We start from the raw sequence: 53363 nt of genomic DNA, 5'->3' as shown, positions 1-53363 counted from the left end.
CGTGCTCGGCGAGCCGCTGACCGTTTACGGCACCGGCGGTCAGACCCGCGGGCTGCTGGACGTCCGCGACACCGTCGAGTGCATCCGGCTCGCGGTGGAGAACCCGGCCGAGGTCGGTGAGTTCCGCGTCTTCAACCAGATGACGGAGAGCTACTCGGTCGCCCAGATCGCCGAGAAGGTGGCCGAGTGCTTCCCCGGCCCGGTCCAGGTCGAGCACCTGGAGAACCCGCGGGTGGAGCAGCCGGAGCACTATTACAACGTCAAGCACACCGGTCTGGTCGGCCTCGGCCTGCAGCCCCACCTGCTGTCCGAGACGCTGATCGAGTCGATGTTCGACATCGTTGCCGCCAACAAGGACCGGGTGAACCTGGGCGCCCTGCTGCCCACGGTCCGCTGGCGTGGCGGGCTCAAGGACGGCTGATCCTCAACCAGGTCTCTGACGGGGCGCTTGAAGCTACGCCGCCTGCCAGGCGGTGACGTACTCCGAGAAGCGGCGCGCTGCCGGGCTGGCGGCGTGACCCTGAGGCAGCACGAGATCGATGCGGCGGACCAGTTCGACCCCGGTCAACGGGACGAGCCGGACCGCCGCGGCGACGCGTGCCAAGTCGAATCCGGTCGGCGCCAGGGTCACGCCGACGCCGGCCGCGACCAGGTCGAGCACCATCGTCCACTCGTTCACCTCGCAGGCGACTCGGCGGGTGATCCCGGCGGCGCGGAAGGCGTCGTCGACCACCACCCGGATCGCCCACTGCGCCGGCGGTTCGACGAACCGCTCGCCGGCCAGGTCCCCCAGCGTGACCGACTTCGCGGACGCGAGTGGGTGATCCCGCGCGACGATCAGCACCACCGGCTCGGCCAGCAATGGAACCACCTCCAGGCCCGGTGCGCGATCCTCGATGAGCGAGACGAGCGCGCAGTCGAGCCGTCCGTCCGCGACCAGGTCGAGCATCTGCAACGCGGGCAACTGCTGGACCGAGATGTCCACCCGCGGATGGGCCAGCGCGAACTCCGCCAGCCAAGACGAGAACGGCAGGGTGTGGCCGCTCGTCTGGAGCGCGCCGATCCGCAGCCGACCAGCGAGAACTCCGTGCGCGTCCTGGACCGCCTGTTGAGCGGCCTGCGCCGCGTCGAGCGTGTGCCGAGCAGCCGGTAGCAACGCCGTTCCCTCCGCCGTGAGCCGGACCGGCCGGGTGCCGCGCACGAACAGCAGCGCGCCGACCTCTTTCTCCAGCGCCCGGATCGACGTCGACAGACCTGACTGGACGATCAGCTCGCGCGCGGCGGCTTGGGTGAAGCTCCGCTCCTCGGCGAGCGCCACGAAATGCCTCAGATGCCGCAGTTCCATAGCTTGAGTATCTCCCCGGGAGATGGAATGCATCTGATCCAGGTCCAGGAAAGCTGATATCGGCCGGCTCGGGACGGCGTTGGCATGAGAGACAACGTCTTTCCGAGAGGCTCTGATGATTACTGCAACAACGACGCGGGTCGCCACCGCGAGCCGTCACATGGCCGGCTTCTGGTTCGTCGCGATCGCCTTCCTGACGCTGATGGCGTTCGGCACGGTGCCGACGCCGCTCTGGTCGATCTACCAGACCCGAGACCACTTCGGTGCGACCACGGTGACGGTCGCCTTCGCGGTGATGGTGGTCGGCGCGGCCGCCAGTTTCCGCCTGCTCGGCCATCTCTCCGACCGCTTCGGCCGGCGCCGGATCATCGTGCCCGCGCTGCTGGTCGGGATCCTGTCCGCCGTGGTGCTGGCCGTCTGGCCGGATCTACCCGGGCTGATCGTCGGTCGCGTGCTGACCGGCATCGCCGTCGGCCTGATGGCGTCCACCGCGACCGCCTACCTCACCGACCTGTACTCCGAGGCGCGTCCGGCGGAGACCGGGTCAGCCAAGCCCGGGTTGGTCGCGACCGCTGTGAACCTCGGCGGTCTCGCGCTGGGGCCCCTGGTAGCGGGGGCGCTCGCGCAGTGGGGCCCCGCGCCACTCCACACGTCGTACATCGTGTTCGGGGCATTGATGGCGGTACTGCTCGGGCTCGTGCTGTCCAGCCCGGAGACCGTCGACACCGAGGCGGCGGACGAGTCCCGGCCGGTGCGGTTCGCGCTGCGGCCAGGGCAGGGCGCGGTGTTCGGCGCCGCCGCGGCCGTCGGGTTCTTCGCTTTTGCCGTGATGGGCTTGTTCTCGTCGCTCGGCGCGATCATCGTCCGCGGTGAACTCGGCATCACGTCGTACTTCGTGTCCGGGCTCGCTCCGTTCACCGCGTTCGCTGCGTCCGCGGTCGCGCAACTCGCGCTGGGCCGGGTGACCTTGGCCAAGGTGCTGCCGATCGGCACGGTGCTCTTCCCGATCGGCCTGGCGTTGACGGCCGTGTCGCTCTACCAGCCCACGTTGTGGCTGGCGCTGACCGCGGCGGGGCTGGCCGGCGCCGGTGCGGGTCTGCTCTTCAAAAGCGCCGTCACCCAGGCGGTGATCGCGGCCGATCCCGCCTCACGTGCGGGTGTGCTGGCGACGTTCTTCGTGATCGCGTACATCGGGACGGGCGCGCCGTCGATCGCCTTCAGCCTGGTGATCCAGCACATTGCCCTGAAGCCTGCGATGTTCGGGTTCGCGACGGTCCTGTCCGTGGGCACCTTCGCCGCGGTAGCGATCGCCCTCCGCGGTGGCTCGACCCAGCGCGGTGGAGCAGCCCAGCGCGGCGGATTGGTCGGTGGTTCAGCGGGTGGCGGCCACCAGTAGCGTGGGGAGGATCGCGAGGAAGCGGTCACGGCGGCCGCGGTCGGCCTGGTCGGCGAGCCACTCGGACGCATCGTCCCGGGTGATCAGCGCCTTCTCGACCGCGGCTGCCGCGGCACCTTCCAACTGCTTGGCCATCAGCCGGTGGTCGGTGATCACCTCGTTGCGGACGAGCACCTCGGCATCGCGGAAACCCGTGTCGAGCAGCAGATCGCGGTAGCTCCGCGCCGCCCGGGGTGCCACCGAGCACGACTCGAGTCCGAGCAGCACGACGTCGGTCAGGTCCTGGTCGCTCCCGTCGATCAGCAGGAACCCGTAGTCCTGGCCGACGAGCACCGCCCGCCCACCGGGCCGCAGTACCCGATGTGCCTCGTGGAGGGTCGGCAAGGGGTCCGCGAGCAGGTGGAACAGCCTGGCGGCGCGGTAGCCGTCGACCGACTCGTCCTCCAGCGGCAGTTGATCGGAATGTGCCACGTGAAACATTGCGTCCGGAGCACGGGAGCGGGCGACGGCGATCGCGTCGGGATCGGCGTCGACTCCGATCGTCTTGATCTGCGCGCGGGTCAGTTCACACACCGCGTGTCCGGCGCCGCACGCCACGTCGACGCAGGTGTCGCCGGGCGCCAGCGCCAGCAGCCGATAGGACTCGGCCCGCAGTGCCGGCGCGCCGGTCGTCTGCTCGATCCGGTCCAGGAAGGTCAGTTCACCCATGGCACCACGCTGCAACCTCAGGTGGACCTGAAGTCAACCCCGGCCGCCCTTTGTCACACATTTCGGGCCGCCTGCGTCAGGCTGGGTGGCGGGAACGACCCGCCGGTTGGAGATCGGAGGCTGTTGTGAAGTTCGTGAAGACGATCGTGTACGTCGAGGACGCGAAGACATCGGTGGAGTTCTTCGAGAAGGCCTTCGGGCTGAAGGGCACGTACCACGACCAGGGATACGGGGAGGTCGAGACCGGCGGCGACACCAAGATCTCGTTCGCCAACCACCCGGTCGGGCAGTACCACCTGCCGGAGAAGTACCAGGTCGGAGCGCCGGACAAGGTGGCCTTCGAGCTGTCACTGGTGACCGAGGACGTCGAGGCGGCCTTCCGGAAGGCCGTCGAGGCCGGTGCCGAACCGCTGCAGGAGCCGGAGAAGAAGCCGTGGGGACAGGTGTCGTCGTTCCTTCGGCTGCCCGACGGCATCATCGTCGACCTCGCCTCGCCGGTCGCGTTCTGACCAGACCTGACTGATCTGCGGCGGTCACCGCGGAGGTGGCCGCCGCACAGTTCGTCAGTCCATCGACACCTTGTCGAAAACGGTGGTGGTGAACCGGACGTCCACACCCACCTCGTCGCCGACGGCCGGCGGAGCCACCGAGGACGGCAGGAAGAGCATGCTCGCCTGCATGTGTGGCGGCTCGGCGAACCAGCGCTGCTTGCCCTCGATGGTGAACGGCGACAACGCCATCCCCGCAGCATCCAGGCTGCCCTTGGCCATCGCGATCGCCCGCTGCCGTACGGTGGCCGCCGCGGTCGGGGCTTCCAGGCCCACGCCGTGCGCGGTACCACCCGAGACGACCAGGATGTGGCCGTCGCCGGCCACCCGGCGCTGGCGATACCCCACCCGCTCGCCCCGGCGTACCGAATGCACGTCGAGGACGGTGGCCCGGACGGTGAAGGCGCCGCGGTCACCGAGCCAGAGGCCGGTGCCCATCCGGAGCCGGACGTCATCGCCGATGTCGGCCAGCTTCTGCGCCGGCACGTGGGACACCCACAGCGGGCCCTGCCGGACCGCACGCGCGGCCTTGCCCAGCTCCTGCGCCTCGCGGAGGTTTGCCGACGTACCGCCCGCGCCCATCGGGAAGTGCAGCGACCAGCCCTCGAACTTGATCCGGTCCAGCGCGTTCAGCAGCATCGTGTGCCGCAGCTCACGGGCGCCGATGCCATGCCGGCGCATGGAGGTCTGCACCTCGATCAGCACCCGGCTGCCCGCCGGGATCGATACCAGGTCGGCCAGCCGGCTGACCGTGTGGATGACGTTCTTGCCCTGCGGGATCTCCAGGAACGGCCGCCACGGCGACAGCACCACGACGTCGGCTTTGTAGTCCGGCGGCACCTCGAAGTAGGTGCCGACCGCGACGGTGGTGGCGCCCAGAGCGCGGGACTCGGCCAGCAACCGGGTGTTGCCGACGCCGTACCCGTTGCCCTTGGCGACCGGGACGATATCGGGGTTCCACGTGGAACGGAGGTGATCGCGCCAGCGGTCCGAGTCGATGTGCAGGATCAGGGGCATGTCAGGTTCATCGCCGTCTCATGTAGAGGTCGAATGCGGTGTAGAGCGCCTTGTTCAACGGCAGATCCCACTCACCGACATACTCGACGGCCTCGCCGCCGGTGCCGACCTTGAACTGGATCAACCCGACGTGAGGGTCGTCGGGGTCCAAGGTGTCGGTGATGCCCCGTAGGTCGTACACGGACGCGCCCGCGGCGAGCGCATCCGCCATCATCCGCCACTGGATCGCGTTCGATCCGCGGACGTCTCGCTTGGCGGTCGAGCTGGCCCCGTAGGAGTACCAGGAGTGACCGCCCACCCGGACCCAGATCGTGGAGGCGACCAGGTCCCCTTCGTGGTAGGCGTTGTAGAGCCGGAAGTCGCAGACGCCGGCCGGCTGGTTCGCCATCGCCGCCTGCATCTTGGTGAAGTACGGCAGCGGCCGCGGGGTGAAGTGGTCCCGCTCCGCGGTCTCGACGTACAGCGCGTGGAAGGCCTTCAGGTCCTCCGGGGTGCCGAGGCTGACCTCGACGCCGAGCTTGTCGGCCTTCTTGATGTTGCGCCGCCACAGCTGGTTCATACCCTTGAGCAGGTCGTCCTCGCTCTTGCCGGCCAGCGGTACCTGGAACACGTACTGCGGCTGGCCCGCGGCGAATCCCTCGCCGGTCTTCGGGGCCTTCCAGCCCAGCGCGCGGAGCTGGGCCATCACGGTGGCGCCCGACGGCTCGATCACGTCGGGCCGGACGTCGCCGAGCTTGGGCTGCTGCCCACTGGCGATCGCGTCCTTGATCGTCTTCGCGGTCCACCGCCGGGTCGGCACCGGCGGACCCATCCGCAGGCCGAACGCGCCCTGCTCCTGGGTGTGCGCCGCCAGCGGCCGCAGGAACCGGCCGAGGTCGATCTCGTCCCAGTCGATCACCGGACCCTCGGGCAGGTAGGCCAGGTAGCGCTTGACCTTCGGCATCTGCCGGTAGAGCACCAGCGCGACCCCGACCAGCTGATCGGGAGCGGCCGGATCGAACCAGCCGAGCGACTCGGCCTTCCACTCGCTCTTCACCGCCGCCCACCCAGGGGTCTGCAGGAAGCTCGCCGACGGCTGTGCCGCCAGATAGGCGGCATGCTGCTCGGCGGAGATGGTCCGGATGCTCAAGTCACTCACGGTCGGTCAGGTTACCGGCCCGGAGCCTCAGACCGTAGCCGAGCCGATGGCACTACCGCCCGGTACGACGCCGCGGCGGGGTGGCGGCGGCGTCGTACCGGGGAGGGTCAGCGGTTCACGTGGTCGAGCGAGACGTCCCAGAGCCGGGTGGCGGCTTCCGGGTCGAGGGCGTACTCCGCGACTCCGTCTTGGCGGTCGGGCACGTGCGGCTCGGCCTCGTTGACGTCCTCGAAGTACCGGCCGCCGACGCCCTCGAGCAGCGGCGACGCCGCGAGCAGGACCGATGTGGCCGCACCCTGCTCGACCGTCTTCCAGGCGTAGTTGTCGAAGGTCCTCTTGAGCTCCGGGTCGTTGTCCGGGACCAGGTGCCGCTGCAGCGCGGTGCGGATCCCGCCCGGCATCAGCGCGTTGGCGGTGATCCCGTCCGGCGCCCAGCGCTTGGTCGCCTCGACCGCGAAGAGCACGTTCGCCGTCTTCGACTGCCCGTATGCCGACCACGGCTCGTACGGGCGGTTCTCGAAGTGGATGTCGTCGAAGACGATCCCCGATCGCAGGTGTGCACTCGAACTGACGGACACGATCCGGGCGTTCCCGGCGGCCGCGAGCGCTGGGTGGAGGCCGAGGGCCAGGCCGAAATGGCCGAGGTGGTTGGTCGCGAACTGGTGCTCCCAGCCTTCCGGCGTCCGGGTCAGCGGCTCGGCCATCACGCCCGCGTTGTTGACCAGGATGTGCAGCGGGCCCTGCCAGCGGCCGGCGAAGGCGCGGACGGATCCCTGGTCCGCCAGCTCGATCGGTTCGACCAGGACACCCTGGTTGCCGGTACTCGCGGTGATCTCGGCGGCTGTGCGCCTGCCGGCCTCGACGTTGCGGACCGCGAGCGTGACCTCGGCGCCGGCGGCTGCCAATACCCGGGCGGTCTCGACGCCGATCCCGGAAGCGCCGCCGGTGACGACGGCCCGGCGGCCGGTCAGGTCGACCCCGGCGAGCACCTGGGCCGCGGTGGTCTCGCGGGTGAAGGGGGTGGTGATTCTGCTCATCGACTGTCCTGTTCTAGTCCGAGCTAGGCTTAAACGGAGGATCCTCCGGTAAGACACAGTTAACCGGAGGAACCTCCGTTTCTCAAGCCGACGCTGTGGTCGGCTAGGTTCGTGGTCCTTAGGCAGAGCGTGGAAGGGGAGTGGGATGGGGGTGACCGGTGAACGTCCGCTGCGCGCGGACGCCCAGCGGAACCGCGACCTGCTGCTCGCCGCGGCGGTCGAGTCCTTCTCGGAGTGCGGCCTGGAGGCGACGCTCGAAGGCATCGCCAAGAACGCCGGGGTCGGGATCGGCACGCTCTACCGGCACTTCCCGACCCGCGAGGCGCTGGTCGAGGCGGCCTACCGCAACGAACTGGCCGTAGTCTGCGACGCCGCCCCCGAGCTGCTCGCCTCGATGCCGCCGGCCGAGGCGACCCGGGCCTGGATGGACCGCTTCATCGACTACATGACCCGCAAGATAGGAATGGCCGACGCGTTGCGCGCGGTGATCGCGTCCGGCGCCGACCCGTACGCGCACAGCTTCGAGCTCCTGGTCGGCGCGATCCAGCCGCTGCTCGAGGCCAGCTCGGCCGCGGGAGAGATCCGGTCCGACATCGCGGCGGGCGACGTACTGATCAGTCTCAGCGGCGTCGCGCTGGCCGCCGGGTCCAACCGCGAGCAGGCCGGGCGGTTGCTCGACCTCCTGATGGACGGCCTGCGGTACCGCGGCTGAGCTACGGGAGCTGAGCTACCGGAGTCTGGCCCGGATCAGGTAGCGGTGGTTGTGGGCGACGAACGGCCCCTCCGTGCGCATCCTCCGGTCCAGCGCCCGAAGCGCAGGCTCGTACTTGTCCACGTCGAAGTCCGGGATCTGCCACGGGATCGCGCGCAGGTGGAAGACGATCGCGCCGACGTCCAGGAAGACGAACTCCGGCCACTCCTCGGCAGCCTCGAGGATCTCGAACCCCTGCTCGCGAAGGGCGTTCACCGCGCCCTCACAGGTGTTGGCGTCCGGCAGCATCACCGGTGGAGCACCGAGCGCCTCGTTCAGGTCGGCGTCGTTGCGGCTGCCGACCTGCTGGGTCACCAGTACGCCGTCGCTTCGCAGTACGCGAGCCAGCTCCGTGGCATCGAGGCGGCCGTGGCGGTCCAGCACCAGGTCGACCGCGCCGTCCTCGACCGGGAACGGGTCCCCGGTCGGGTGCTGCCGGACGTCGACGCCGAGCGAGAACAACCGGCAGCGGGCGAGCGGGACGTTCGGCTCGTAGCCCTCGGTGGCAATGGTTGCCGCAGGCAATGGCGCGAGTGAGGCGAGCAGTTCGCCGCCGCCGGTGTCGACGTCGAGCACCCGGGTGGCCTGCTGCAGCGCGGCGCGGGCGATCCGGTCGTATGACCAGGAGAGATCGGCGCTCACCGCACGGTAACCGAGCCAGCCGAAGTCCCACCCGCTGAAGGAGGCTGACACGGCCTCCTCGACGAGTTCCTCATATGCCCCCATCTGCTCACAGTAGGGACGATGAGCAGCCGCGTACACAAAGTTCCTAGGCTGTGTCGGTGCAGACACGGGCGGTGGCGTTGGTGACAGGGTCGACTTCGGGGATCGGCGAGGCGACGGTGCGGCGCCTCGCCGCCGACGGGATGACGGTGGTGGTGCACTCGCGGAGCAGCCGGGATACCGGCGTCGCGCTGGCCGCCGAGCTCGGTGGGACCTACCTGCAGGCGGACCTCTCGAACGACGACGAGGCCGCCGGGCTTGTGCCGCAGGTGATCGCCGAGCACGGGCGGCTCGACGTACTGGTGAACAATGCGGGGATCAGTTGGCCGGTGCCGCACGCCGACCTGGAGGCCTTGACCGCGGCCGACTGGCGCCGCCTGCTCGACGTCAACCTGATCGCCCCTTGGTTGCTCTGTACTGCGGCGCTGCCCGCGCTGCGCGAGTCCGGTGGCTCCATCGTCAACGTGACCAGCCATGCCGGGGTCCGGCCGAAGGGAAGCTCCATCGCGTACGCCGCGAGCAAGGCCGCGCTGAACCACGTGACCAAGTTGCTCGCGGCCGCGCTCGGACCCGAAGTACGGGTGAACGCGGTCGCGCCCGGGCTGGTCGACACGGCGATGACGGCCTCGTGGACCGACGCCCAGGAGTTGTGGCGAACCGCGAGCCCGATGCGGCGTGCGGCGCAGCCTTCGGACGTGGCGGACCTGATCGCCTCGATCCTCGCGCACAGGTACCTGACCGGTGAGGTGATCCTGCTCGACGGAGGGCTCAACCTGCGCTGAGAGTTTGTGTCGGTGGCCGGTTCTACGATCGGCCGATGCCCTTGGGTCAGGACTTCCGCCGGTTGTGGACAGCTTTCACCGTCAGCGCGGCAGGGAGTGCGATCGGGTTCGGAGCGCTGCCGCTGGTCGCGGTGCTCGTGCTCGAGGTGAGCACGTTCCAGGTGTCGATGCTGGCCGCGCTGTCGGCGCTGGCCGGCGCGGCGATCGCCTTGCCTGCGGGCGATTTCATCGAGCAGCGCTACAAGCGGCCGGTGATGATCGCGGCCGACCTGGTCAGGTTCGGATCTCTGCTGAGCGTGCCGCTCGCGGCGGCGCTCGGCCTGCTGACCTATGTACAGTTGTGCGTGGTCGGCGTCCTGCAGGCTGCGGCTCTGATCGTGTTCACCGCTGCGAGCGGAGCGCACCTCAAGGCGCTGGTCTCGGCGGAGAACCGAGCCGAGGCGAACAGCAAGTTCGAGCAGACGACGTGGACGACGCTGAGCATCGGACCACCGATCGGCGGCGCGCTGGTAGGCCTGGTCGGAGCGACCGTGACGCTGGGGATCGACGCGGTCTCGTTCCTGTTCTCGGCGCTCGGCATCCGGCGGATCCGGCAGCCGGAACCGCGTCCGGCCGAGCGCACCGAGAAGCCCGACATCACCGCCGGGTGGCGCTACATCTGGCGGCACCGCGGGCTCAGGGCGCTGTTCTGGAACTCGCAACTGTTCGGCGGCCCGGTGATGATGACGTCGCCGCTGCTCACCGTCTTCATGCTTCGCGACCTCGGCCTGGCCCCATGGCAGTACGGGCTCTTCCTGGGGCTGCCGTGCCTGGGTGCCGTCCTCGGCGCTCGGCTCGCGCCGCGGCTGACCCGCCGGTACGGGCTGCATCGCATGCTGCTCGTCTTCGGCGTACTGCGGACGCCGTGGCTGCTGTTGTTCCCGCTTGCTCCACCCGGCTGGGGCGGGTTTGCTCTGCTGGCGATCGCCGACACGGGGCTGCTGGTCGCGGCCGGCGCCTTCAATCCGTCGTTCGCCACCTACCGGATGGACGTGACCGAGGACCGGTTCATGGCGCGGGTCTTGACCTCATGGTCGATCACCTCGCGGTCCGTGCAGCCGGCCTTCATGGCGGCCGGCGGTGTGCTGGCCGGTCTCACCAGTCTGCGGACCACGTTCCTGATCGCCGGCGTGGGCTGCCTGGCCAGCGCCTTCGTACTGCCGTGGCGGTCGGCTAAACCAGTCCCATTGCCTGAGCCAGTCTGACCACGTTGCCCATCACGCCGTCCGGGTGCTCACCGAGGTAGGCGATCGCCTCGTCGGGCGGCAGCACCAGCACTTCGGTCACCTGCTCGCCGTCCGGCGGGTTGGTGGGGGCGGCCTCGATCACGACGTCCGCGACCACGTTGATCCAGTAGGAGACCGGGTGCGGCAGATGCGGCCGAAAGGGCTCGGGGCGGCGGTGGTCCGCGCGGTGGGCGCCGATCCAGGTCAGCGGGCCGGTGATCCGGGCGCCGGCCTCCTCGAGGAGCTCGCGCCGGGCGGTCTCGTGGACTGGCTCGTCCGGCTCCCTCGTCCCGCCGGGCAGGAACCGCCAGCCGAGGTCGTTGGCGCACACGACGACGCCACCCTCGGTCCGGCTGACCACGTGGACGTTGCTGACCAGCTCGTCCGGTGGCTGCTCGGTGGTGAACCTGACGTCGAGGTCGCCCCACTCCCAGAAGGCCGGCGCGAAGAGCTCCGGAAACCGCTTCACCCAGGTCTGCATCCGGACATTCTCCCCTGGGGTCGAGGCGCCGCTCCGCTCAGGCGGGAGTGTTGGGCGCCGTGGGGCGGAGGTTGTGGAGCCAGTAGGTGATGCCCCAGGGAAGGAGCAGAGCGAGACCGCCGGTGTTGCGGGCGGGGATGAGGATGTCGGCGCCCACGGCGATCACCAGGCACAGCGTGGAGAGCTGGAAGAGGGTGAGCTTGCCGACGGCTTGCTGATCCAGACTCAGCCGGCCCGACGCGCAGCCGGCGTACAGGACCGCCAGGCTCAGGATCGCGAGTGCGGACAGGGCGACGCCCACCCAGGCGAGTGCGGTGTACCGGTCGGCGGTGCGGATCACGTCGGAGACGAGGAACGCGCCGACCAGCACCGTCAGTCCCGCGCTGGTCCAGAGGAGTCGCGTGGTGGTGCGCTGGGCACGCTCGGGGGAAGGTTCGGCCGCTGCCATGCGCCGGACGCTACCGCAGTACCCCGTGCCGAGGCGCCGGGCTCCTTCCGCTCCGGGGTGCCGGGCTCACTTCAGGTGCGCCCGCAGGTAGTCGATGTCCGCCTTCTGGCCGTGATCGCCGTTCGGCGTCTCCACCACCACGGGCGCGCCCGCGGCCTTCACCACGGCGACGATCTCGGCGGGGTCGATCTCGCCCTCCTCGAAGTTGCTGTGCCGGTCGGCGCCGGAGCCGAAGGCATCCCGCGACCCGTTGGCGTGCACCAGGTCGATCCGGCCGGTGATCGCGGTGACCTTCTCCACGATCGTCGACAGCTCTTCGCCGCCGGCGTGGGAGTGGCAGGTGTCGAGGCAGAACCCGACGCGGTCGAGATTCTCGTTGCCCGAGTCCTGCACCGCCTCCCACAACCGTGCGATCCGGTCCAGCTGCCGCGCCATCGCGTTGTCGCCACCCGCGGTGTTCTCGATCAGCAGCGGCACCGGGAGTTCCGCCCGCTCGATGCACTTGCGCCAGTTGTCGAACCCGGTCTCCGGGTCGTCACCCTTGCCCACGTGCCCGCCGTGCACGATGACGCCCTTGACGCCGACCTCGGCCGCCTTGTCGAGCGTCTGCTGCAGCAGTTTGCGGCTGGGGATCCGGATCCGGTTGTTCAGCGTCGCCACGTTCAGCACGTACGGCGCGTGCACGTACAGGTCGATGCCCTCGGCTTCCGCCCGGACCCGCAACGCCTCGGCGCCGTCGGAGTACGAGACCTTCGGCCCCTTCCAGCCCTGTGGGTCGCCGAGGAAGAACTGGACCAGGTCGGCGCCCCGGTCGGCCGCCTCGGCCAGCGGGTCGTCCTGATCGACGTGCGCACCTAGTTTCAAGCTCATGCCGCCACCTTATGGCCGCCCACCGACAGTCCCGCAACCCGTGTCAGGACCAGCCTTGCGAGCGTGTCACCGGGCGGGCGTCGGGCACTGGTGGCTGCACCGGGCGTCCCTCGAACTCGGTCGACAAGACGACGTGCGTGTTCATCTCACCGTGCTCGCCGAGCCGCTCGAACAAGCCCTCCAGATGCCGCATCGAGGCGACCCGGACCCGCAGCATCGAGCACGAGTTGCCACTGAGCTTGTGGATCTCCAGCACCTCCGGGAAGTCCTCCGAGCGCGTTGTCTTCAGCAGGCACCGCCCGGTCGTGCACCGCATCTGGACGAACGCCGACAGCGGCTGCCCCGCCCGGGCCGGATCCACCTGCGCCTTGTATCCGGCGATCACGCCCGCCTCCTCGAGTCGGCGTACCCGATCGGCCACGGCGGGCGGCGACAGGTTCACCCGCTTGCCGAGCTGGTTGAACGACAGCCGCCCGTCGGCCTGCAGTTCGCCGAGGATCTGCCAGTCGGTGGCGTCCAGGTTTCGCTCCTGAAAGGTCATCTCCCCAGAACACCTTTGGTATCGCTGCTCCGCAAGCCCTGACGCCTTACTTCAGCCATTCATCGGAAGCAGCGGCCTTCCTAGCGTTGAAGACATGCTGATTCCCGTCGTTCTCGCCGCCGCCCTGATGAACGCCGCGATGGTCGCCGCCAGCGCGGTCAGCACCATCCTGATCGCCGACGAGCTTTCCCCGGCACTGGCCGGCCTGCCCAACACCGCAGGCGTCCTCGGTACTGCGGCCGGCGCCGTGGCCGTCGGCCGGTGGAGTGCCCGGCTCGGTCGCGCACAGGCGCTCCGCACCGGCTATGGCATCGCAGTAGCCGGTGGAGCCTTCACAGTGCTGGCAGCCGTCGGAGCACCGGTCATCCTGCTCTTCCTAGGCATGCTCCTGCTGGGTGCGGGCAACGCAGCCAGCCTCCTATCGCGGTACGCCGCCGGTGAGTCCGTCGATCCGTCCAGGCGAGCCGCCGCGATGGGCACAGTCGTCTGGGCCAGTACTGCGGGCGCCGTGGGCGGGCCGTTCCTGCTGGAGCCGGCGCAGGCGTTCGCGGTTTCGCTGGGACTCCCGCCCCTCGCCGGCCCGTTCCTCCTAGCCGTAGCCGCCGCCTTCTCAGCTCTACTGGCCGCAACCCGCATCCAGCCCATCCGCGCCGTTGCAGCCTCGAACGCTGTGGAAGTCGACGAGGCGCAGCGCGCGCCGGCGGCCCGCAGTACCACGGTCCTCGTGGCGGCGGGCGTGATGCTCGTCGGGCATCTGGTGATGGTGGCTCTGATGACCTCGGTGCCGGTCCACGCTCACCACCACGGACAGGGGTTGAGCATGCTCGGGCTGATGCTGTCGGCGCACACCTTCGGCATGTTCGCGTTGGCGCCGGTCACCGGCTGGTGGATCGACCGATCCGGCCCGCGTCCGGTCATGCTCGCAGGACTCGCCACAGTCGCAGTGTCGGCACTTGTCATCGCAGGACCGAGCGGCATGACCTTCACCCCGGCCCTGTTCGTCCTCGGCTACGGCTGGAACCTCTGCTACCTAGGCGGCAGCGCGCTCCTCACCACCGCGGGCGCGAACTCCCCGGCCGCCCGAGCCAAGCTGGAGAGCAAGGTAGAGGCCTGGGTGTGGGCGGTCGCCGCACTGGCCACTGCCGCTTCCACCTGGCTCTTCGCGGCCGGTGGCTTCGCGCTCCTGGCCGCGTGCTCGATCACTCTCGCCTTGCCGCTCCTCGTTCTGGTGGCCCTCCGCCGCGACACTCCTGTCGAGCAGAAGTCGCTCGAACCCTCCTGCTGATCGCTTCGACTGACTAGCCTTGCGCGATGCCGACTCCGGAGAACTTCCATGCCCTGCGCCCAGGACCCGTTCTGGTCGACGGGCAGACCTGGTCGCTGAGCGTCCACGATCTCGGCCTGCTGCAGGTGCCGAGTGGTCGCCTGGAGGCGAGTGACCCGTTCGTGAATCTCGGCGTAGGGCAGGTCGTCGACGTTCCGCCGGGGGAGTACCCGGTCCGGGTCACCGTCGCGGACGTGTCCGACGAGCAGGACGGCAGCCACCTGCGCGAGGCATACCTCAGCGTCGTACTGGCGGAGGGTGAGGCGGCCACCGTGGACGCGGCGCGGCGGTCGGGTGACGACCTGCCGGACGGCGAGTACTGGGTGGTGCCGGTGGATGCGGGCACGGTCGCCTTCGCCGATGCCGAGGCGGTCCGGAGCGCTATGCCGGACGGCGACTGGTACGAGGACGTGTTCGACAATGACCAGGACGACAGTTGGTTCGCCCTGATGGACTCGGCGGAGCACCTTCGCGGCGGGTGCGCGAACATCGTCATGCCACTGGCGAAGGCCGGCGAGAACGTGGTCCTGTCCCACTCCGGCTGGGGTGACGGCGCCTACCCTGTACTGCGAACCCTGGACGCGACCGGCCGCCCGCTGGCCATCCACATCGATCTCCTGGTCGTAGGGGCCGACGATGAGGACGAGGCCGATCCGGCGGAGGACGCCCCGGTCTCGCACGCCGACACACCGGCTCCGGCCACCGCTCCGGCGGGTGCAGGTGCGGGCTCGGGCCAGGCTCCGGCTGGCGGCGAGGACCGGCGGCCCGGGTTACTGGGGAGACTGTTGGGGCGGAAGTGACGGGAGAGCCGTCCAGCAGACCTGTGGATAGTGGTCAAGAGCACGTCCGGCCGCTGGTATTCTGTTTGTGTTGCCCGGTCCTTCGACCGGGCTCCTTGCTTGACGCCGACGGCGATTGTCGGCGTGGGGCACACCGCATCGCCCTCCTGCCACGGAAAGACCGTGGCCGCCTGAGTCCGAAGGAGGTGGAGTTCGCGCATGCGTCGTTATGAAGTCATGGTGATCCTCGACCCGGAGACCGAAGAGCGCACCGTCGAGCCCTCGCTCGACCAGTACCTGAACATCGTCCGCAAGGAAGGTGGAACGGTCGAGAAGCTCGACATCTGGGGTCGTCGCAAGCTGGCCTATGACGTGAAGAAGAAGGCCGAGGGCATTTACGCCATCATCGACCTGACCGCCGAGCCGGCCGTGGTGAAGGAGCTCGACCGTCAGCTCACGCTGAACGAGTCGATCCTCCGCACCAAGGTCATCCGGCCGGACCAGCACTGATCCCTGGGGTCGTCAGCAGCTTCAGTGTCGGTGCCGTCCGTTACTGATTAGCTGTAGACACAGCCACACCCGATAGCAGGAGGAACGGCAATGGCAGGCGAAACCGTCGTCACACTGGTCGGCAATCTTGTCGACGACCCTGAACTCCGGTTCACCCCGTCCGGTGCGGCCGTCGCGAACTTCCGCGTCGCGTCGACCCCGCGGACTTACGACCGGCAGTCAGGCGAATGGAAGGACGGCGAGTCGCTGTTCCTCAGTTGTTCCGTCTGGCGGCAGGCCGCGGAGAACGTGGCCGAGTCGCTGCAGCGCGGCATGCGCGTGATCGTGCAGGGCCGGCTCAAGTCCCGCTCGTACGACGACCGTGAGGGCAACAAGCGCACGGTCTTCGAGATCGATGTGGACGAGGTCGGTCCCAGCCTGCGCAGCGCCACCGCCAAGGTGACCCGGGCGATGCGCTCGGGCCCCGGCGGCGAAGGTGGCGGCGGCTTCGGTGGTGGCGGTGGCAACCAGGGTGGCGGTGGTTTCGGTGGTGGCGGCCAGGGTGGCGCCCCGGCGAACGACCCCTGGGCGACCCCGCAGGGTGGCGGCGGTGGCGGCCAGGCCGCTCCGCAGAACGACCCCTGGGCAGGTCAGAGTGGCGGCGGCTCGATGGAAGAGCCTCCGTTCTGAGCTGAGCAGGACAACAATCCGAGTGACCATTCCGGCACCAGCCGGGCTTTCGTAGTAGGAAGAGAGCACCACAATGGCCAAGATCATTCGGAAGCCGAAGAAGAAGGTCTGCGGCTTCTGCAAGGACAAGGCAACGTACGTCGATTACAAGGACACCGCGCTGCTGCGCAAGTTCATCTCCGACCGCGGCAAGATCCGCGCGCGCCGGGTGACGGGCAACTGCGTGCAGCACCAGCGCGACGTGGCCACCGCTATCAAGAACGCTCGCGAGGTGGCTCTGCTGCCTTACACGAGCACCGCTCGCTGAGGGAGGTCTGAGACATGAAGCTCATCCTGGCGCAGGAGGTCGAGGGCCTCGGAGCCCCCGGCGACATCGTCGAGGTCAAGGACGGCTACGGCCGCAACTACCTCGTACCGCGTGGTCTGGCCATCGGCTGGACCCGTGGAGCAGAGAAGCAGATCCAGTCGATCAAGCGGGCGCGTGACGCCCGGGCGATCCAGGGCAAGGAGCACGCGAGCGAGGTCAAGAACCAGCTCGAGCAGCTCGGCGTCAAGCTGGACGTGAAGGCCGGCGAGACCGGCCGCCTGTTCGGCTCGGTCACCCCGGCGGACATCGCCGGCGCGATCAAGTCGTCCGGTGGTCCGCTGGTGGAGAAGCGGGCGATCTCGATCGGCTCGCCGATCAAGACCACCGGCAAGCACCAGGTGTCGGTCCAGCTCCACCCGGAGGTGGCGGCCACCGTCCGCCTCGAGGTCGTAGCCGTCTGACGGCACCCTCACCCGAACACCGAACGGCCCGCTCTCTCGAGAGCGGGCCGTTTCGTTCGTTGCCGCCGGCCCCTTACGGGGATGCCGCCGCCCGCAAGCCGGTTGCCGTCGGCTACTGCTGCTTCGGGCCCGGCCAGGAAAGCACCGTGGGGTCGGAGGCCTCGCCCTCCGGGGGCTTGGCGACAGTCGGCGGGTTCGTCGGCCGCGGGTCCGACACCGTGCTGTTGGAGTCGGCCGGCTCGGCGACCGAGGGCCAACCGGAAGGCGCCGGGTCGTCGTCCAGCCCGGTGGCCACCGCCGCGATCGGCGTCAGCACCAATGCGCCGGCTGCCGCCATCGCCGCCGTCCACCGGGCCAACCGGGCCCGGCGTACGCGGAGTGCGTTCGAGGTCTTCATCGCGGACTACTTCTTGTCCAGGGCGTACAGGACCGAGGCGTGGACGACGATCGCGTGGTTGCCGACGATGCCCCACGGCCTGGCGGTCGGCGCGGCCAGTGTGTTCGCGCGGCCGCCCGGCACGATCGTGGCCGGCTTGCCATCGAGGGTGCCGTAGATCGTCGTCTGGGTGACCGACTGCGGCGAGAAGTCCGTTAGCAGGCTGGTCTTGCGGCTGGTGAAGTTGATCATGCACTCACCCCAGGCGGCGACCTTGCCGCCCTGGTCGGGCAGCCACTTCCAGTCGTCCGGCTGCTGCGCCGCCACCTTCGGGCAGGTCGCGACCACCGACCCGTCCGCGGTCGAGCTCACTGTCGGGATCACGTCGGTCGACTTCGCGACGTTCCAGACCACCAGCGCACGCCCGGGGCTGGCCATCGCGATGTGGTTGATGCCGCTGGCACCGGCCGGCGGCTTGAGCGGCAGTTCGACCAGGTCCTTGCCGGTCTGGCTCCAGTACAGCGGGCCCGCATACCTTGCCAGCAAGGTCTTGTCGCCCTCGGCCAGCAGGATGGTCGACAGTCGCGGCTGGTTCTGCACCGGGTGCAGATCCTTGCCACTGACAACACTCGCACCCGCGTCGCCGTCGTTCAGCAGCACCAGCGGGGACGTCCCGAAGAACTGCACCCGCGCGGCATCCGGCAGTTCTACCTCGGTCGACTCGATGCCGTCACCGGGCCAGTAGAGCAACGATTTCGGCGTGGTCACCGCCAGCACCGGCTTGGAGTCGATGGTGGTGTAGACCGGGTTGTCCGCGTTCTTCGGCACCTTGTCCTGCCAGAGCACCTTGCCCGAGCTGTCGAAGACGGCGATCTTGTTGTCCTGCGTCAGTACTGCGACCTCGCTGCCGTCCGGGGACACCACCGGAGTCGAGTCCTCGGCGATGTCGACGGTCCAGGCCGCGTTCGTCGACCAGCCGGGCGGCGCCGGCCGGGCCACGAACTGGTCGGGCACGACCTTCGGCGCGGGCAGTTCGGGCAGCTTGTTGGCAGCCGGGGGATTCGGATCCTTGGGGCTGTTGTCGCGCGGCATCAGCAGGTAGAAGGCCGTGCCACCGACGAGCACGATGGCAAGGCCGGCGGCGGCGATGATCGGCCAGATCGGCTTGTCCGACTTGGGTGCAGCCTCGATCGCCTCGACCCGGCCGTCGGGGTGGATGACCAGCGGCCAGGAAGATCCGTCGGACTCGACCGCGGTCGCCTTCACCGGGCGGCCGAGCTGACCCGCGCGGTCGGCCACGAGGGCGATCGCGGCCTGGCGTGGATCGTGGTGGTTCACCGGATGACTGCGGCCGGCGATCTTCACCTCGGCGTTGTGGTCGTCGTACAGCCGGATCGTGACCTTGGGCCACGAAGGGATGCCCTTCTCAGCCATGGTCACCCCTCATCCCCGCCACAGCTCTCCCTCAGTCATCGGGTTGTCAGCCTCTCGTTCCAGTGCGCCGCAATCACTCGAACAGCATCCAGCGCCGGGCACTAGCATGTCGTCCGCCCGAAGACATGCTGCCGCCCGAAGGCATACCACTCTGCGAGCCGGTCGGCTCGTCTGACCCCGACAAGGGGGTAGAAACATCCTCGCCTGTGGATGGGTCACATCAGCACACCCGGGAAGCGAGAGAATACTGTGGGCGACAGCCCGTGACACGCCGCGAGAGGAGGGGCCATGACGCAACCGCAGAACCCGTGGACTCGGCAGCAGCAGTCGGGACAAGGGTCGTCTCAACCGCCTCCCGGCCCCGTGCCGCCGCAGGTCGACATGACCCCGCGGGGCCCTTCCGCGCCTCAGCACGGAGTGCCCGCACCGGCCGAGGACCAGCGGCTGCCGAAGTTCGCCATCCCCGCGGCCGACACGCTCTGGTGGGTCGGGGTGCACGGTGGCGCCGGCGAGACGACGATGTCGCTGCTGCTGCCGGGGACTCGCGCGGCCGGTCACCGCTGGCCGATCCCACCGCCGCCCGTGCCGACGCCCGTAGTACTCGTGGCGAGGACGCACGGGTCGGGGCTGCGGGCTGCGCAGCGGGCCGCGATCGAGTGGGCTTCGGGCGTGGTCCAGGGGGTCGCGGTGCTGGGGCTGGTGCTGATCGCGGACGCGCCGGGCCGGTTGCCCCGGGTGCTGGACGACTTCGCCGACATCGTCGGCGGTGGGGTGCCCAGGGTCTGGGACATCCCGTGGATCGAGGAGTGGCGAAGGGGGGAGGATCCCACGCCAGAGAACACCCCTGACGAGGTTTTCGAAGTTCTTGAATCCATCTACGCTCTTCGCGCGTCAAACCCCGCGGACTACCCCGCCCCATACTGAAAGGCCTCATCGCTCATGTTGGCAAAGTTCATTCCCCTGCTGGTCCCACTCGAGCCGCTGCCGGACGGCGTGCAGAGCAAGGTCGACACAGTGGTCAGCTGGGTCACCACGATCTCCATCTCGATCTGCATCCTCGGTGTCATCATCGCGGGCGCGATGATGGCGATCGGTCAGCGTCGCGGTGAAGGTGGCGAGCACGCAGCCCGCCTCGGCTGGGTGCTGGCCGGCTGCATCGTGATCGGTACCGCGTCCGGGTTCGTCAAAGCGCTGGTCGGCAATTGATCCGGCCCCGCACCTCCGCCCCGCTCGGTCCTGACGAAAGCTGATCCCTGGTGGCCTGGTTCAGTGGTCGCGACTCCTCCGATGACGACGCCGGCGACGCGGAATCCACCTCTCCCTGGGAGAGCACCGGATTCGTCGCGTCGGCGATCGTCATCGGCGCCGTGGTCGTCTGTCTGGTGGTCTGGTTGCTCCTAGGCGGCCGTGGCGGGGGCGCACCCTCGACGCAGCCGACGGCCACGCCGAGCGTGGTCGAGCCGACCGACGAGACCACGGACGAGCCCACTGAACCTCCTGCCACTCCGGGGGAGCCCACCGCGACCGCGACTCCACCGCCGCTCAACAACGGCCGTGGTGGCTGCAAGAGCAAGTCGCCGAACCAGAGCATCCCCCGGGTCGCCCCGGCGTCGGTGAGCTGGCAGTTCGAGACCGACATGCTGATCCCCCTGCAGGAGCAGGGCGGACCGGCCGCGACGTACGCCAACGGTGTGCGCTACTGCTTCGCCCATTCGCCGACCGGCGCCGTGCTGGCCGCGATGGTGACCCTGGGCCAGATCCGCAACCCCCACCTGACCGAGGCAGTACTGCGGACCCGGATCGCGCCGGGCGCCGGTCTTACCCGGGCGCTCCGCGAGGTCAGGTCGACACCCACTCCCCGCAGCGAGGGCGACACCTCGCAGTTCACCGGGTTCAAGGTGATCGACTACGAGCCGACCAAGGCGATCATCTCGATCGCGGTGCAGATCGACCCGCAGAGCGTGGCCGCCCTGCCGATGACGCTGCTCTGGCTGAAGGGCGACTGGAAGGTCGTGCTGCAGCCCGACGGCAGCTTCAACGGTGAAGTGGCGCCGGACGTGCTGCAGTCGCTGCAGGGGTATGTCCGGTTCGGGGGCGCGTGATGATCTCGCTCGGTTGCTCCTGGAAGCCCTGGGACTGGGACGACTGCGTCCACAAGTACCTCGGCGAGGCGCTGAACGGCGTCATCGGCAGCCTGTTCAAGTTCGTCTTCGACGCGATCAAGTCGGTCGTGGTGGCCGCGGTCAAGGCGATCATGGAGACCGTCGGCACGCTCTGGATCGACATCGACACCCCGAACGTCGCGAACAACAACGCCGTCACCTTCATCCAGCACTACACGCTCTGGATCCTGGTCATCGCCGCCACCATCTCGGTGATCATCGCCGGCATCCGGATGGCGGTCTCCCAGCGCGGTGAGCCGGTCCGTGACATCCTCCGGAGCCTGCTCACCATGGTGGTCGTGTCGGGGATGGGGGTCGCCTTCGCCGCGACCCTGATCGAGATCGCGGACTGGTTCTCCCAGGAGATCATCGATGCCGCGCTGAACGGTTCCTCGTTCTCCGAACGGGTCGGCAACCAGTTGGTCGATCCGCTGGAGACCGACGGCCTCGGCCTGATGCTGGTGATCGTGATCGGCATCCTGCTGGTGATCACGTCGATCATCCAACTGGTCTTGATGGTGATCCGCTACGGCATGCTGATCCTGCTGGTCGGCATCCTGCCGCTGACCGCGTCCGCGACGAACACCGAGGTCGGGATGACCTGGTTCAAGCGGGCCGTGTCCTGGCTGGCCGGATTCATTCTCTACAAACCGGTTGCCGCGCTCATCTATGCCACCGCGATCAAGTTGATCGGCGTCCCCCGGGGCGCGGACGGCGTGACGATCTCCGTCCTCACCGGCGTGACGATGATGGTGCTGGCCGTCGTCGCCCTGCCCGCCATCCTCCGATTCGTCTCACCGAAGGCGGGCTGACATGAACCCGTTGCTCTGCGACGACGGCTGGCTCGAGTGCATCAAGGACTTCCTGCTCGATGCCCTGACCCCTGCAGTTGAGGCGCTGATCAAGTTGATCTTCGATCCCATTCTCACCGCGTTGTCCGAAGCCGTCGGCGCCATGATGGCCGCGATCGGCACGTTCTGGGTCTTCGTCCCGACGCAGGCGGTCGGCAGTGCGACGACCGGCGCGCCGGCCGCGAACTCGGTCGCCTGGATCTGGCAGCACACCCAGTGGATCGCCGTCTTCGCGGCGACCATCGGCGTGATCGTGGCCGGCGCCCAGATGGCCTGGTCGCACCGCGGCGACAACCTCCGCGACCTGCTCCGCTCGCTGCTCACGCTGGCGGTCGCCTCGACGATGGCGATCGCGGTCACCCAGGTGCTGATCGAGGTCGGCGACGAGTTCTCCCGCTGCGTCGTGCTGACCGGCCTGGATCGGACTCCCGGTGCGGGTTTGACCTGCAACGCGGGCGAAGTCGACCCGAGTGGTTTCGGCGCCGCGATGCTGGTCCTGCTGGGCTTGTCCGCGACCGGCGGTGCCGGCATCGGCCTGATGATCACGATCGGCATCATCACGCTGCTCGCCTCGATGCTCCAGGTCGTCCTGATGGTGGTCCGCACCGCGATGCTGATCCTGCTGCTGGGGGTGCTGCCGATCGCGGCGGCGGCCACCCACACCGAGATGGGCAAGGCCTGGTTCAAGCGAATAATCTCCTGGCTGGTCGCCTTCATCCTCTACAAACCGGTGGCCGCCCTGATCTACGGCACCGCGCTCAAGCTGACCGGTGCCGCCTTCGGCGAGGGCAAGCAGGAAGGCCCGCTGTCCTTCAACAGCGACCAGATCATGAACTCGATCACCGGCGTGACGATGCTGGTGCTTGCCCTCTTCGCGTTGCCGGCCCTGATGCGGTTCGTCACACCGATGGTCGCCGCCACCGCCGGTTCGGCCGGAGCGGGTGCGCTCGCAGCCAAGATGGTCGGCGCGGACAAGGTCGCCGACAAGGTGTCCCAGTCCGCCGACAGCGAGAGTGACGGGCCGAGCGGTGCTCGCAACGTCGGCCGCGCCAGCAAGTCGTCCTCCCAGAGTTCCAGCCCGAGCGGCTCGCAGAACTCCAGTCCCCAGCCCAGCGGTGGCGGAGGTGGCGGCGGCGGTGGCGGCGCCAGTGGAGCCGGCGGTGGTGCAAGTGGCGGTGCGGGCGGTGGTGCAGGCGCCGGTGGCGGTGCTGCAGGTGGTGGCGCGGCGGCCGGTGGCGGTGCGGCGGCTGGTGGTGGCGCGGCGGCCGGTGGCGGTGCCGCGGCCGGCGGTGGTGCGGCGGCCGGTGGCGCGGCGGCAGGAGCGGGTGCTGCGGCCGGACCGGTCGGCATCGCGGTCGTGGCGACAGCCGCCGCGGTCAAGAAGGGCGTCGACATGACCAAGGAAGCGGCCCAGGCCGGCGCTGCCGAGACGATCGACAACGACTCGATGGATGAGGGACCAAGTGGCAGCGGCTGACGGCGTACGAAGCGCCCCCAGGACCTACGGCAACTGGCGGGCGCCCGCCAGCGCGGGTATCGCCGGTCTGGGCACGCTCGGCACCGGGATCATGATGGGCGGCCTCGTGGTGACCATGATCGCCACCCTGGCGGCCGGTCTGCCGGGCGCGCTGATCTCGCTGCTGATCGTCGGCGCGATCCTGCTGTTGCTGATGACCAAGGACAAGCACGGGCACTCCACCCTGCAGAGGCTCTCGACGCGAATTGGATGGCAGCGAGCAAAGATGGCCAAGCACAACATCTATCGGTCCGGTCCGCTCGGACGTACGGCGTGGGGCAAGTTCCAGCTGCCCGGGCTCGCCGCGGCCTCGCAGCTGAGCGAGTTCAAGGACTCGTACGGCCGGCCGTTCGCGCTGCTCTACTACCCGAGCACCCGGCACTTCACCGTCATCATCAACGCGGAGCCGGACGGCGCCTCGCTGGTCGACGAGGACCAGGTGGACGTCTGGGTGGCGCACTGGGGTCAGTGGCTCGCCTCCCTCGGTCACGAGCCGGGCATCATCGCCGCCTCGGTGACGGTGGAGTCCGCGCCGGACACCGGCATCCGGCTCCGCCGTGAGGTCACCCACAACATGCAGGACGACACGCCGGCGATCGCCCGGGCGATGCTGTCCGAGGTGATCCAGACCTACCCCGAGGGCTCGGCGCTGGTGTCGGCCCGAGTGGCTCTGACGTTCAAAGGCACCGACCGCAACGGCAAGCGCCGCAAGGAAGAGGACATGGGCCGCGAGCTCGCGTCCCGCCTCCCGGCCCTGACCCAGAGCCTGAACTCCACCGGCGCGGGTGCGGCCCGTCCGGTCACCGCGCAGGAGCTCTGCGAGACCGTGCGGATCGCCTACGACCCGGCGGCCGCAGTACTGATCGATGAGGCTCGGAGCCAGGGCATGTCGCCCGAGCTGCAGTGGACCGATGCCGGACCGGCCGCTGCCCAGGCGTTCTGGGACAAGTACCGGCACGACAGCGCGTGGTCCATCACCTGGCAGATGACTCAGGCTCCCCGTGGTGAGGTCTTCTCCTCGGTGCTGTCCCAGCTGGTCGGTCCGCACCCGGACATCGACCGCAAGCGCGTCACCCTGCTCTACCGACCGCTGGACGCCGCGACCGCGGCCCGGATGGTCGAGGCCGACAAGCGCAACGCCTCGTTCCGCGCGACCGCCTCCGCTCGCCCGTCGGCCCGCTCGATGGCCGAGGCGCGCGCGGCGGACCGTACTGCGCAGGAGGAGGCTCGCGGCGCGGGTCTGGTCAACTTCGGCATGGTGGTCACCGGCACGGTCATGACGGCCGAGCAACTCCCCGACATGGTCGCCGCGATCGACAACCTGGGCGCCACCGCCCGGGTGCTGCTCCGGCCGGCCTACGGGTCCCAGGACTCCGCCTTCGTCGCCGGGCTGCCGCTGGGCATCGTCGTGCAGAGCCACCTGTCCGTCCCGGCCGGTCTCCGGGAAGCCCTGTGAACCGTCGGGAGGCTCTGTGAGCAAGAAGAACAAGCCGGTCGACCCACTGCGCGGTGGCAAGCGCCCGATGCCCCGCGGCTGGCCCGGGATGGGCGGCGGCTACTCGACGTATCTGCAGGCCCCGGCCGAGTGGCGCGGTACGACGGTGCAGGTGTGCGGCATGTGGCCGTTCGCCGCGGGCACCGGCAGCCCGATGGTCGGCGTACCGATCGGCCGGAACATCCTGTCCGGCGCGACCATGTGCTGCGACCCGATCAGCTGGTTCATGCGGGCCAAGCTGATCTCGAACCCGTCGATGTTCGTGCTCGGTAAGCCGGGTCTGGGCAAGTCGACGATCACCCGGCGGATGGCGCTCGGCCTCGCGGGGTACGGGATCCAGCCGCTCGTGCTCGGCGACCTCAAGCCGGACTACAAGGACCTGATCCTGGCCCTCGGCGGCCAGGTGATCGAGCTCGGCCGCGGCCGTGGCCACCTGAACGTGCTGGACCCGGGTGAGTCCCGGAGGGCGGCCCTGCGGCTGACCGGCAGCGCCCGGCAGGCGATCCAGGCGGACGCACACGGCCGGCGCCAGACGATGGTGTCCGCGCTGATCTCGATCATGCGCTCGGCGCCGCCGTCGGACCGCGAGGAGACCATCATCGACGAGGCTCTCAAGGTGCTCGACGAGCGCCACGAGGGCACGCCGGTACTGCGAGACCTGCTGAAGGTGGTCCAGGAGGCGCCGGACCGGGTCCGCAACGTCGCCCTGGACCGCGGCAGCATGGACCGCTACCGGCAGGTGACCGAAGGGCTCGAGGCCTCGCTGATCGGCCTGGTCGGTGGCGGGCGGCTCGGCGAGATCTTCTCCGAGCAGACCGACCACCCGATGGCGATGGACCGGCCGGTCGTCTTCGACGTGTCCAACATCGACGACTCCGAGACCAACCTGCAGGCCGCGGTACTGCTGGCCTGCTGGTCCTACGGGTTCGGCGCGGTCGCGGTCGCGCAGGCGCTCGCGGACGCCGGCCTGGAGCCACGACGGCACTACTTCGTCATCCTCGACGAGCTCTGGCGGGTACTGCGGGCCGGGCGCGGCCTGGTCGATCGGGTCGACGCGCTGACCCGGCTGAACCGTCAGCGTGGTGTCGGGATGGCGATGATCTCGCACACCATGTCCGACCTGCTGGCCCTGGAGCACCCCGAGGACCGGATGAAGGCGAAGGGTTTCGTCGAGCGGTCCGGCATGGTCATCTGCGGCGGTCTGCCGCGGGCCGAGATGGAGAACCTGACCGCCGTGGTGCCGCTGTCCGACGAGGAGCAGAACATGCTCATCGGCTGGCAGGACCCGCCCGCCTGGGACCCCGCCACCGGCGAGGAGGCCGCGCCTCCCGGGCGAGGCAACTTCCTGGTCAAGGTCGGTGGCCGCCCGGGCATCCCGGTGCACGTCGGCCTGACCTCGGTCGAGCGCGAGATCAACGACACCAACAAGCTGTGGAAGACCGGCGCCGACGGCCGCCCGCTGAAGGTCGAGATCACCGAGGACGGCACCGAGGAGGTCCTCGAGGAGTACACCTTCGACGACCCCACCAAACTGCCACCACCGGACCCGAGCACGAGGGTAGTAGCCCGAACGGGAGTTGAAGAGTGAGTGTCCTCCGTCCGAACTCCGCACGCTGTCTCCGGCGCCCAGGCGGGCGCCTCGCGGCGTTGTCGAAAGCGAACGATGGAAAAGCATCGCCCGCTTCCTCCGCCTTGCGATCCACCCACCTGACCACCGGAGCCAGCGCACGGACTCCGAACGGAGGACACTGATGGCACAGGGCAGGAGAAGTACTGGGCCGGGCGGGCTGTCCGTCGAGTCGGTGCTGGTGTTCATCGGCATCGGGCTGTTCGTCCTGGTGCTCGGCGGTATCTGGTCGTCGCTGAAGGTCGCCGCGGCGATCAACGACAGCCGCCCGATCTCCAACAACCCGGTGAACGCCCTGCTCGACCTGATCGACGGCACGGCGCGCTGGTCCGGCGCCGCCACCGGCATGCTGCTGCTCGAGCTGGCGGTGATCGCCGGTCTGGTGGTGCTCGGGTTCTTCCTGGTCCGCCGGATGCAAGGCGCGGGCTCCCGGGTGGACAAGTCCGCCCAGCTGATGTCGAAGCGCAAGGAGATCTACAAGCTCACCCGCGAGGGCGCGCAGCAGATCGCGAACCGCCTCGGCGCCGGGCACGCCGGCCCCGGAGTACTGATCGGCCGGACCGTCCGGGACAACCTCGAGGTCTTCGGTTCCTGGGAAGACATGCACGTCGACGTCTGGGGTCCCCGGACCGGTAAGACCACCTCCCGCGCGGTACCGGCGATCCTGGACGCGCCGGGCGCGGTGATCGCGACCTCCAACAAGCGCGACATCGTCGACGCCACCCGGGATCCGCGTTCGCAGCACGGGCCGGTCTGGGTGTTCGACCCGCAGGAAGTCTGCGCCGAGCAGCCCAACTGGTGGTGGAATCCGCTGAGCTACGTCACCGACGAGGTGAAGGCCCGCCAGTTGGCCGAGCACTTCGTCGCGTCGCAGCGCTCCGAGAACGCCCGCACCGACGCCTTCTTCGATGCCGCCGGCACCGATCTCCTGGCCGGACTGCTGCTCGCCGCAGCGGTGGCGAAGCGCCCGATCACGCAGGTCTACACGTGGCTCGCGGACCAGCGCAACGACGAGCCGGAGCGGATCCTGCGCTCAACGCCCGGCCTGCAACTGTCCGCGGACGCGCTGTCCGGCGTCATCAACGCGCCGGACAAGCAGCGCGCCGGCGTCTACGGCACCGCCCAGCAGAGCGCCCAGTTCCTGGTGAACCGCAAGGTCACCCGCTGGGTCATCCCGACCGGCCCGAACGACAACCGACCGCAGTTCAACCCGCACCAGTTCGTCCGCGAAGGCGGCACGCTGTTCAGCCTGTCGAAGGAAGGCGCCGGTACTGCGGGCCCGCTGGTCACCGCGCTGACGGTGGCCGTCGTCGAGGCCGCCGAGGACTACGCCAAGACCTGCCCGGGCGGCCGGATGCCGAGCCCGCTGGTCGGTGTGCTGGACGAGGCGGCGAACGTCTGCCGCTGGAAGGACCTGCCGGACCTGTACAGCCACTTCGGCTCCCGCGGCATCGTGCTGATGACGATCCTGCAGTCCTGGGCCCAGGGCGTGGAGTGCTGGGGCGAGCGCGGCATGGAGAAACTCTGGTCCGCCGCGAACATCCGGGTGTACGGCGGCGGTGTGTCCGACGCGAACTTCCTCGAGCGGCTGAGCAAGCTGATTGGCGACTACGACATCACCTCGAACTCGGTCTCGTACAACAAGGGCGAGCGCGGCACCAGCAAGCAGACCCAGCGGCACCACATCATGGAGGTCTCGGACCTCGCCTCGATGCCGCCCGGCCGGGCCGTGGTGTTCCCGTCCGGCATCCCGGCCACGATGATCAAGACCGTGCCGTGGATGGTCCGCCCGGACGCCGGCGCGGTGAAGGCGTCCTTCGCCCGCCACGACCCCGGCGCCTCCGCGCAGGCGATCGCCCCGCACGGTGCGAACGCCTGGATCGCGGCCGGCTCGCCGCAGGCTGCCCCGCCGGCTCCGGCCGCGCCGTCCGGACCGCCGACGCCGGTCTGGGAGCAGAACGAGGAGCAGCGTCGTGGATGGTGAGCAGGAACTCTTCTACCCGCACGTCGCGGCCTTCGTCGAGGACCGGCTCGTCTACCTGTACTGCCGTCGCCTCGGCCAGCAGTTCGTCTGGTGCCCCGAGTGGTATCGGCACGCCGAGGCGCTGAGCCGGCTCGACTCCATCTGGCGCGCCTGGGAGCACCTGCGACTCGACCCGGCCACTGGCATGTCAGTCTGGTGGCGCGACCACGCGGACCCGCACATGATGGCCCTGCTGGACCCGGACGGCCCGTTCGCCGCCTGCCGTGGCCAGCACAGCGACTACCCGATCCCGCCGCTGCCGGTCAACGAGCCACCCGCCGGTCTCTTCTTCGACCAGCGCCAGCCGAACCTCCGCGGCATCTGACCTCCTGTACTTCGGTACGCCGTAAAGGAGGTTCGGCGTGCTCGGGCGGCCGCGTAGGTCAGGTGGGCTCGGGGAGGCCAAGGCTGGTGCCCAGGCGGGTCAGTTGGTGGTCCAGGTGCGCCGGGAACTGGGTGACTGTGTTGGTGAACTGGCCGAAGAGTTCGAGGCTCACCAGTCCGCAGAGCGACGAGAACGCCAGCAAGCCGCGGGCCAGCACCTCTGGTTTGAGGTCTCCCGGCAGACCAGGGCGGAGCCGGTCCAACTCGCGGTGAAGCGCGGCCGTCATGGGCGGGTCGTCTGGCGCGGGCTGCAGGTCGGCATCGGCCAGCAACTGGAGTACGAGGAACGGCACCCGGCTTCCGGCGGCCGTGGTCCGCTCAGGTGGCGCGTGGTACCCAGGAACCGGGCTGCCGTAGAGCAGCGCCCACTCTGCCGGGTTCGCGACCGCCCAGCGGCGTACGGCTCGGCCTAGTGTGAGCCAGCGGCGGCCCAGGTCTTCGCGGCGGCAGCGGACTTCCGCAGCCTCGACAGTGTCGCCGAACGCGGTGTAGGACTCCTCGATCAACAGCGTGAGCAACTCGTCCCGGCTCGGCACGTAGCGGTAGATCGCCGACGACACCAACCCCAGGTCGCGAGCGATCGCGCGCAGCGAGAGACCCGCGCTGCCCTCCGTGGCGAGTTGCTGGTGCGCGATCCGGAGGATGTCCGCCATCGTCTGGCGGTGCTGGCGCTGCCGCGGGGTCTCCATCACGGCATCATCCCGGCTGGGCGGAGCGGCGGCAACTTCAGAGAGCAGTGCTCTTGCTTTTGGCTGGCCGATCACGCACACTGGCACTAAGAGAGAGCGGCGCTCTCGGAAAATCGGAGGAGTGGGGACATGCACGAGATCTGGCGCTGGAGCAACCTGGGACTGGCCTTCGCGGTGGAGCTGGCCGGGCTCGGCATCTTCGCCTGGTGGGGTTGGCAGGCCGGCAACACCACGGTCGTGCGCCTGCTCCTGGCGATCGGCCTGCCGGTGGTCGCGGCGGTCCTCTGGGGTCTCTTCGCTGCCCCGACCGCGAACCATGGCGGCCCGCTGGTGACCGCGATCATGAAGATCGCCTTCTTCGGACTGGCCGGCCTGGCTCTCTGGAGCCTGGACCACCGAATCCTCGGCATCGTCTTCGTCGTGGTCGTCGCCGCGAACCTGCTCGTCATCCGCGCCGCCAACCTGAGCCCCGACAGCCCGTCTACCGCCACCACCAGCAACGTGACCAGCCGCTGAGGCGAGGATCCTTCAGTCGCCGAGGCCGAAGTCGCGGAGTTCCTTGGTCTTGCGGCGGCGTTGCTGCTTGAGGTTCTTACGGGCCAGCGGCGGCGCCTGCGGGGGATTGCGGACCGCCTCGGCCGCCGGCGGTTGCTCGGGCCGGCGTACCTCGGCCGCCTCGTTCCGCCGGTCGCGGGCCTCGGCGCCGTACGAGCTCGCGACCGCGTCGTCGTAGTTCGCGAGCCTGTCCTGGCGGTACGACGACGCCTGGAAACGGTCGGCCTCGGCGCGATCGGCGTCAGCCTGCGGGTCGTCCCGGCCGGCGGCTCCGGCTCGTAGGTGGGCGGAGTGGGCCGCGTCGTTGTGCGCGAGTCGTCGCTCACCGCCCGCCTCGGCCCGGTAGTCGTTGCGGTTGCCCTCGGCGATGTGGGCGAGCCGCATCGCCTCGGCGATCTCGGCGTCGGCCCGGTTCACGTCCTGCCGGTACCGCGCGTCCTGGAGCTCGCGTTCCTCGCGGGCGTCCTGCTCGATCTCCTCGCGGACGCGTTGCTGCTCGGCCTCATGGTCCTCGGCCGCCTCCTCGTCGTCCGACGTACCGGCCGCGAGGGCGGGGCCGTCCAGATCGCCACCCGCCTCCCACTCCTTGGCGCGGCGGTCCTCGCCGGCTGCCTCCGCGCCCGGCGCGAGCTCGTCCTCCCGCTTCCCGCGGTGGTCGGGTCCGAGCTCGACGGTCTGCTCGTCGTCCGTGTCAGCCATGCGGCTCCTTCCGTTGCGGCACCCACGATGCCGCAAAACCAGGTCAGCCGCTCAACCCCGGGCGGTGAGTCCAGGTGTCGAAACTCGGGCTCAGCGTGCGAGGCCGGCGGAGTCAGCGGGTGGCGCCGGTGACCAGCCAGCCGTCGCCGCGTTCGCGGGTCATCAGCGTGAGCAGCCGCAGCAGCATGTAGCCGCCGAAGGCCCACCAGAGGGCCACTACGCCGCCGTCGAACCACAGCACGCTCAGCGCCATCGGCACGAACAGTACGAGCGCGATCACCCCGGCCAGCGCCAGGTAGCGCCCGTCGCCCGCGCCGATCAGTACTCCGTCCAGCACGAAGACGACACCGTTGACCGGCTGCCAGAGTGCGGCTACCAGCAGGATCGCGGCGAGCGTGTGCCGGACCTCTTGGTCGGAGGTGAACCACGGAACGTAGACAGCCCGCAGACCCCAGAGCGCGAGCCCGCCGACGAACCCCGAGCCCAGGCCCCACCACATCATCCGCCGGGTGATCGCCCGGGTGCCGGCGACGTCCCCGGCGCCCAGTGCGCGGCCGGTCAACGCCTGCGCGGCGATGGCGATCGCGTCCAATGCCAGGGCGAGGAACGACCAGAGCGTGAAGGCGACCTGGTGCGCCGCGACGGACGTAGTACCGAGAGAGGTCGCGACGTACGTGGTGAGCACGATCGCCACCCGCAAGGTCAGTGTGCGGATGACCAGGGGGATGCCGGCGTGGGCCGAGGAGAGGATGCCGGGCCGGTCCGGGCGAAGCTTGGCGCCGTCCCTGCGGGCTCCACGAACCACCACCCAGACCAGTGCGACGCCGGCCGCCGTCTGGGCCAGCGCAGTACCGAGGGCGGAGCCGGCGATGTCCAGGTCGAGCCCGTAGACCAGCATCAGGTTGAGCCCGATGTTCGCCAGGTTGGCGGAGATCGCGACCACCATCGGCGTCGTGGTGTCCTGCAGCCCCCGCAGTACTCCGGTCGCCGCCAGCAGGAGCAACATCGACGGGATGCCCAGGCAGGAGATTCGCAGGTACGTCACGGCGTGGTCCGCCACGTCCGGCGACGGGTCGAACGCCCCGACTGCCACCGGTGCGAACAGGAGCCCGGCCACAGCCAGTATTACGCCCAGCAGCAGGGCGAGCCAGAGTCCGTCGATGCCCTGCGAGAGTGCTCCGCGGTGATCGCCTGCGCCGATCCGCCGGGCCACCGCGGAGGTGGTTCCATACGCGAGGAACACGCAGATCCCGACGAGCGTCTGCAGGATCGTCCCGGCGACCCCGAGCGCGGCGAGTTGCGGCGTACCGAGATGTCCGACGATTGCCGAGTCGGCGAGCAGCATGAGGGGCTCGGACACGAGGGCGAAGAACGCCGGCACGGCCAGGCGGAGGATCTCGCGGTCCTGCGCCCTGCCGGTGGGACGGTCGGCAGGTCGCTCGGCGGAAGGCTCGGCGGGCTCCGGTTGCTGGTCGCTCACGCGGGAGTTGTCCCCAGGGCGGGCCACGGCCTGTCGGCGGGGCGCCCGGACGACCTGGTGGTAATGGGCATGGGCCTCATTGTGCCTGGCCACGCCTGTGCACAGACAACCGGACCTGTGGGTATCGAATCTTTTTCTTCTCCACAGTTGTGCGCAGACAAAACCGCAGGTCGGAGCCGGGTTGTGGACTTCTACGAGCAGATATCCACAGGGATATACCCAACCTGTGCACACCCGTTCGCGGGGTTTCCCACAGCTCTTCCACAGGGGGTGTGGACGACCGGCTACCGGGGTTCGGGACAACGGGCGTACGGTCGCGTGACTGACACCGTCCGCCCGCAGTCTCGGGGGCGAGTCCGCCTGCGGATGCTGCCAGCGAAAGTGTCGGCGAGATTGGCTAGGATTCGAGCAGGTGTTCGAGTCAGGCCGATGGGGTCGGGGCCGGCTCGAGGTGGCTGGTGCGGGGCAGGTGCGGTTCGGGCGTGGGACGAGGAGGTCGGACGAGTGAGCGTTGCGGAGTTCCGCGGGGGTCAGGGCGGCGGGAACGAGGAACGCAACCCGGAGATGGGCTTCGACCGCACCCCACCGCAGGATCTGGCGGCCGAGCAGTGCGTGCTCGGCGCGATGATGCTCAGCAAGGACGCGATCGCCGACGTCATCGAGACGTTGCGCGGCACCGACTTCTACCGCCCGGCGCACGAGATCGTCTTCGACGCGGTCACCGACCTCTACGCCCGCGGTGAGCCGGCCGACGCGATCACCGTCGCGGCCGAGCTGACCAAGCGCGGCGAGATGGCCCGGATCGGCGGCGCGCCGTACGTGCACACGCTGGTCGCGTCCGTGCCGCTGGCGGCGAACGCCGGGTACTACGCGCACATCGTCCGGGAGAAGGCGATCCTGCGCCGCCTGGTCGAGGCCGGCACCAAGATCGTCCAGATCGGTTACGCCGGTGAGGGCGAGGTCGACGACGTCGTCGACCAGGCCCAGGCGGAGATCTACTCGGTCACCGAGAAGCGCACCACCGAGGACTACGCGCCGCTGAAGGACATCATGGAGGGCGCCCTCGACGAGATCGAGGCGATCGACTCTCGCGGCGACGCGATGGTCGGCGTACCCACCGGCTTCACCGACCTCGACGAACTCACCAACGGCCTCCACCCCGGCCAGATGATCATCATCGCGGCCCGCCCCGCGATGGGGAAAGCACTGGCGCTCGACACTCCGCTGGCGACGCCGACCGGTTGGACGACCATGGGTGACGTCGCCGTGGGCGACGACCTGATCGGCGCAGACGGCCGGCCGACGAAGGTCGTCGCCGCGACCGAGGTCATGCACGACCGCCCCTGCTACGAACTCACCTTCTCCGACGGCAGCACCCTCATCGCGGACGCCGAGCACCAGTGGCGGACCGAGACCCGCGCGTCCCGCAAGTCCCGGCGGTCCGCCGAGAAGACCTACAACCGGCACCGGAACCAGACGCAGTTCGCCGAGATCAGGACCACCGCCGAGATCGCCGACACTCTTCACTGCCCCGGAAACGAGAAGCGGGTCAACCACTCGATCGACAACGCGACCGCACTCGCCTTGCCGCAGATCGAGCTCCCGCTGCCGCCGTATGCCTTGGGTGTCTGGCTCGGGGACGGGCACTCCGCCAGTGCGCGCTTCACCTCTGCCGACCCCGAGGTCGCGATGTTCGTCGAGGCGACCGGCCTGGTTGTCCGCTACCAGAGTTCCCTGAACTACTCGATGCAGTTCCCGAGGGAGGAACGAGTCCGGCGTACGTGCGTGGTCTGTGGCGAGACCTTCCTGCCGCGCACGAAGGAGGTTCGCACGTGCGGCCAGAGCTGTGGAGGCAAGGCGCGCTTCGTCTCGGCGCCCGTGGCGGCTCCCACCTGCCCGGACTGTGGGAACTCGTACGCAGGCGGGGTCCGCTGCCAGTCGTGCCACGCTGACCATGGCACGGTGCAGGCGGTACTGCGGAAGATCGGTGTGCTCGGGAACAAGCACATTCCCGCTGAGTATCTGCGGGCATCGGAGTCCCAGCGTCGGGAACTGCTCGCGGGCCTCCTCGACAGGGACGGCACCGTCAACCCGACCGGTAGTTGCCAGATCACCCTGACCAACGAGCGGCTGGCGCTCGATGTATATGAGCTGATCGTCAGCCTCGGCTACAAGTGCGGTCATCGGACCCGCGTGGTGGTCGGTAGGTCCCCCGAGTCGTCGATCGGCTATGTCCTCACCTTCAGCACGGTGGACGACGTCTTCAAGCTGTCGCGCAAGATGATCACCCACAAGGAGCGGCGTCCCGCGTCGACCGTCAGGATCGGCAATCGGCTGGTCAAGCAGGTCAAGCGGATCGACAACGTGCCGGTGCGGTGTGTCGAGGTGGCCAATGACGACCACATGTATCTGGCCGGCAAGTCGATGATTCCGACCCACAACTCCACGCTGGGGCTGGACTTTGCCCGGTCGGCTTCGATCAGGCATGGGTTGACGTCGTGCATCTTCTCGCTGGAGATGAGCCGCAACGAGATCACCATGCGACTGCTCTCGGCCGAGGCGAAGGTGCCGCTGCACCACATGCGCAACGGCAAGATGACGGATGAGGACTGGGCCCGGCTCGCGCGCAAGATGGGCGAGGTGTCCGAGGCGCCGCTCTTCATCGACGACTCGCCGAACCTGACCATGATGGAGATCCGCGCCAAGGCCCGGCGGCTCAAGCAGCGCCACGACCTGAAGATGATCGTGATCGACTACCTGCAGCTGATGACCTCGGGCAAGAAGGTCGAGTCCCGCCAGTTGGAGGTCTCCGAGTTCTCCCGCTCGATCAAACTGCTGGCCAAGGAGCTCGAGATCCCGGTGATCGCGATCTGCCAGCTGAACCGAGGCTCAGAACAACGCTCCGACAAACGCCCCATGGCCTCCGACCTCCGCGAATCCGGCTGCCTGACCGCGGACACCCGGTTGATGAGGGCCGACACCGGCGCGGAGATCTCGCTCGGTGACCTGCTGGCGGCGGACGCCCGGGATGTCCCGGTCTGGTCGCTCGATGACCGGCTGAAGCTGGTGCCGCGCACGATGACGCACGTCTTCCCCAGTGGCGTGAAGGAGGTCTTCCGCCTGAAGCTCGCCTCCGGACGGGAGATCAAGGCAACGGCGAATCATCCCTTCCTCACGTACGACGGGTGGAAGCCGCTGGGTGAGCTGATGCCGGGTGCCCGACTGGGCTCGCTCCGTCACGTACCGCCGCCCTTGAACCTCAAGCCGTGGGACGACGATGAGGTCACCCTGCTCGCACACCTGCTCGGCGACGGTTCATTCGTGAAGCGCCAGCCGATCCGCTACGCGAGCATCGACGAGGAGAACTTGTCGGCGGTCGCCTCGGCCGCGCAGCGCCGGTTCGGCATCACCGCGATCCGCGATGAGTACGCCGCCGCCCGCGTGACCACCCTGCGGCTGCCCGCGCCGTACCGGCTGGCTCGAGGCAAGCGAAACCCGATCGCAGCCTGGCTCGACACGCTGGGGTTGTTCGGTCTCCGCAGTCACGAGAAGTTCGTCCCTGAAGGTGTGTTCGGCCTTCCCAAAGAGCAGGTCGGCGCCTTCATTCGGCACCTCTGGGCGACGGACGGTTCGGTTCGCTGGGATGCCAAGACCGGCCAGGGGCGGATCTACTACGCCTCTACGAGCCGTCGGCTGGTCGATGATCTCGCGAGACTTCTGCTCCGCTACAACATCTTCAGCCGGATCAAGGTTGCGAAGAAGGCCGGCTACCGCGACTCGTTCCACCTTCACATTTACGGCGCGGAGAACCAGCTGCGGTTCTGTGACGAGATCGGCGTCCATGGCCTGCGCGGGTTGAAGGTCGTCGAGGTGGCGACGGCACTCCGCGGGGTGCGTGCCAACACCAACCTGGACACGATCCCGAAGGAAGTCTGGTCGCAGGTGCGCGCGGTGCTGAGCGAACGCAAGGTGACGCATCGGGAGTTTGCTGCCGCTATGGGCACCCAATTCTCCGGGTCCACGCTGTGGAAGCACGCGCCCAGCCGTCAGCGCCTTGCCAAGGTTGCCGACGTGCTCGACGACGCGGACCTCGAGGTGCTCGCCACCAATGACATCTTCTGGGACACCATCACCTCGATCGAGAGTCTCGGTGAGCAGGAGGTCTACGACGCGACAGTGATGGGCACCCACAACTTCGTCGCTGAAGGCATCGCGACGCACAACTCGCTCGAGCAGGACGCGGACGTCGTCATCCTGCTGCACCGCGAGGATGCGTACGAACGGGAGTCCACCCGCCCCGGCGAGGCCGACTTCATTGTTGCCAAGCACCGGAACGGGCCCACTGCCGACGTGGTCGTGGCCTTCCAGGGGCACTACTCCCGCTTCGTGGATATGGCTCACGACTCCTGACCTTGCTTGGTCAGTCGACCTTCCACCTTTGGGCTGAGATGGATTCTTGGGCTAGGAGGCGGAGGGTGGAGATGAGGGTTTCGCCGAGGATGGTGCCTATGACTACGGACTCGGCGATCTGGTCGGGGGTGGTTCGGTCGGCGCGGGAGGTCACGGCGGCTACCTCTAGTTCGGTGAACTTCTCGACGGCGTCGGCGTAGGAGTCGAGGAAGCCGGCCAGGTGGTCCTGGTCGAGGGTGCGGAAGGCCGCAACCGTCTCGATCAGGGTGGTGAGGGCGGGGGCGTCGGGGTCGACCGTCCAGCCGCGGGACCTGATCAGTTCGTCGACCTGGGCTGCGGCCTCGGCGCGGATTTCGGTGCTCGCGGTGAGCTGCGGTTGCGGGGTGATCGCCCGGTGGGCGCGGCCGATCTGGTCGTGCAGGGACAGGGAGTCGGAGTCGAGGGCCTCGATGATCCGCTTCACCCCAGCGACAGGCACCTGGCCTAGGTCCACCAGCGCCCGGATCAGCCGGAGCCGGTGCAGGTGCTGGTCGCCGTAGTCCGCCTGGTTCGGGCTGGTCAGCTCGCCGGCGGGGAGCAGGCCCTCGCGCAGGTAGTACTTGATCGTCGGCACCGGCACCCCGGAAACCCGGCTCAACTCAGCGATCCGCATATCTCCCTTGCCTTTCCTCGTCTCCTGATGGATAGTAGCAGTATCCATTACGGATAGTGCGACTATCCATGACAGGAGGAAGCCGATGATCGTCGATGTCGTACTGGTGCTGGCGACGCTGGTGTTCCGGGCGCTGGGCGCGCTCGGGGTCCGGAGGTTCGCCAGTTGGCCGGTCAGTGCCGCGCACGGAATGGCGGTGATGCTGCTGCTCACCGCGAGCGCGCACTTCGTTCCTGCCTCGGTCACGGTGATGCCGAACCACGCGGACATGGTCCGGATCGTGCCGCCGTTCCTGCCGTTCGCGGACGCGCTGGTCTACCTGACCGGAGTACTGGAACTGCTCGGGGCGCTCGGACTGGTGCTGACGGCAACGAGGTGGGCGGCCGGGCTGGGGCTTGCGGCACTGTTCGTCACGTTGCTCCCGGCGAACATCTATGAGGCTGTCGCGGACATCTCGTTCGCCAACGGCGAGGCGGCGACTCCGCTGTGGCAGCGGATCCCCGAGCAGCTGCTCTACATCGCGGTGGTGTTGTGGGCGGCCCGTTCAGCCGACAGCACGCCGACGCGCCGGCTGCTCGGCGCGGTCCGCCAGAAGCCGCAGCCCGAACTCGTCAACCACTGAACAACCACCAATCCCAGGCAGCTGCATTAAACCAGTACTGAAGGAGCAACAACCATGGAACTGAGCGAAGCCTCCCGGAACATCGCCGGGGCAATCCTGCTCACCATCGTCACGATCCAGTTCGGTGGCTGGTTCCTGACGAAGATCGTCCGCGGTGACGTGCCGATGACCGACTTCCAGAAGTCGTTCGCCCGGGCCGGTCACGGGCACGCCGGCGTGCTGGTCATCCTCAGCCTGGTCGGTCTGCTCTACGTGGACTCGACCAGCCTGGACGGATTCTGGCTGTGGGTCGGCCGGCTGGGCATCCCGGTCGCGGCGATCGTGATGTCCGGCGGGTTCTTCGCGTCGTCCGCCGGCAAGGACCGCACCAAGCCCAACCAGTTCATCTGGGTCCTGTACGCCGGCGCGCTCTCCCTGGCCGCGGGCGTCCTGACCCTGGGCATCGGCCTCATCACCGCATGACCGGATCACCGCATGACCGGGCCGAACTCCAATGCTGATGGCACGGCGACTCAGGAAATGGCTCGGTCAACCCACGCCTGAAGGGCGCCTGGCTCCTTGGTGATGCCCCACCAGAGCTGGAAACCGTCGTGCTGCAGCTGGAAGCGACCGGATTCGTCGACCCCCACATTCACCTGGTGGAAGTCCACGAACGGCAGCAGCAGCGCCGCCGCGATCGCGACAGCGGGCCCGGACTCCCCGTCGGCCGGGTTGGCGCTGACCAGGTCGAGCGCCAGGCGACCGGCCGCCGCGGCCGCCAGTATCGGGGCAGCTCCGCTCGGCACCTGCAGTTGGGTCACCCGCAGCCGTCCGACGAGGTCCGAGTCGACCACCTGGGTCAGGTGGTCCGCGGAGCCGAGACCGATCCACCGCTTCGGCCGTTCGGTCGACATCACCAAGTCGACGATCGCCTCGGGGTCAGGAGAGACCGGCACCTCCGGGCGCCCTGCCTTATTCAGTACTTCGCGCACCAGGTCCGGCTCGTCCGTGAGCACCAGCGCCAGGTCCCGCGCAGTACGGGCCGCCACGGTGAGGGCAATACTGGGGCCGTCGATGGCGAGGATGATCGGCGTGTCCTGGAGATCCTCGGGCCACCCGCTGCCCGGCCGGAGCTGCTCAGCGCTGTAGCCGAGCGCAGTACCGGTGAAGAGGTCGCCCACGCTGCGCAGCGCCTCCCAGTCCTCCTGCAACCGCTCGGCCAGGCGCTCGCGGTCCGGCTGCTCCGAGTTCATCCGCTGTCCTCGCCGTCTGTTGCCGGATTCTGTCTCACCACTCAAGCAGGAGTCGTACTGCGTACGTCGACCCGCGGGTATCCCGTCGCCCGGACCAGCTCCGCCGTCTCGTAGAACGAAGTCGGCCCGCCCTCCTCATACCCCGAAAGATCGAGGTCATTGCCCCGGGCTCCCAGTGTCGCGGCGAGCGCGTCCCGCACCGACAGGGGAGCCGGCAGCCACGGCGCGACGGCGTTGAACCGGTGGAACCCGGGCTCGAACTCGAGCGCCCGCGCGATGATCGAGACCACGTCCTGCACCGCGACCGTGGCAAGACTCGTGAACGGCAGGTCGATTCCGCCGAGCGACTCGGGAGCCACCGGTGCAGTGCTCTCCGGTACGACGACGCCGAGCCGGAGGACCGTCATGGCGAGCTCGGGATCGAGGCGCTGGAAGTACGCGCAGACCTCCTCCATCAGCGCCTTCGACAGCCCGTACGCATCACGCGCATCGCACGGGTGGTCGGCGGGGATCGGGAGCCGCCGCGGCAGGAACTCGGGCGACAGGCAACCAGTCGCCGCGATCGAGCTCGCGACCACGAACCGCCGTACCCCGCGATCCGCGAGATACCGCAGCAGCCGTCGGGTGCCGAGGACGTTCACGGCGAGGCCGGCCTCCTCGGTCGTCCCGCCGGTCTCCGCGGCGAGGTGAACCACCGCGTCGAGCTGATACGCATCGAGTTGCGCGAGGTCGGCCTCGGACCCGATGTCCCCTTGGACAGCCGTCCCGGGGCCGGTCGTTCGCCCGCGGGACAGAGTGACGACCTTGTGGGTGGCGGAGAGGTGCCGGGCAAGGCGGGAGCCGACGAAGCCGCTCGCTCCGGTAATCAGGACGTGGTTCACAGCTGCCGTTTCGGGGTGGGGGACAGATGGCTACTCGGCGTCGGACGCAGTTCGGGCGAGGCTGAGGCCGACGTTGCGAATCAGGTCGGCTGCCTCCGGCGACGCCTCCAGTGTGTACTCCGCACCGAGCGCGGCGATCCCCGCGACGTACTGGATCAGCAGCGCCGGCGCCTCCGCGCTCAACCGCACCACCCACGCCACCTCCCCGCCCGCCGTTCCGAACGCCGTCAGCCACCGCCCGCGGCGTACTGATTGACCGTCCTGTCACCCGGCAAGGGCGATGTGACCGCCCTCCACCGACGGATCCTCGAGCCCTGGTCCGACCACGTGATCGGCCGGTTCCTCAACTTCAGCTTCGCCTCGTTCGACCAGGGTGAGATCCGCGCCGCCTTCGACGCGCCCACCTACGAACGACTCGCCAAACTGAAGACCCACTACGACCCTCACCAGCTACTCCAGCCGAACCACCCGGTTACAGGGCAGCGGTGACGTCGACCTCGACGAGTTGGCCGGGGAAGCCGAGTTGGGCGACGCCGAGCAGGGTGCTGGCCGAGGTGAAGGCGGGGGCGAGAGGGGACTCGTTCAGCTGAGTCCAGACCGCGCTGAGTTGCTCGCGGACCGGGCTGGCGACGTAGATGACGGTCCGTACTACGTCAGCCGGCCCGGCGCCTGCCGAATCGAGGGCGACCAGGATGTTCTGGATCACCTGCTCCGTCTGGCCTTCGAGTCCACCGTCGGCCAGGTCGCCCGACTCCTTCAGCGGGCACTGGCCGGCGAGGAAGATCAGTTGGTCGGCGGTCACCTTGCTCACGTGGTGATAGCCGGGTGTCGCGTGCAGGGCCGGGGGATTGGTGCGCTCGATCGTCACGCCCTGAGCAAACGTCACGCCCTGGCAACCGTCAACGGCATTTCAGCCTTGGGCCGTCGGTCGGATGACAAGGTCGTTGACGTCGACCTCGGGTGGCTGCGTGATGGCGTAGTTGATCGCGTCGGCGATGGCCGAGGCCGGGATCGCGATCTTCATCTGGTCGCGTACCGCGTCCCGGACGGCCTCGTCGGTGATACCGCCGGTCAGGTCGCTCTCGGTCAGGCCGGGGTTGATCACCGTGACCCGCAGATCGCGGCTCTCCTGACGCAGCCCCTCGGACAGGGCCCGAACGGCGAACTTGGTCGCGCTGTAGACAGCGGCGGTCGGGTCGACGCGCAGCCCGGAGACCGATGAGATGTTGACGATGTGACCCGCTTGCTGCTCGCGCATGATCGGCAGGACGGCGGCGATGCCGTGCAGGACACCCCGCAGGTTCACGTCGATCATCTGGTTCCACTCGTCGACCTTCAGGTCCTGCACCAGCGACAACGGCATCACGCCCGCGTTGTTGACCAGGACGTCGACCCGCCCGTACCGCTCGTGGGCAGCGGCGACGAAAGCCCGCATGCTCTCGAGCCTCGTCACATCCAGCTCGTGGTACTCGCCTCCGATCTCCGCACTGATGGTGGCGAGACGGTCGGTGCGGCGAGCGCCGAGGAAGACACGATGGCCGGCGCCGGCGAGTCGGCGGGCTGTGGCCTCACCGATCCCACTGCTCGCACCGGTGATCAGGACAACTTTGCTGTTCATGCCTCCGAGCATGCGGCGCCGGTCAGCAATGAGGCAGGACGAGTCTTCCTGGGTGCCGCACACCTAGGAAGTCAGCTCTTGACCAACTGCCGGCAGGGGCTTGTCTTCCAGGAGGTGGCGGTGAAGGAAGGCGAGTTCGGCTTCGACGGCTTCCTGATGGGCGGTGAGGAAAGGTTCGTAGTGACCACCGGACAGGCGGACCAACTCTCCTCGGGGCGCGCGTCCCGCGGCTTTCACAGCGGGCTCGGCGAGGGCTGACTTGTCCTGGTCGCAGACGAGCACCATCAGCGGCACCTGCACCCGAGACGCGAAGCGGCCGGGTCGATACAGCGTGACGCGAAGCGCCGAGCGCGCGGCGACAGCCTGCTGCCAGTCCGGGTACTTGTTGTCCGGGTTGAGCGCCAGATCGCCGCCGCTGATGGCGTCCGGTGTGGTGAGGAGCGCGACGGTACCTGGCTGACCGACCAACGGCACGAGCAGCGGCCGACGTCCGATGAGACTGCCGAGCGCGTCGAGGATCCCTCGGACGGTGAAGCGGAGCATGGCGAGTGGCTTCTGGTACCGGATCGCGTTCCGCGAGGCCGCCGGGCCGTCCGCGTTCGGCGTCTGCGCGATCGCCGCCGCTAGGTGCGGATTCCGCGCCGCGACTTGGAAGATGTAGCCACCGGACAAGGAGAACGCCCAGATGGCGATCTTCGCCGGGTCGACCTCGGGCAAGCTCGCGGCGAAGCCGATGGCGGCCTGCCAGTCCGCGAGTTGTTCGCGCACCCTGGCGACCTGGCGCGGCTGACCGCCGCTCTCGCCGAGATGCCGGTAGTCGAACGCCAGCACGGAGAACCCGGCCTGGTGGAACCGCTCCGCGAACTTTTCGGTGCCGGGCTCCTTGGTTACCGCGAACCCGCCGGCCATCACCACACAGCCACCATTCGTCCCCGGGTAGTGCCAGGCGACGCACTCGACGTCCCCACTGACGAACCGAACCTTCTCGCGCATCCGCCCCACCGATCCTCTGTCCGGAGTTGACCCCTGTCCAAAAGTGAACCACGCGGTTCGCAAACTGTCCATGCCCGTACTCCGGACCGCGGCCGCCGCGGTACTGCGGAGCGCCGGTGCTCCTCAGGAGGAGGCCTCTTCGCGGTCCAAGGCGCGGAGGAGTGCGTTGAAGCCGGCCTGGATCCCAGGACCGTCACCGCTGGTCCGCCACTCGACCAGGAATCCCCGCAGGGTGCCGAGGATCATCTCCGCCACTTCGAGCTTGCGCTCCTCGGACCAGTGCTCTGGGCAGAGCGAGAAGAGCGAGGGCAGGTACTGCTTCGAGGCGTTCCGGGCCAGCTCGGCGTACCGGGCGGGGTCGTACATGGCCAGGCCGATCGCCTGGTCGAGGACCCAGGACTCCTCGCCGATCAGAATCGGCCAGATCGCCTGGACCCGGGCGGCGAGCGTCGGGCCGGCCAGGGCTTCGGCAGCGGCCGCCATGCTCCTGCTGATCCGCCGCTCGCGCAGCTGCAGTACCGCCTGGGTGAGCAGGTCCTCGGGTCCGTCGAAGTGGTAGAGCAGCACTTTGTGGGTGGTGCCGGCCGCCCGGGCCGCGCGCCGGAGCGAGAAGTCGACCAGCCCGTTGACGCCGAGGTCGTCGGTCACCCGGTCGAGCAGTTCGCGGCGGCGGGCCTCGCCGCGCGCCGACCCTGCCGATCGCCGGTAGCCCGCCCGCTCGCCCGTTCCCTGCTCAGAGACCTCCACTGCGCCAGTATCCGTGAGGTCGCCGACTACCCTCGGGTGGTGAGCGAGTTGGGCGAGTTCCTGCAGGCGAGGCGTGCGCAGTTGAGTCCGGTGGATGTGGGACTGCCGACCTCCCGTGCTCGCCGGGTCGCGGGCCTGAGGCGCGAGGAGGTCGCCGTCCTGGCATGCGTCAGCGCCGACTACTACACCCGCCTGGAGCAGGGCCGCGAGCGAAACCCTTCAGGTCAGGTGGTGGACGCGATCGCCCGAGCTCTCCAGCTCAGCATGGATGCTCGCTGGCACGCCTACCGTCTGGCCGGGCTGGTTCCGCGGCCGGAGGAGGGGCAGCGGGAGACCGTCGACCCGGCGCTGCTGCAGCTGATGGACGCCTTCCCGACGTCCGTTGCCTACGTCATCAATCGCCGCCTGCAGGTGCTCGCCTCGAACCGGCTGGCCGACGCATTGCTCTCCTCGCTGGCCGATCCCTACAACATGATCCGTACGCTCTTCCACGACCCGGCCGCACGCGAGCTGTTCGCCGACTGGCACCAGGTCGCGCGTGATTCGGTCGAGGCACTCCGGCTCGCCTCGAGCGAGGATCCCGGCGTCGCCGCCGTGGTGAACGAACTCCTTGCCAGCAGCAAGGACTTCGCCGAGCTCTGGCAGGACCACGGAGTCAGCAGCCTGGGCAGCAAGTCCAAGACGTTCAACCACCCCGACGTCGGCCGGCTCACGCTGACCTACCAGACCTTCGACGTCCAGGGCGCACCAGGCCAGTACCTGCTGGTCGGAACCGCGGCCACCGGCAGCAAGGACGCCGACTCCCTCAGCATGCTGGGATCCCTGTACGCCGAAACGCCGCGCGGCGGTGGAGCCACCGGCGCCTGATTCCGCGGGATCAAGCGAAGCGGCGGACGTAGCGCTTCTGCCAGGGGGTTTCGACGGCCTTGGGGTCGTAGTTGCGGCGGACGAACTCCACTGCCTCGGCTGAGGGGACGCCGTCGAGCACGGCGAGGCAGGCGAGGGCGGTGCCGGTGCGACCACGACCACCGCCGCAGGCGAATTCCACCCGGTCGGTGTCGGCGCGTTCCAGCACTTCCACGAAGGTCGCCCGAGCCACGACGGCGTCGGCCGGAAGGCGGAAGTCCGGCCACCGGAGCCAGCGTGACTCCCAGCTCACCTCGGGCGGTTCCTTGCCCAGCAGGTAGACCCCGAAGGTCGGCGTCTGCCCGGCGGGCAAGGGATTCCGGAGCCCGCGGCCGCGGATCAGCCGGCCAGACGGCAGCCGCACAACCCCTGGCTCACCCACCTCCCACATCTGCGCCATCGGATCACCGTAGACGCACCGCGGCCCCGGACGGAGAACCGTCCGGGGCCGGGTACGCAGTACGTGTCGAGCCTGGAAAGCCGTACTGCGGGTCGTGCGTCGGCCGCTGTCAGGCGGTCAGGCGCTGTTCGGTGGAGGTGGAGAACAGGTGCAGCTTGTCGGGCTGCGGGGCGAGGTGGACCAGCGCGCCCTTCTCGGCGTGCATCCGGGTGCCGATGCGGGCGATGATCTGCTGGCCGGTGGTGTGCTCGGCGCTGCCGTAGAGGTACGCGTCCGAGCCGAGTTCCTCGACCACGGCGACCCGGACCGGCACGCCTTCGTCAGCGAGGTGGAACGCCTCCGGGCGGATGCCCAGCATCAGCGTCTTGTCGTCGCCGGCCTTGGCGAGCACGGAGCGCTCGATCGGGACCACGTAGTCGCCGATCTTCGCGCCGCTGTCGGTGATCTCGGCCTCGATCAGGTTCATCGCGGGGGAGCCCATGAAGCCGGCCACGAAGAGGTTCTGCGGGGCGTCGTACAGGTTCAGCGGGGTGTCGACCTGCTGGAGCAGACCGTCCTTCAGCACGGCGACCCGGTCGCCCATCGTCATCGCCTCGATCTGGTCGTGCGTCACGTAGACCGTGGTGACGCCCAGGCGGTGCTGGAGCTCGGCGATCTGGGTGCGGGTCTGGACCCGGAGCTTCGCGTCGAGGTTCGACAGCGGCTCGTCCATCAGGAAGACCTGCGGGTCACGTACGATCGCGCGGCCCATCGCGACGCGCTGGCGCTGGCCGCCGGACAGTGCCTTCGGCTTGCGCTCGAGGTACTCCTCCAGGCCGAGCAGCTTCGCCGCCTCCTGGACGCGCTTGGCGCGCTCCTCCTTGTGGATGCCCTGCATCTTGAGGGCGAAGCCCATGTTGTCCGCGACGGACATGTGCGGGTAGAGCGCGTAGTTCTGGAACACCATCGCGATGTCGCGCTCTTTCGGCGGGCTGTTGGTGACGTCTCTGTCCCCGATGTAAATCGAGCCTTCGTTGACCTCTTCCAGGCCGGCCAGCATCCGCAGTGCGGTGGACTTGCCGGAACCGGACGGTCCGACCAGAACCATGAACTCGCCGTCCTGGATGTCCAGGTCGAGCTTGTCGACGGCCGGGGTTTCAGTGCCCGGGTAGACCCGGGTAGCTCCCTTGAACGAGACAGTTGCCATGTCGCGCTTCCTTTCCTTCGCCGGCAGGAACGTGCCGGACGATCCGTTGCAAAGGTGCCCAGGATGGGTGGCCTACCGATGGTAGATCCCCTTGATGACCTAACAACAATGATTGCCGCCTCAGTATTCCCACCCGCTGCCGGATCTCCTACAGATAGGTGCTACCGGGGTGGATAGCGGCCGTCATCAGGTCGAGCAGGGCGGTGGCCGCCCGGCTCGGGCGTCGGCCGCTGAGGGTGACCGCGGACAACGTCCAACTGAGGTCCACGTCGGTGATCCGCAGCCGCGTCACGCCGGCCACCTCGTCCCGGTCGAGCTCCGGTATGACGGCGACGCCCAGCCCGGCACGCACGTAGTCCGGCACGGTGGTCAGGTCCGGGACCTCCACCTGTACCCGTCGCGGCAGACCGGCGTTGTCGAACGCGCGGTCGACCGTCGTCCGGTTGCCGAATCCCCGCAACATGTCGACGAACCGCTCGCCGGCCAGGTCCGCCAACCGGATCGCCCCTCTGCCGGCGAGCCGGTGGTTCGACGGAACCAGGACGACGAACGGCACCGTCGCCAGTTCGCGTGGTTCGAGCCCGGGCATGTCCCCGCGGTTCAAGCCGACCAGGGCGACGTCGAGCCGGCCGTGCCTGACGTCGTCGGCGAGTCCGCTGGAACCGGTCGGCGAGGTCGTCACCTGCACCTCGACGAGCGGGTAGCGCTGGTAGAAGGCGCCGAGCAGTTCGGCCAGATCGACCAGGCCGAGCTTCGTCATCGTGCCGATCCGGACATTGCCGCGGAGTCCGGTGGAGGCCTCCTCGACCACCGCGCGAGCCCGATCGATCGCCTCCAGTGCGGCCTTCGCCTCGGGCAGCAGCGCCTGGCCGGCATCCGACAGCGTGACCCGTCGGGTGGATCGGTCGAACAGCGTGGTCTTCAGGTCCGTCTCCAGCGCCCGGACCGCGGCGGACACGGTGGACTGGACCGTGAAGAGCCGCTGCGCCGCGCGGGTGAAGCTCAACTCCTCGGCGACGGCGACGAAGTACTCCAGTTGTCTCGAGTCCACGACTGGAATTATCGGTCAGAGCGATAACACGATGCAAGAAGATTCGTTGGACTCGATAGATCCGGCGAGTGAGTCTAGAAGTATGACAACTCTTTCCGGCCCTCGTGCGCTCGACAAGGCGGGCACGCCCGTGCGGTTCGCCCACAGCACAGGGTTCTGGATGATCGCCGCCGCGTTCCTGATCACGATGGCGTTCTCCACCGTCCCGACCCCGCTCTACGCGATCTACCAGCGCCGGGACGGGTTCCCGACGTTCCTGATCACGGTCATCTTCGCCACCTACGCGGTCGGCGTGATGGCCAGCCTCTACCTGGCCGGCCACGTCAGCGACTGGCTCGGCCGTCGCCGGGTCGCGCTGCTCGCGGTCCTGGCCGAGGCGCTGGCCGCGGTGATCTTCCTGGTCTGGCAGGACGTGCCCGGTCTGCTCCTGGCACGGTTCGTCTCCGGCGTCGGGGTCGGAATACTGACCGCGACGGCGACCGCGCATCTGTCCGAGCTCCGGCAGATCTCCCGGCCTCAGGAGGACGGGAGCAGGTCGGCGTTGATCTCGAGCATGGTGAACCTCGGCGGCCTGGCGTTCGGGCCGCTCATCGGCGGCCTGCTCGCGCAGTACGTGTCGGCGCCGTTGGACCGGCCGTACGAGTTGTTCCTGGTGTTGCTGCTACTCAGCGCGGTGGGGATCGCGCTCGTGCCGGAGACGGTGGAACGACTGGAGGAGCGTCCGGCGTACCGGCCGCAGCGGGTGGCACTGCCGGCCGACGCGAAGCCGCTGTTCTTCGCGACCGCGGCCGGCGCGTTCGCCGCCTTCGCCATCTTCGGGTTGTTCACCTCGCTGGCGCCGACGTTCCTGGCGGGCACCTTGCACCACACGTCGCGGCTGCTCGCCGGGGTTGTGACGTTCGTAGTGTTCGTCGCGGGTGCGACCAGCCAGGTGGTGTTCGTGCGGCTGGAGAGGCAGCAGCAGTTGCGGCTCGGGCTCGCGTCCATGTCCGCCGGCCTCGTCGGGATCGCCGTCGGCGGCCTGATCTCCAGCCTGTGGCTGTTCGTGATCGGCGGGGTCGTCGCCGGCGCGGGTGTCGGCCTGGTCTTCCGGGGCGCCGTCGCGACCGCCGGGTCGCTGGCCGATCCGGGTTCGCGTGGCGAGGTGCTTGCCGCCCTCTTCCTGATCGCGTACGCCGGACTCGCGCTGCCGGTGCTCGCCATCGGCGTCGGGATCGCCGTGCTCCCGGAGCAGGTCGCGCTGCTGGTCTTCGCCGCGATCATCCTGGTTCTCGTCAACCTCGCCGGTTTCCGGATGCTCAAGGCCCAGCGGGCCTGACATCCGCCCCGGTCTGTCGGCTAACGTGCGGCTCATGATCGAGACGGCGACTGTCACTGTGGGAGACCTCGGCGCCTACCTGGCGAGGCCGGCGGATGCTGAGGGTGGGCCGGGGATGTTGTTGCTGCCGATGATCACCGGCATCGGTGAGCAGGTCCGCGACTGGGCGGACGAGCTCGCCGGCCGGGGGATCACCGCGCTGGTCTGGGATCCGTTCAAGGGCCGCAGCACCGACAACTCGTCGCGAGAGGAGTTGTCAGGGCTGCTGCGCGAGATGAACGACGACACCGTGCTCGCCGAGCAGGTCGCGTTGCTGGATCACCTTCTCGGCGACCTCGGCTGTCAGAAGGCGGGCACGATGGGCTGGTGCCTGGGCGGGCGGTTGGCGCTGTTGCTGGGAGCCAGGGAGCATCGGCTGGCGAACGTGATCGCGTACCACCCGACGGTGCCGTCGAAGCTCGCGCCGCAGCACTCGTACGACTCAGTCGCCGAGGTGGGTGGGATCACCGCGCCGGTGATGGTGCTCTACCCGAGCGCCGACACCATCGTGCCGGTGGCTGATTTCGAGGCGGTGCAGACTGCGTTGCAGGCGCGGCCGACCGGTGCCACGATCACGCACTTCTATCCAGGCGCGGATCACGGGTTCTCGGATCGCGGCCGCCACGACCAGGAGGTCAACGCCGAGGCGTTCAAGCTCTCCTGGCCGCAGGCGCTGGCCTTCATCGACGCCACGACCAGCTAGACGACGGCACTCAGCGGCTAGGCGGCGGCGGCCCGGCGGTGTGCAGTCGGGCTGGTGCCGCGAACGCGTTTGAAGGCGACGCTCAGGGCGAAGGCGTTCGCGTAGCCCACGCGGCGCGCGATCGACTCGACCGTGTCCGTGGTCTCGCGCAACAGGTCCGCGGCCAGGGTGATCCGCCAGCCGGTGAGGTAGGCCATCGGTGCTTCTCCGACCAACCCGCTGAACCGCCGGGCCAGGCTGGCTCGTGACACCCCGGTGCGATCGGCCAGCTCGGCAACGCTCCACGGGTACGCCGGGTCCTCGTGCAGCAGGCGCAACGCCTGGCCCACGACCGGGTCGCTCTGCGCCTGGTACCACCCTGGGGCGTGTGATTCCGGCCGCGCGAACCAGGCTCGCAGCGTGGTGATCAGCGCGAGGTCGAGCCACCGGTCGAGCACGGACTGCTGGCCCGGCTCGTCCCGCTGGATCTCGCCGAGCACCATCTCCATCACCGGGCCGGCGACCTCGGCCGCCGGGACCACCAGCACCGGTGGCAGCGCCGCGAGCAACCGCCTGCTGACGTCGCCCTCGAGCTGGTAGGTGCCGCTGACAACCATCGCGGCGCCCCCAGGCCGCCCGCCGAAGGTCCGGACTCCGAGCCGGGCGCTGTAGTCAATAGGCGCCCCAGGCAACGGTTCGCAGATACCCCCCGGGTGGATCCGCAACTGTGGCTGCGTGCCGGGCTCGTCGCCGACGACGTACGGCTCGGGGCCGACGATCACCGCGACGTCGCCCTCCTCCATCCGGACCGGCTGCAGCCCGGCCCGGGAGATCCAGGCCGACCCGCGAACCAAGGTGGCCAGCGCGAGTTGCGCGGCGTCGCGTATGTCCAGCGCCCAGGGCGGATCCATGATCGTCAGGTTGAACACGCCGCCCCGTGCCCGGGTGCCGGCCAGCAGATCGTCGAGGACGTCCATAGCGGCCACCCTACTCCAGGTTGAGACGCACAGACATGGAATTGCGCCAGACAACCATGGTTTGTCTCATCCGTTCGCGATGGACTGAGGCCATGACAAACACACCGATTCTGATCCTGAGTGGTAAAGGCAAGACCGGACGCCGCGTCGTCGAGCAGCTCGACGCCCGGCAGCTCCCGGTCCGGCTGGCGTCGCGTTCGAGCGAGCAGCCTTTCGACTGGTACGACGAGAACACCTGGGCCGGCACGGTCGCCGGCATCGACACGGCGTACCTGGCTCCGCCGGTCGGGCCCACCGGGCTTGCCCAGGCGGGCAAGTTCATCAAGCAGGCGGCCTCCGAAGGGCTGCGCCGAGTGGTCCTGCTGTCCGGCCGTGGTGTCGGCAGCCCGGGCCGCGAGTTCGCGGTCTACGAGAGCGGCCTCGAGCTGGAGCACGCGGTCAAGGACAGCGGCGCCGACTGGACCATCGTCCGGCCCGCGTGGTTCATGCAGGGGTTCAGCGAGGACTTCATGCTCGACTATGTGCAGGCGGGGGAGATCCGGTTGTCGGCCGGTGACGGTGCCGAAGCCTGGATCGACACGAACGACGTCGGCGACGTGATGGCCGCCGCCCTCCTCGACGAGCGGCACACCGGCGAGACCTACTCGCTGTCCGGGCCGCGCACGCTCACCCTGGCCGAGGTGGCGGCCGAGCTCTCCACCGCGACGGGCCGGCCGATCACCTCGGTCGACCTCGAACCGGAGCAGCACGTCGCCGAGATGGTCGAGTACGGCGTACCGCGGGAGGACGCGGAGTCCGTCCGCGACCTGTTCGCGGTGATCCGCAACCACCGCTCGGAGTACGTGTCGGAAGGAGTTCAGCAGGTTCTCGGCCGGGCGCCGCGAGACTTCGCGGACTGGGCGCGGGAGACCGCGAAGACGGGAGTGTGGTCGGTATGAACGTCACCAAGATCCTCACCCTGGCCGCACTCGGTGGGGTGGGCCTGATGGGTGGCCTGTTCTTCGCCTTCGGCACCACGGTGATGAGCTCACTCGAGCGGATGCCACCCGGTCAGGGCGCGACCGCGATGAACCTCATCAACGTCAGGATCCAGAACCCGCTCTTCCTGCTGATCTTCGTCGGGACGGCGCTGATCTGTCTGGCGCTCGCGGTGCTGGCGTTCGTCCGGGACAACCCCGGCCGGTGGTGGCTGCTGGCCGGAGCGGCGCTCTACCTGGTCGGCGTGATGGTGCTCAGCTTCGCGGTCAACATCCCGCTGAACGACAAGCTGGCCGCGCTCGACCCGAATTCCGCCGCGGGAGCAACCGAGTGGTTGAACTACCTGGCCAAGTGGAACCCGGCCAACAACGTCCGTGCGGTGGCCTGCCTGCTGGGGGTGATCGCCTTCGGCCTCGCCCTCAATGCCGGCGTGGGCAGCCAGCCCAGTTCGGCCCCGGCGCAACACCAGGCGTCGCTGCAACACCCGCGGTACTGATCCGTCGCGCGGTTATGGTCTGAACTCGACGAGGCGAGGGGCGGCGCGAACAATGGAACAGCAGGTGCGAGCCAACGAGGTCGAGTTGTGTGTCGAGACCTTCGGCCAGGCGACCGATCCGGCGATCCTGCTGATCCACGGCGCCGCCGCCTCGATGGACTTCTGGGAGGTCCCCTTCTGCGAACGCCTCGCCGCGGCCGGCCGGTTCGTGATCCGGTACGACCAGCGCGACACCGGGCGATCCGTCAGCTACGAGCCCGGCAAACCGCAGTACACGCAGGCTGACCTGGTCGGGGACGCGGTCGGCGTCCTCGACACCCTCGGCATCAGCCGGGCGCACGTCGTCGGGATCTCGATGGGCGGCGGGATCGCGCAGCGGCTCGTGCTCGACCATCCGGATCGGGTCGCCTCGGTGACGTTCATCTCGACCAGTCCGGGCGGCCCGGGCGGCGCGTCGAACCCGGACCTGCCGCCGATGTCCGAGAAGCTCCAGGCCGTCTTCGCCGATGAGAGCCCTGACCCGGACTGGTCGGACCCCGAAGCCGCGCTCGACGCGCTGATCGAGGGTGAGCAGATCTTCGCCGGCACCTTCCCGTACGACGAACCCGCGCGGCGCGAGCTCAACGCCACGATGATCGCGCGGACGAACAACCTCGCGGCGGCGATGACGAACCACTGGATCATCGACGGCGGCGACCCGGTCCGCCCGCGGCTGGGGGAGATCGCAGTACCGGCCCTCGTGCTGCACGGCACCGAGGATCCGCTGTTCCCCGTCGGTCACGCAGAGGCCATGGCTCGGGAGGTGCCAGGCGCTCGCCTGGTTCTGCTCGAAGGCGCGGGCCACGAGCTCCCCGAGCAGACCTGGCACGTGGCCATTCCCGAGATACTGGCGGTCACCGAACGCTGAAGATTCTGCGAAACTTATGCGGCCGGTAGCGTTGGCGAGGTGATCACCATCGAGCGCGTCATCACCGTGGATCGGCCGGTCGCGGCGGTTTTCGGCTATCTGGCCGACTTCGAGACGACGACCGAGTGGGATCCCGGCACCGTGCGGACGGTCAGGGTCGAAGGCGATGGCGGCCCGGGAACGAAGTACCGGAACACCTCGTCGTTCGCGGGTCGGGAGACCGAGCTGGAGTACGTCGTGCAGCAGCTCGAGCCCGGCCGGATCTTCCAGCTGCGCGGGGAGAACAAGACCGTCACCGCGCTCGACACGATGACGTTCCGCGTGGTCGGTGGTGGTGGGACCGAGGTGACGTATCGCGCCGAGTTCGAGTTCAAGGGCGGGACCCGGCTGGCCCAGCCGCTGCTCAAGGGCCAGTTCAAGAAGCTCGGCGACGACGCCGAGCAAGGCATGCACGACGCACTGCAGAAACTCTAGCGGTGCTTGAACGCCACACTCCTAGCGGCCAAGCACCGCTAGCGGACCCCTGGAGGGCGCGAAACCTCGCCTGCGCAGCCGCAGAGTGTGCTCTACCCGTGCTGTGGGGGTTCGCCCACTGTCAGAGCAGTGGGGTAACCCCCCGAGGAGCAGCGAACCCCCACAGCGCTAGCGGACCCCCGGAGGGCGCGAAACCTCGCCCGCGCAGCCGAAGAGTGTGCTCCGCCTGCGCTGAGGGGGTTCGCCCACTGTCAGAACAGTGGGCGAACCCCCACAGGAGGCAGCGAACCCCCAGAGCACCAGGGAGGCTTCGCGTCTGACCGCCGAGTGTGGGGCTGGCGTGGGTGTCATGGCGCGGGGCAGTCTGGGCGATGGCGACGGTGACGACCTCGCCCGCCTCCGC

General features: G+C 69.0%; 60 protein-coding genes (1 of these 60 running past the window's edge). 33 read left to right on the top strand and 27 right to left on the bottom strand.

The features are described from left to right. On the top strand, nucleotides 1–421 hold the 3' portion of the coding sequence (locus ACFPJ1_RS05790) for an NAD-dependent epimerase/dehydratase family protein (protein ID WP_380101819.1). The gene continues 737 nt to the left of window position 1, outside the view; 421 of the gene's 1158 nt are visible here — the last part of the coding sequence; its start codon lies beyond the left edge, outside the window; it ends in the stop codon at nucleotides 419–421. Between the two features lie 33 nt (nucleotides 422–454). Here the strand turns inward: ACFPJ1_RS05790 and ACFPJ1_RS05785 are convergent, their stop codons facing one another. Continuing rightward, nucleotides 455–1345, bottom strand: a complete 891-nt coding sequence (locus ACFPJ1_RS05785) for a LysR family transcriptional regulator (RefSeq protein WP_380101818.1) — start codon at nucleotides 1343–1345, stop codon at nucleotides 455–457. A gap of 115 nt (nucleotides 1346–1460) precedes the next feature. On the opposite strand from ACFPJ1_RS05785, the gene ACFPJ1_RS05780 reads away from it, so the two are divergent. After that, nucleotides 1461–2741 carry an MFS transporter gene (locus ACFPJ1_RS05780; protein WP_380101817.1) on the top strand — a complete coding sequence of 427 codons (1281 nt, stop codon included), beginning with the start codon at nucleotides 1461–1463 and terminating at the stop codon, nucleotides 2739–2741. On the opposite strand, the gene ACFPJ1_RS05775 is transcribed toward ACFPJ1_RS05780, so the two are convergent. Further along, nucleotides 2718–3449 carry a methyltransferase domain-containing protein gene (locus tag ACFPJ1_RS05775; RefSeq protein WP_380101816.1) on the bottom strand — a complete coding sequence of 244 codons (732 nt, stop codon included), beginning with the start codon at nucleotides 3447–3449 and terminating at the stop codon, nucleotides 2718–2720. The genes ACFPJ1_RS05780 and ACFPJ1_RS05775 overlap by 24 nt on opposite strands. A gap of 125 nt (nucleotides 3450–3574) precedes the next feature. Here ACFPJ1_RS05775 and ACFPJ1_RS05770 point away from each other — a divergent pair, with 125 nt between their 5' ends. Further along, nucleotides 3575–3958: a VOC family protein gene (locus ACFPJ1_RS05770; protein WP_380101815.1), complete on the top strand. Its 384-nt coding sequence runs from the start codon at nucleotides 3575–3577 to the stop codon at nucleotides 3956–3958. Between the two features lie 54 nt (nucleotides 3959–4012). On the opposite strand, the gene ACFPJ1_RS05765 is transcribed toward ACFPJ1_RS05770, so the two are convergent. The 3 genes from ACFPJ1_RS05765 to ACFPJ1_RS05755 form a co-directional block, all read right to left on the bottom strand. After that, on the bottom strand, nucleotides 4013–5014 hold the full coding sequence (locus ACFPJ1_RS05765) for an alanine racemase (RefSeq protein ID WP_380101814.1): 1002 nt from the start codon (nucleotides 5012–5014) through the stop codon (nucleotides 4013–4015). A 7-nt stretch (nucleotides 5015–5021) separates the two neighbouring features. Continuing rightward, the gene (locus tag ACFPJ1_RS05760; RefSeq protein ID WP_380101813.1) at nucleotides 5022–6152 is read right to left on the bottom strand and encodes a lipid II:glycine glycyltransferase FemX; all 1131 of its coding nucleotides are present in this window, start codon (nucleotides 6150–6152) and stop codon (nucleotides 5022–5024) included. Between the two features lie 107 nt (nucleotides 6153–6259). Next, nucleotides 6260–7189 carry an SDR family NAD(P)-dependent oxidoreductase gene (locus ACFPJ1_RS05755; protein WP_380101812.1) on the bottom strand — a complete coding sequence of 310 codons (930 nt, stop codon included), beginning with the start codon at nucleotides 7187–7189 and terminating at the stop codon, nucleotides 6260–6262. Nucleotides 7190–7334: 145 nt separating this feature from the next. Between ACFPJ1_RS05755 and ACFPJ1_RS05750 the strand changes: the two genes are divergently transcribed. Continuing rightward, a complete protein-coding gene (locus tag ACFPJ1_RS05750; RefSeq protein WP_380101811.1) occupies nucleotides 7335–7901 on the top strand; it encodes a TetR/AcrR family transcriptional regulator in 567 nt (188 codons plus the stop codon). 15 nt (nucleotides 7902–7916) lie between these two features. On the opposite strand, the gene ACFPJ1_RS05745 is transcribed toward ACFPJ1_RS05750, so the two are convergent. Beyond that, a complete protein-coding gene (locus ACFPJ1_RS05745; protein ID WP_380101810.1) occupies nucleotides 7917–8666 on the bottom strand; it encodes a class I SAM-dependent methyltransferase in 750 nt (249 codons plus the stop codon). A 56-nt stretch (nucleotides 8667–8722) separates the two neighbouring features. Between ACFPJ1_RS05745 and ACFPJ1_RS05740 the strand changes: the two genes are divergently transcribed. Together ACFPJ1_RS05740 and ACFPJ1_RS05735 are read left to right on the top strand one after the other, a co-directional pair. Next, nucleotides 8723–9445: an SDR family NAD(P)-dependent oxidoreductase gene (locus tag ACFPJ1_RS05740; RefSeq protein ID WP_380101809.1), complete on the top strand. Its 723-nt coding sequence runs from the start codon at nucleotides 8723–8725 to the stop codon at nucleotides 9443–9445. 35 nt (nucleotides 9446–9480) lie between these two features. Further along, nucleotides 9481–10689, top strand: a complete 1209-nt coding sequence (locus tag ACFPJ1_RS05735; protein ID WP_380101808.1) for an MFS transporter — start codon at nucleotides 9481–9483, stop codon at nucleotides 10687–10689. Here the strand turns inward: ACFPJ1_RS05735 and ACFPJ1_RS05730 are convergent. The 4 genes from ACFPJ1_RS05730 to ACFPJ1_RS05715 all read right to left on the bottom strand — a co-directional run bounded on the left by ACFPJ1_RS05730 (nucleotide 10658) and on the right by ACFPJ1_RS05715 (nucleotide 13050). Beyond that, nucleotides 10658–11191 (bottom strand): NUDIX hydrolase, encoded by a 534-nt coding sequence (locus ACFPJ1_RS05730; RefSeq protein ID WP_380101807.1) that lies wholly within the window; start codon nucleotides 11189–11191, stop codon nucleotides 10658–10660. The two genes, ACFPJ1_RS05735 and ACFPJ1_RS05730, sit on opposite strands and share 32 nt — an antisense overlap. A gap of 37 nt (nucleotides 11192–11228) precedes the next feature. After that, a complete protein-coding gene (locus tag ACFPJ1_RS05725; RefSeq protein ID WP_380101806.1) occupies nucleotides 11229–11639 on the bottom strand; it encodes a hypothetical protein in 411 nt (136 codons plus the stop codon). Nucleotides 11640–11705: 66 nt separating this feature from the next. Continuing rightward, nucleotides 11706–12509, bottom strand: a complete 804-nt coding sequence (locus ACFPJ1_RS05720; RefSeq protein ID WP_380101805.1) for a deoxyribonuclease IV — start codon at nucleotides 12507–12509, stop codon at nucleotides 11706–11708. Nucleotides 12510–12552: 43 nt separating this feature from the next. After that, on the bottom strand, nucleotides 12553–13050 hold the full coding sequence (locus ACFPJ1_RS05715) for an Lrp/AsnC family transcriptional regulator (protein WP_132191775.1): 498 nt from the start codon (nucleotides 13048–13050) through the stop codon (nucleotides 12553–12555). Nucleotides 13051–13144: 94 nt separating this feature from the next. Here ACFPJ1_RS05715 and ACFPJ1_RS05710 point away from each other — a divergent pair, with 94 nt between their 5' ends. The 6 genes from ACFPJ1_RS05710 (at nucleotide 13145) to rplI (ending at nucleotide 17100) form a co-directional block, all read left to right on the top strand. Then, nucleotides 13145–14335 (top strand): MFS transporter, encoded by a 1191-nt coding sequence (locus ACFPJ1_RS05710; RefSeq protein ID WP_380101804.1) that lies wholly within the window; start codon nucleotides 13145–13147, stop codon nucleotides 14333–14335. 26 nt (nucleotides 14336–14361) lie between these two features. Continuing rightward, nucleotides 14362–15174 (top strand): DUF4241 domain-containing protein, encoded by an 813-nt coding sequence (locus ACFPJ1_RS05705; protein WP_380101802.1) that lies wholly within the window; start codon nucleotides 14362–14364, stop codon nucleotides 15172–15174. Between the two features lie 198 nt (nucleotides 15175–15372). Beyond that, a complete protein-coding gene (gene rpsF, locus ACFPJ1_RS05700; RefSeq protein ID WP_132191772.1) occupies nucleotides 15373–15663 on the top strand; it encodes a 30S ribosomal protein S6 in 291 nt (96 codons plus the stop codon). A gap of 90 nt (nucleotides 15664–15753) precedes the next feature. Next, complete coding sequence (locus ACFPJ1_RS05695; RefSeq protein WP_380101800.1) at nucleotides 15754–16332, top strand: single-stranded DNA-binding protein; 579 nt, start codon at nucleotides 15754–15756, stop codon at nucleotides 16330–16332. A gap of 73 nt (nucleotides 16333–16405) precedes the next feature. Next, the gene (rpsR, locus tag ACFPJ1_RS05690; protein ID WP_012924539.1) at nucleotides 16406–16639 is read left to right on the top strand and encodes a 30S ribosomal protein S18; all 234 of its coding nucleotides are present in this window, start codon (nucleotides 16406–16408) and stop codon (nucleotides 16637–16639) included. A gap of 14 nt (nucleotides 16640–16653) precedes the next feature. Next, on the top strand, nucleotides 16654–17100 hold the full coding sequence (gene rplI, locus ACFPJ1_RS05685) for a 50S ribosomal protein L9 (protein WP_380101798.1): 447 nt from the start codon (nucleotides 16654–16656) through the stop codon (nucleotides 17098–17100). A 112-nt stretch (nucleotides 17101–17212) separates the two neighbouring features. Here rplI and ACFPJ1_RS05680 read toward each other — a convergent pair whose 3' ends face one another. Continuing rightward, on the bottom strand, nucleotides 17213–17497 hold the full coding sequence (locus ACFPJ1_RS05680; protein WP_380101797.1) for a hypothetical protein: 285 nt from the start codon (nucleotides 17495–17497) through the stop codon (nucleotides 17213–17215). A gap of 6 nt (nucleotides 17498–17503) precedes the next feature. After that, on the bottom strand, nucleotides 17504–18910 hold the full coding sequence (locus tag ACFPJ1_RS05675) for a hypothetical protein (protein WP_380101796.1): 1407 nt from the start codon (nucleotides 18908–18910) through the stop codon (nucleotides 17504–17506). Between the two features lie 288 nt (nucleotides 18911–19198). On the opposite strand from ACFPJ1_RS05675, the gene ACFPJ1_RS05670 reads away from it, so the two are divergent. The 9 genes from ACFPJ1_RS05670 (at nucleotide 19199) to ACFPJ1_RS05630 (ending at nucleotide 28909) form a co-directional block, all read left to right on the top strand. Beyond that, nucleotides 19199–19834 (top strand): DUF6668 family protein, encoded by a 636-nt coding sequence (locus tag ACFPJ1_RS05670; RefSeq protein ID WP_380101794.1) that lies wholly within the window; start codon nucleotides 19199–19201, stop codon nucleotides 19832–19834. Between the two features lie 15 nt (nucleotides 19835–19849). Further along, nucleotides 19850–20116 (top strand): TrbC/VirB2 family protein, encoded by a 267-nt coding sequence (locus tag ACFPJ1_RS05665; protein ID WP_132293364.1) that lies wholly within the window; start codon nucleotides 19850–19852, stop codon nucleotides 20114–20116. A 50-nt stretch (nucleotides 20117–20166) separates the two neighbouring features. Beyond that, complete coding sequence (locus ACFPJ1_RS05660) at nucleotides 20167–21012, top strand: DUF8175 domain-containg protein (protein WP_380101793.1); 846 nt, start codon at nucleotides 20167–20169, stop codon at nucleotides 21010–21012. Continuing rightward, nucleotides 21012–21884 carry a TrbL/VirB6 family protein gene (locus tag ACFPJ1_RS05655; protein WP_380101792.1) on the top strand — a complete coding sequence of 291 codons (873 nt, stop codon included), beginning with the start codon at nucleotides 21012–21014 and terminating at the stop codon, nucleotides 21882–21884. The genes ACFPJ1_RS05660 and ACFPJ1_RS05655 overlap by 1 nt, the downstream gene beginning before the upstream one ends. Before the next feature lies 1 nt (nucleotide 21885). Beyond that, nucleotides 21886–23400 (top strand): type IV secretion system protein, encoded by a 1515-nt coding sequence (locus ACFPJ1_RS05650; RefSeq protein ID WP_380101791.1) that lies wholly within the window; start codon nucleotides 21886–21888, stop codon nucleotides 23398–23400. After that, a complete protein-coding gene (locus ACFPJ1_RS05645) occupies nucleotides 23375–24895 on the top strand; it encodes an SCO6880 family protein (RefSeq protein WP_241995374.1) in 1521 nt (506 codons plus the stop codon). Before ACFPJ1_RS05650 ends, ACFPJ1_RS05645 begins: the two co-directional genes overlap by 26 nt. A 16-nt stretch (nucleotides 24896–24911) precedes the next feature. Beyond that, nucleotides 24912–26522 carry an ATP/GTP-binding protein gene (locus ACFPJ1_RS05640; protein ID WP_132191761.1) on the top strand — a complete coding sequence of 537 codons (1611 nt, stop codon included), beginning with the start codon at nucleotides 24912–24914 and terminating at the stop codon, nucleotides 26520–26522. A 163-nt stretch (nucleotides 26523–26685) separates the two neighbouring features. Further along, nucleotides 26686–28545, top strand: a complete 1860-nt coding sequence (locus ACFPJ1_RS05635; protein WP_380101790.1) for a type IV secretory system conjugative DNA transfer family protein — start codon at nucleotides 26686–26688, stop codon at nucleotides 28543–28545. Next, the gene (locus ACFPJ1_RS05630; RefSeq protein WP_132191759.1) at nucleotides 28535–28909 is read left to right on the top strand and encodes a DUF4913 domain-containing protein; all 375 of its coding nucleotides are present in this window, start codon (nucleotides 28535–28537) and stop codon (nucleotides 28907–28909) included. Before ACFPJ1_RS05635 ends, ACFPJ1_RS05630 begins: the two co-directional genes overlap by 11 nt. 58 nt (nucleotides 28910–28967) lie before the next feature. On the opposite strand, the gene ACFPJ1_RS05625 is transcribed toward ACFPJ1_RS05630, so the two are convergent. Then, complete coding sequence (locus ACFPJ1_RS05625; RefSeq protein WP_380101789.1) at nucleotides 28968–29657, bottom strand: TetR/AcrR family transcriptional regulator; 690 nt, start codon at nucleotides 29655–29657, stop codon at nucleotides 28968–28970. A 129-nt stretch (nucleotides 29658–29786) separates the two neighbouring features. Between ACFPJ1_RS05625 and ACFPJ1_RS05620 the strand changes: the two genes are divergently transcribed. After that, a complete protein-coding gene (locus ACFPJ1_RS05620; protein WP_380101788.1) occupies nucleotides 29787–30173 on the top strand; it encodes a YrdB family protein in 387 nt (128 codons plus the stop codon). A 12-nt stretch (nucleotides 30174–30185) separates the two neighbouring features. Here the strand turns inward: ACFPJ1_RS05620 and ACFPJ1_RS05615 are convergent, their stop codons facing one another. Continuing rightward, the gene (locus ACFPJ1_RS05615; protein ID WP_380101787.1) at nucleotides 30186–30911 is read right to left on the bottom strand and encodes a hypothetical protein; all 726 of its coding nucleotides are present in this window, start codon (nucleotides 30909–30911) and stop codon (nucleotides 30186–30188) included. A gap of 112 nt (nucleotides 30912–31023) precedes the next feature. After that, nucleotides 31024–32391 carry an MATE family efflux transporter gene (locus ACFPJ1_RS05610; protein ID WP_380101786.1) on the bottom strand — a complete coding sequence of 456 codons (1368 nt, stop codon included), beginning with the start codon at nucleotides 32389–32391 and terminating at the stop codon, nucleotides 31024–31026. 63 nt (nucleotides 32392–32454) lie between these two features. Between ACFPJ1_RS05610 and ACFPJ1_RS05605 the strand changes: the two genes are divergently transcribed. Further along, on the top strand, nucleotides 32455–36801 hold the full coding sequence (locus ACFPJ1_RS05605) for a replicative DNA helicase (protein ID WP_380101785.1): 4347 nt from the start codon (nucleotides 32455–32457) through the stop codon (nucleotides 36799–36801). A 10-nt stretch (nucleotides 36802–36811) separates the two neighbouring features. Here the strand turns inward: ACFPJ1_RS05605 and ACFPJ1_RS05600 are convergent, their stop codons facing one another. After that, nucleotides 36812–37453, bottom strand: coding sequence for a MerR family transcriptional regulator (locus tag ACFPJ1_RS05600; protein ID WP_380101784.1), 642 nt, complete (start codon nucleotides 37451–37453; stop codon nucleotides 36812–36814). Between the two features lie 85 nt (nucleotides 37454–37538). Here ACFPJ1_RS05600 and ACFPJ1_RS05595 point away from each other — a divergent pair, with 85 nt between their 5' ends. Continuing rightward, nucleotides 37539–38075 carry a DoxX family protein gene (locus ACFPJ1_RS05595; protein WP_380101783.1) on the top strand — a complete coding sequence of 179 codons (537 nt, stop codon included), beginning with the start codon at nucleotides 37539–37541 and terminating at the stop codon, nucleotides 38073–38075. Between the two features lie 54 nt (nucleotides 38076–38129). Beyond that, nucleotides 38130–38537 (top strand): hypothetical protein, encoded by a 408-nt coding sequence (locus ACFPJ1_RS05590; protein WP_380101782.1) that lies wholly within the window; start codon nucleotides 38130–38132, stop codon nucleotides 38535–38537. A gap of 50 nt (nucleotides 38538–38587) precedes the next feature. Here the strand turns inward: ACFPJ1_RS05590 and ACFPJ1_RS05585 are convergent, their stop codons facing one another. Genes ACFPJ1_RS05585 through ACFPJ1_RS05575 form a run of 3 tightly spaced genes read right to left on the bottom strand, consistent with a single transcriptional unit; the run spans nucleotide 38588 to nucleotide 40380 of the window. Further along, complete coding sequence (locus ACFPJ1_RS05585; protein ID WP_380101781.1) at nucleotides 38588–39307, bottom strand: hypothetical protein; 720 nt, start codon at nucleotides 39305–39307, stop codon at nucleotides 38588–38590. A gap of 41 nt (nucleotides 39308–39348) precedes the next feature. After that, entirely contained in the window at nucleotides 39349–40188 is an 840-nt protein-coding gene (locus ACFPJ1_RS05580; RefSeq protein WP_380101780.1) for an NAD-dependent epimerase/dehydratase family protein, read from the bottom strand. A 30-nt stretch (nucleotides 40189–40218) separates the two neighbouring features. Continuing rightward, the gene (locus tag ACFPJ1_RS05575) at nucleotides 40219–40380 is read right to left on the bottom strand and encodes a hypothetical protein (protein ID WP_380101779.1); all 162 of its coding nucleotides are present in this window, start codon (nucleotides 40378–40380) and stop codon (nucleotides 40219–40221) included. Nucleotides 40381–40440: 60 nt separating this feature from the next. Between ACFPJ1_RS05575 and ACFPJ1_RS05570 the strand changes: the two genes are divergently transcribed. After that, nucleotides 40441–40677, top strand: a complete 237-nt coding sequence (locus ACFPJ1_RS05570; RefSeq protein WP_380101778.1) for a BBE domain-containing protein — start codon at nucleotides 40441–40443, stop codon at nucleotides 40675–40677. Here the strand turns inward: ACFPJ1_RS05570 and ACFPJ1_RS05565 are convergent. From ACFPJ1_RS05565 to ACFPJ1_RS05550, 4 genes are all read right to left on the bottom strand, one after another. Next, complete coding sequence (locus ACFPJ1_RS05565) at nucleotides 40661–41056, bottom strand: RidA family protein (protein ID WP_380101777.1); 396 nt, start codon at nucleotides 41054–41056, stop codon at nucleotides 40661–40663. The two genes, ACFPJ1_RS05570 and ACFPJ1_RS05565, sit on opposite strands and share 17 nt — an antisense overlap. Before the next feature lie 42 nt (nucleotides 41057–41098). Beyond that, nucleotides 41099–41806: an SDR family oxidoreductase gene (locus tag ACFPJ1_RS05560; protein WP_380101776.1), complete on the bottom strand. Its 708-nt coding sequence runs from the start codon at nucleotides 41804–41806 to the stop codon at nucleotides 41099–41101. Between the two features lie 63 nt (nucleotides 41807–41869). Further along, on the bottom strand, nucleotides 41870–42799 hold the full coding sequence (locus ACFPJ1_RS05555) for an alpha/beta hydrolase (RefSeq protein ID WP_380101774.1): 930 nt from the start codon (nucleotides 42797–42799) through the stop codon (nucleotides 41870–41872). 123 nt (nucleotides 42800–42922) lie between these two features. Continuing rightward, nucleotides 42923–43546: a TetR/AcrR family transcriptional regulator gene (locus tag ACFPJ1_RS05550; RefSeq protein WP_380101773.1), complete on the bottom strand. Its 624-nt coding sequence runs from the start codon at nucleotides 43544–43546 to the stop codon at nucleotides 42923–42925. Nucleotides 43547–43585: 39 nt separating this feature from the next. On the opposite strand from ACFPJ1_RS05550, the gene ACFPJ1_RS05545 reads away from it, so the two are divergent. Continuing rightward, a complete protein-coding gene (locus ACFPJ1_RS05545; RefSeq protein WP_380101772.1) occupies nucleotides 43586–44413 on the top strand; it encodes a helix-turn-helix domain-containing protein in 828 nt (275 codons plus the stop codon). Nucleotides 44414–44423: 10 nt separating this feature from the next. Here ACFPJ1_RS05545 and ACFPJ1_RS05540 read toward each other — a convergent pair whose 3' ends face one another. The 3 genes from ACFPJ1_RS05540 to ACFPJ1_RS05530 form a co-directional block, all read right to left on the bottom strand. Then, nucleotides 44424–44852 carry a protein-tyrosine phosphatase family protein gene (locus ACFPJ1_RS05540; RefSeq protein ID WP_380101771.1) on the bottom strand — a complete coding sequence of 143 codons (429 nt, stop codon included), beginning with the start codon at nucleotides 44850–44852 and terminating at the stop codon, nucleotides 44424–44426. Between the two features lie 109 nt (nucleotides 44853–44961). Next, nucleotides 44962–46038 (bottom strand): ABC transporter ATP-binding protein, encoded by a 1077-nt coding sequence (locus ACFPJ1_RS05535; RefSeq protein ID WP_380101770.1) that lies wholly within the window; start codon nucleotides 46036–46038, stop codon nucleotides 44962–44964. Nucleotides 46039–46186: 148 nt separating this feature from the next. Further along, nucleotides 46187–47089, bottom strand: coding sequence for a LysR family transcriptional regulator (locus tag ACFPJ1_RS05530; RefSeq protein WP_380101769.1), 903 nt, complete (start codon nucleotides 47087–47089; stop codon nucleotides 46187–46189). A gap of 82 nt (nucleotides 47090–47171) precedes the next feature. Here ACFPJ1_RS05530 and ACFPJ1_RS05525 point away from each other — a divergent pair, with 82 nt between their 5' ends. Both ACFPJ1_RS05525 and ACFPJ1_RS05520 read left to right on the top strand, forming a co-directional pair. After that, complete coding sequence (locus ACFPJ1_RS05525) at nucleotides 47172–48407, top strand: MFS transporter (protein WP_380101768.1); 1236 nt, start codon at nucleotides 47172–47174, stop codon at nucleotides 48405–48407. A 34-nt stretch (nucleotides 48408–48441) separates the two neighbouring features. Next, nucleotides 48442–49149, top strand: coding sequence for a dienelactone hydrolase family protein (locus ACFPJ1_RS05520; RefSeq protein ID WP_380101767.1), 708 nt, complete (start codon nucleotides 48442–48444; stop codon nucleotides 49147–49149). A gap of 17 nt (nucleotides 49150–49166) precedes the next feature. Here ACFPJ1_RS05520 and ACFPJ1_RS05515 read toward each other — a convergent pair whose 3' ends face one another. Next, on the bottom strand, nucleotides 49167–50105 hold the full coding sequence (locus ACFPJ1_RS05515; RefSeq protein WP_380101766.1) for an AraC family transcriptional regulator: 939 nt from the start codon (nucleotides 50103–50105) through the stop codon (nucleotides 49167–49169). Between the two features lie 92 nt (nucleotides 50106–50197). On the opposite strand from ACFPJ1_RS05515, the gene ACFPJ1_RS05510 reads away from it, so the two are divergent. The 4 genes from ACFPJ1_RS05510 (at nucleotide 50198) to ACFPJ1_RS05495 (ending at nucleotide 52960) form a co-directional block, all read left to right on the top strand. Then, nucleotides 50198–51043: an NAD(P)H-binding protein gene (locus ACFPJ1_RS05510; RefSeq protein WP_380101765.1), complete on the top strand. Its 846-nt coding sequence runs from the start codon at nucleotides 50198–50200 to the stop codon at nucleotides 51041–51043. Further along, nucleotides 51040–51579: an anthrone oxygenase family protein gene (locus tag ACFPJ1_RS05505; protein WP_380101764.1), complete on the top strand. Its 540-nt coding sequence runs from the start codon at nucleotides 51040–51042 to the stop codon at nucleotides 51577–51579. The genes ACFPJ1_RS05510 and ACFPJ1_RS05505 overlap by 4 nt, the downstream gene beginning before the upstream one ends. A 64-nt stretch (nucleotides 51580–51643) precedes the next feature. Continuing rightward, complete coding sequence (locus ACFPJ1_RS05500; protein ID WP_380101763.1) at nucleotides 51644–52486, top strand: alpha/beta fold hydrolase; 843 nt, start codon at nucleotides 51644–51646, stop codon at nucleotides 52484–52486. A 39-nt stretch (nucleotides 52487–52525) separates the two neighbouring features. Further along, nucleotides 52526–52960 (top strand): SRPBCC family protein, encoded by a 435-nt coding sequence (locus ACFPJ1_RS05495; RefSeq protein WP_380101761.1) that lies wholly within the window; start codon nucleotides 52526–52528, stop codon nucleotides 52958–52960. The last annotated feature ends 403 nt before the right edge of the window (nucleotides 52961–53363 follow it).

This window comes from Kribbella qitaiheensis (assembly GCF_042657745.1).
GTDB lineage: Bacteria > Actinomycetota > Actinomycetes > Propionibacteriales > Kribbellaceae > Kribbella > Kribbella qitaiheensis.
This window is presented reverse-complemented; position numbering and strand designations above follow the sequence as displayed.

Excerpts from the sequence above, each read along its gene's own strand:
- ACFPJ1_RS05785 (WP_380101818.1), bottom strand. The coding sequence starts at position 1,345 with ATGGAACTGCGGCATCTGAGGCATTTCGTGGCGCTCGCCGAGGAGCGG.
- ACFPJ1_RS05780 (WP_380101817.1), top strand. The coding sequence starts at position 1,461 with ATGATTACTGCAACAACGACGCGGGTCGCCACCGCGAGCCGTCACATG.
- ACFPJ1_RS05775 (WP_380101816.1), bottom strand. The coding sequence starts at position 3,449 with ATGGGTGAACTGACCTTCCTGGACCGGATCGAGCAGACGACCGGCGCG.
- ACFPJ1_RS05765 (WP_380101814.1), bottom strand. The coding sequence starts at position 5,014 with ATGCCCCTGATCCTGCACATCGACTCGGACCGCTGGCGCGATCACCTC.
- ACFPJ1_RS05755 (WP_380101812.1), bottom strand. The coding sequence starts at position 7,189 with ATGAGCAGAATCACCACCCCCTTCACCCGCGAGACCACCGCGGCCCAG.
- ACFPJ1_RS05750 (WP_380101811.1), top strand. The coding sequence starts at position 7,335 with ATGGGGGTGACCGGTGAACGTCCGCTGCGCGCGGACGCCCAGCGGAAC.
- ACFPJ1_RS05745 (WP_380101810.1), bottom strand. The coding sequence starts at position 8,666 with ATGGGGGCATATGAGGAACTCGTCGAGGAGGCCGTGTCAGCCTCCTTC.
- ACFPJ1_RS05735 (WP_380101808.1), top strand. The coding sequence starts at position 9,481 with ATGCCCTTGGGTCAGGACTTCCGCCGGTTGTGGACAGCTTTCACCGTC.
- ACFPJ1_RS05730 (WP_380101807.1), bottom strand. The coding sequence starts at position 11,191 with ATGCAGACCTGGGTGAAGCGGTTTCCGGAGCTCTTCGCGCCGGCCTTC.
- ACFPJ1_RS05725 (WP_380101806.1), bottom strand. The coding sequence starts at position 11,639 with ATGGCAGCGGCCGAACCTTCCCCCGAGCGTGCCCAGCGCACCACCACG.
- ACFPJ1_RS05720 (WP_380101805.1), bottom strand. The coding sequence starts at position 12,509 with ATGAGCTTGAAACTAGGTGCGCACGTCGATCAGGACGACCCGCTGGCC.
- ACFPJ1_RS05715 (WP_132191775.1), bottom strand. The coding sequence starts at position 13,050 with ATGACCTTTCAGGAGCGAAACCTGGACGCCACCGACTGGCAGATCCTC.
- ACFPJ1_RS05710 (WP_380101804.1), top strand. The coding sequence starts at position 13,145 with ATGCTGATTCCCGTCGTTCTCGCCGCCGCCCTGATGAACGCCGCGATG.
- ACFPJ1_RS05705 (WP_380101802.1), top strand. The coding sequence starts at position 14,362 with ATGCCGACTCCGGAGAACTTCCATGCCCTGCGCCCAGGACCCGTTCTG.
- rpsF (WP_132191772.1), top strand. The coding sequence starts at position 15,373 with ATGCGTCGTTATGAAGTCATGGTGATCCTCGACCCGGAGACCGAAGAG.
- ACFPJ1_RS05695 (WP_380101800.1), top strand. The coding sequence starts at position 15,754 with ATGGCAGGCGAAACCGTCGTCACACTGGTCGGCAATCTTGTCGACGAC.
- rpsR (WP_012924539.1), top strand. The coding sequence starts at position 16,406 with ATGGCCAAGATCATTCGGAAGCCGAAGAAGAAGGTCTGCGGCTTCTGC.
- rplI (WP_380101798.1), top strand. The coding sequence starts at position 16,654 with ATGAAGCTCATCCTGGCGCAGGAGGTCGAGGGCCTCGGAGCCCCCGGC.
- ACFPJ1_RS05680 (WP_380101797.1), bottom strand. The coding sequence starts at position 17,497 with ATGAAGACCTCGAACGCACTCCGCGTACGCCGGGCCCGGTTGGCCCGG.
- ACFPJ1_RS05675 (WP_380101796.1), bottom strand. The coding sequence starts at position 18,910 with ATGGCTGAGAAGGGCATCCCTTCGTGGCCCAAGGTCACGATCCGGCTG.
- ACFPJ1_RS05670 (WP_380101794.1), top strand. The coding sequence starts at position 19,199 with ATGACGCAACCGCAGAACCCGTGGACTCGGCAGCAGCAGTCGGGACAA.
- ACFPJ1_RS05665 (WP_132293364.1), top strand. The coding sequence starts at position 19,850 with ATGTTGGCAAAGTTCATTCCCCTGCTGGTCCCACTCGAGCCGCTGCCG.
- ACFPJ1_RS05655 (WP_380101792.1), top strand. The coding sequence starts at position 21,012 with ATGATCTCGCTCGGTTGCTCCTGGAAGCCCTGGGACTGGGACGACTGC.
- ACFPJ1_RS05650 (WP_380101791.1), top strand. The coding sequence starts at position 21,886 with ATGAACCCGTTGCTCTGCGACGACGGCTGGCTCGAGTGCATCAAGGAC.
- ACFPJ1_RS05645 (WP_241995374.1), top strand. The coding sequence starts at position 23,375 with ATGAGGGACCAAGTGGCAGCGGCTGACGGCGTACGAAGCGCCCCCAGG.
- ACFPJ1_RS05635 (WP_380101790.1), top strand. The coding sequence starts at position 26,686 with ATGGCACAGGGCAGGAGAAGTACTGGGCCGGGCGGGCTGTCCGTCGAG.
- ACFPJ1_RS05625 (WP_380101789.1), bottom strand. The coding sequence starts at position 29,657 with ATGGAGACCCCGCGGCAGCGCCAGCACCGCCAGACGATGGCGGACATC.
- ACFPJ1_RS05620 (WP_380101788.1), top strand. The coding sequence starts at position 29,787 with ATGCACGAGATCTGGCGCTGGAGCAACCTGGGACTGGCCTTCGCGGTG.
- ACFPJ1_RS05615 (WP_380101787.1), bottom strand. The coding sequence starts at position 30,911 with ATGGCTGACACGGACGACGAGCAGACCGTCGAGCTCGGACCCGACCAC.
- ACFPJ1_RS05605 (WP_380101785.1), top strand. The coding sequence starts at position 32,455 with ATGGGCATGGGCCTCATTGTGCCTGGCCACGCCTGTGCACAGACAACC.
- ACFPJ1_RS05600 (WP_380101784.1), bottom strand. The coding sequence starts at position 37,453 with ATGCGGATCGCTGAGTTGAGCCGGGTTTCCGGGGTGCCGGTGCCGACG.
- ACFPJ1_RS05595 (WP_380101783.1), top strand. The coding sequence starts at position 37,539 with ATGATCGTCGATGTCGTACTGGTGCTGGCGACGCTGGTGTTCCGGGCG.
- ACFPJ1_RS05590 (WP_380101782.1), top strand. The coding sequence starts at position 38,130 with ATGGAACTGAGCGAAGCCTCCCGGAACATCGCCGGGGCAATCCTGCTC.
- ACFPJ1_RS05585 (WP_380101781.1), bottom strand. The coding sequence starts at position 39,307 with ATGAACTCGGAGCAGCCGGACCGCGAGCGCCTGGCCGAGCGGTTGCAG.
- ACFPJ1_RS05560 (WP_380101776.1), bottom strand. The coding sequence starts at position 41,806 with ATGAACAGCAAAGTTGTCCTGATCACCGGTGCGAGCAGTGGGATCGGT.
- ACFPJ1_RS05555 (WP_380101774.1), bottom strand. The coding sequence starts at position 42,799 with ATGCGCGAGAAGGTTCGGTTCGTCAGTGGGGACGTCGAGTGCGTCGCC.
- ACFPJ1_RS05540 (WP_380101771.1), bottom strand. The coding sequence starts at position 44,852 with ATGGCGCAGATGTGGGAGGTGGGTGAGCCAGGGGTTGTGCGGCTGCCG.
- ACFPJ1_RS05535 (WP_380101770.1), bottom strand. The coding sequence starts at position 46,038 with ATGGCAACTGTCTCGTTCAAGGGAGCTACCCGGGTCTACCCGGGCACT.
- ACFPJ1_RS05525 (WP_380101768.1), top strand. The coding sequence starts at position 47,172 with ATGACAACTCTTTCCGGCCCTCGTGCGCTCGACAAGGCGGGCACGCCC.
- ACFPJ1_RS05520 (WP_380101767.1), top strand. The coding sequence starts at position 48,442 with ATGATCGAGACGGCGACTGTCACTGTGGGAGACCTCGGCGCCTACCTG.
- ACFPJ1_RS05515 (WP_380101766.1), bottom strand. The coding sequence starts at position 50,105 with ATGGACGTCCTCGACGATCTGCTGGCCGGCACCCGGGCACGGGGCGGC.
- ACFPJ1_RS05510 (WP_380101765.1), top strand. The coding sequence starts at position 50,198 with ATGACAAACACACCGATTCTGATCCTGAGTGGTAAAGGCAAGACCGGA.
- ACFPJ1_RS05505 (WP_380101764.1), top strand. The coding sequence starts at position 51,040 with ATGAACGTCACCAAGATCCTCACCCTGGCCGCACTCGGTGGGGTGGGC.